General features: G+C 63.0%; 53 protein-coding genes and 4 tRNA genes (1 of these 57 running past the window's edge). 12 read left to right on the forward strand and 45 right to left on the reverse strand.

The genetic code is table 11. The features are described 5' to 3' along the window. Positions 1-228: 228 nt before the first annotated feature. The 11 genes from phoR to NCR93_RS09525 all read right to left on the reverse strand — a co-directional run bounded on the left by phoR (position 229) and on the right by NCR93_RS09525 (position 12,441). On the reverse strand, positions 229-1,542 hold the full coding sequence (gene phoR, locus NCR93_RS09475) for a phosphate regulon sensor histidine kinase PhoR (protein WP_008342027.1): 1,314 nt from the start codon (positions 1,540-1,542) through the stop codon (positions 229-231). Positions 1,543-1,605: 63 nt separating this feature from the next. Beyond that, complete coding sequence (phoB, locus tag NCR93_RS09480; protein WP_008342029.1) at positions 1,606-2,307, reverse strand: phosphate regulon transcriptional regulator PhoB; 702 nt, start codon at positions 2,305-2,307, stop codon at positions 1,606-1,608. Positions 2,308-2,352: 45 nt separating this feature from the next. Beyond that, on the reverse strand, positions 2,353-3,057 hold the full coding sequence (phoU, locus tag NCR93_RS09485) for a phosphate signaling complex protein PhoU (RefSeq protein ID WP_008342031.1): 705 nt from the start codon (positions 3,055-3,057) through the stop codon (positions 2,353-2,355). 38 nt (positions 3,058-3,095) lie between these two features. Continuing rightward, entirely contained in the window at positions 3,096-3,956 is an 861-nt protein-coding gene (gene pstB, locus NCR93_RS09490) for a phosphate ABC transporter ATP-binding protein PstB (protein WP_008342032.1), read from the reverse strand. Positions 3,957-3,971: 15 nt separating this feature from the next. After that, positions 3,972-4,859 carry a phosphate ABC transporter permease PstA gene (gene pstA / locus NCR93_RS09495; protein WP_008342035.1) on the reverse strand — a complete coding sequence of 296 codons (888 nt, stop codon included), beginning with the start codon at positions 4,857-4,859 and terminating at the stop codon, positions 3,972-3,974. Continuing rightward, complete coding sequence (pstC, locus tag NCR93_RS09500) at positions 4,859-5,842, reverse strand: phosphate ABC transporter permease PstC (RefSeq protein WP_008342037.1); 984 nt, start codon at positions 5,840-5,842, stop codon at positions 4,859-4,861. The genes pstA and pstC overlap by 1 nt, the downstream gene beginning before the upstream one ends. Before the next feature lie 126 nt (positions 5,843-5,968). Next, entirely contained in the window at positions 5,969-7,000 is a 1,032-nt protein-coding gene (gene pstS, locus NCR93_RS09505) for a phosphate ABC transporter substrate-binding protein PstS (RefSeq protein ID WP_008342038.1), read from the reverse strand. A gap of 221 nt (positions 7,001-7,221) precedes the next feature. Then, positions 7,222-8,583 (reverse strand): phosphoglucosamine mutase, encoded by a 1,362-nt coding sequence (glmM, locus tag NCR93_RS09510; protein WP_008342040.1) that lies wholly within the window; start codon positions 8,581-8,583, stop codon positions 7,222-7,224. Positions 8,584-8,696: 113 nt separating this feature from the next. Beyond that, positions 8,697-9,497: a dihydropteroate synthase gene (gene folP / locus NCR93_RS09515; RefSeq protein ID WP_175980486.1), complete on the reverse strand. Its 801-nt coding sequence runs from the start codon at positions 9,495-9,497 to the stop codon at positions 8,697-8,699. Between the two features lie 209 nt (positions 9,498-9,706). Further along, positions 9,707-11,593 (reverse strand): ATP-dependent zinc metalloprotease FtsH, encoded by a 1,887-nt coding sequence (gene ftsH, locus NCR93_RS09520; RefSeq protein WP_008342043.1) that lies wholly within the window; start codon positions 11,591-11,593, stop codon positions 9,707-9,709. Between the two features lie 185 nt (positions 11,594-11,778). After that, entirely contained in the window at positions 11,779-12,441 is a 663-nt protein-coding gene (locus NCR93_RS09525) for an RlmE family RNA methyltransferase (RefSeq protein WP_008342044.1), read from the reverse strand. A gap of 285 nt (positions 12,442-12,726) precedes the next feature. Here NCR93_RS09525 and NCR93_RS09530 point away from each other — a divergent pair, with 285 nt between their 5' ends. Then, positions 12,727-13,263, forward strand: a complete 537-nt coding sequence (locus NCR93_RS09530; protein WP_175980371.1) for a YhbY family RNA-binding protein — start codon at positions 12,727-12,729, stop codon at positions 13,261-13,263. A gap of 56 nt (positions 13,264-13,319) precedes the next feature. On the opposite strand, the gene NCR93_RS09535 is transcribed toward NCR93_RS09530, so the two are convergent. The 7 genes from NCR93_RS09535 to gloB form a co-directional block, all read right to left on the reverse strand. Then, the gene (locus NCR93_RS09535) at positions 13,320-13,835 is read right to left on the reverse strand and encodes a DUF4149 domain-containing protein (protein ID WP_008342046.1); all 516 of its coding nucleotides are present in this window, start codon (positions 13,833-13,835) and stop codon (positions 13,320-13,322) included. Further along, on the reverse strand, positions 13,835-14,311 hold the full coding sequence (gene greA, locus NCR93_RS09540) for a transcription elongation factor GreA (RefSeq protein WP_008342047.1): 477 nt from the start codon (positions 14,309-14,311) through the stop codon (positions 13,835-13,837). The genes NCR93_RS09535 and greA overlap by 1 nt, the downstream gene beginning before the upstream one ends. A gap of 114 nt (positions 14,312-14,425) precedes the next feature. After that, positions 14,426-17,680, reverse strand: coding sequence for a carbamoyl-phosphate synthase large subunit (carB, locus tag NCR93_RS09545; RefSeq protein ID WP_034473511.1), 3,255 nt, complete (start codon positions 17,678-17,680; stop codon positions 14,426-14,428). A 33-nt stretch (positions 17,681-17,713) separates the two neighbouring features. Continuing rightward, positions 17,714-18,856, reverse strand: a complete 1,143-nt coding sequence (gene carA, locus NCR93_RS09550) for a glutamine-hydrolyzing carbamoyl-phosphate synthase small subunit (protein ID WP_175980372.1) — start codon at positions 18,854-18,856, stop codon at positions 17,714-17,716. A 337-nt stretch (positions 18,857-19,193) separates the two neighbouring features. Then, the gene (locus NCR93_RS09555) at positions 19,194-20,456 is read right to left on the reverse strand and encodes an MFS transporter (protein ID WP_372492574.1); all 1,263 of its coding nucleotides are present in this window, start codon (positions 20,454-20,456) and stop codon (positions 19,194-19,196) included. A gap of 96 nt (positions 20,457-20,552) precedes the next feature. Continuing rightward, positions 20,553-22,199, reverse strand: coding sequence for a transglycosylase SLT domain-containing protein (locus tag NCR93_RS09560; RefSeq protein ID WP_033537087.1), 1,647 nt, complete (start codon positions 22,197-22,199; stop codon positions 20,553-20,555). 164 nt (positions 22,200-22,363) lie between these two features. Then, positions 22,364-23,215: a hydroxyacylglutathione hydrolase gene (gloB, locus tag NCR93_RS09565; RefSeq protein WP_175980373.1), complete on the reverse strand. Its 852-nt coding sequence runs from the start codon at positions 23,213-23,215 to the stop codon at positions 22,364-22,366. Positions 23,216-23,233: 18 nt separating this feature from the next. Between gloB and NCR93_RS09570 the strand changes: the two genes are divergently transcribed. The 4 genes from NCR93_RS09570 (at position 23,234) to NCR93_RS09585 (ending at position 25,429) form a co-directional block, all read left to right on the forward strand. After that, positions 23,234-24,067: a class I SAM-dependent methyltransferase gene (locus tag NCR93_RS09570; RefSeq protein WP_008342053.1), complete on the forward strand. Its 834-nt coding sequence runs from the start codon at positions 23,234-23,236 to the stop codon at positions 24,065-24,067. After that, the gene (gene rnhA / locus NCR93_RS09575) at positions 24,067-24,528 is read left to right on the forward strand and encodes a ribonuclease HI (protein WP_008342054.1); all 462 of its coding nucleotides are present in this window, start codon (positions 24,067-24,069) and stop codon (positions 24,526-24,528) included. The genes NCR93_RS09570 and rnhA overlap by 1 nt, the downstream gene beginning before the upstream one ends. Positions 24,529-24,547: 19 nt before the next feature. Continuing rightward, on the forward strand, positions 24,548-25,285 hold the full coding sequence (gene dnaQ / locus NCR93_RS09580; protein WP_008342055.1) for a DNA polymerase III subunit epsilon: 738 nt from the start codon (positions 24,548-24,550) through the stop codon (positions 25,283-25,285). Positions 25,286-25,354: 69 nt separating this feature from the next. After that, positions 25,355-25,429 (forward strand) — tRNA-Val (locus NCR93_RS09585). Between the two features lie 93 nt (positions 25,430-25,522). Here NCR93_RS09585 and NCR93_RS09590 read toward each other — a convergent pair. The 3 genes from NCR93_RS09590 to NCR93_RS09600 form a co-directional block, all read right to left on the reverse strand. Further along, positions 25,523-25,996 carry a DUF2214 family protein gene (locus tag NCR93_RS09590; protein ID WP_034473512.1) on the reverse strand — a complete coding sequence of 158 codons (474 nt, stop codon included), beginning with the start codon at positions 25,994-25,996 and terminating at the stop codon, positions 25,523-25,525. A gap of 51 nt (positions 25,997-26,047) precedes the next feature. Continuing rightward, complete coding sequence (locus NCR93_RS09595) at positions 26,048-26,875, reverse strand: hypothetical protein (RefSeq protein WP_175980374.1); 828 nt, start codon at positions 26,873-26,875, stop codon at positions 26,048-26,050. 221 nt (positions 26,876-27,096) lie between these two features. Further along, positions 27,097-28,161, reverse strand: a complete 1,065-nt coding sequence (locus NCR93_RS09600; RefSeq protein WP_008342061.1) for a glycosyltransferase family 4 protein — start codon at positions 28,159-28,161, stop codon at positions 27,097-27,099. An 833-nt stretch (positions 28,162-28,994) separates the two neighbouring features. Between NCR93_RS09600 and NCR93_RS09605 the strand changes: the two genes are divergently transcribed. Further along, entirely contained in the window at positions 28,995-30,875 is a 1,881-nt protein-coding gene (locus tag NCR93_RS09605) for an ABC transporter ATP-binding protein (protein ID WP_235366332.1), read from the forward strand. Positions 30,876-30,922: 47 nt separating this feature from the next. Here NCR93_RS09605 and otsA read toward each other — a convergent pair whose 3' ends face one another. Together otsA and otsB are read right to left on the reverse strand one after the other, a co-directional pair. Beyond that, complete coding sequence (otsA, locus tag NCR93_RS09610) at positions 30,923-32,302, reverse strand: alpha,alpha-trehalose-phosphate synthase (UDP-forming) (RefSeq protein ID WP_008342063.1); 1,380 nt, start codon at positions 32,300-32,302, stop codon at positions 30,923-30,925. Next, positions 32,299-33,051: a trehalose-phosphatase gene (otsB, locus tag NCR93_RS09615; RefSeq protein WP_008342064.1), complete on the reverse strand. Its 753-nt coding sequence runs from the start codon at positions 33,049-33,051 to the stop codon at positions 32,299-32,301. The genes otsA and otsB overlap by 4 nt, the downstream gene beginning before the upstream one ends. 264 nt (positions 33,052-33,315) lie before the next feature. Between otsB and NCR93_RS09620 the strand changes: the two genes are divergently transcribed. Together NCR93_RS09620 and NCR93_RS09625 are read left to right on the forward strand one after the other, a co-directional pair. Next, positions 33,316-33,930 carry an SCO family protein gene (locus NCR93_RS09620; protein WP_175980488.1) on the forward strand — a complete coding sequence of 205 codons (615 nt, stop codon included), beginning with the start codon at positions 33,316-33,318 and terminating at the stop codon, positions 33,928-33,930. A gap of 2 nt (positions 33,931-33,932) precedes the next feature. After that, a complete protein-coding gene (locus NCR93_RS09625) occupies positions 33,933-34,799 on the forward strand; it encodes a cytochrome c oxidase assembly protein (RefSeq protein ID WP_034473515.1) in 867 nt (288 codons plus the stop codon). Here the strand turns inward: NCR93_RS09625 and NCR93_RS09630 are convergent. From NCR93_RS09630 to uvrC, 6 genes are all read right to left on the reverse strand, one after another. Continuing rightward, entirely contained in the window at positions 34,794-35,288 is a 495-nt protein-coding gene (locus tag NCR93_RS09630) for a GNAT family N-acetyltransferase (protein ID WP_008342069.1), read from the reverse strand. The two genes, NCR93_RS09625 and NCR93_RS09630, sit on opposite strands and share 6 nt — an antisense overlap. A 114-nt stretch (positions 35,289-35,402) precedes the next feature. Continuing rightward, positions 35,403-35,476: transfer RNA gene (locus NCR93_RS09635), tRNA-Cys, on the reverse strand. A gap of 77 nt (positions 35,477-35,553) precedes the next feature. Continuing rightward, positions 35,554-35,629 (reverse strand) — tRNA-Gly (locus tag NCR93_RS09640). Between the two features lie 87 nt (positions 35,630-35,716). After that, a tRNA-Gly gene (locus NCR93_RS09645) sits at positions 35,717-35,792 on the reverse strand. Positions 35,793-35,985: 193 nt separating this feature from the next. Next, positions 35,986-36,582 carry a CDP-diacylglycerol--glycerol-3-phosphate 3-phosphatidyltransferase gene (gene pgsA, locus NCR93_RS09650; protein WP_034473519.1) on the reverse strand — a complete coding sequence of 199 codons (597 nt, stop codon included), beginning with the start codon at positions 36,580-36,582 and terminating at the stop codon, positions 35,986-35,988. 109 nt (positions 36,583-36,691) lie between these two features. Continuing rightward, positions 36,692-38,728, reverse strand: coding sequence for an excinuclease ABC subunit UvrC (uvrC, locus tag NCR93_RS09655; RefSeq protein ID WP_034473520.1), 2,037 nt, complete (start codon positions 38,726-38,728; stop codon positions 36,692-36,694). Positions 38,729-38,829: 101 nt separating this feature from the next. Here uvrC and earP point away from each other — a divergent pair, with 101 nt between their 5' ends. The 4 genes from earP (at position 38,830) to NCR93_RS09675 (ending at position 42,986) form a co-directional block, all read left to right on the forward strand. Beyond that, positions 38,830-39,987, forward strand: coding sequence for an elongation factor P maturation arginine rhamnosyltransferase EarP (earP, locus tag NCR93_RS09660; protein WP_034473522.1), 1,158 nt, complete (start codon positions 38,830-38,832; stop codon positions 39,985-39,987). A gap of 267 nt (positions 39,988-40,254) precedes the next feature. Next, positions 40,255-40,812: an elongation factor P gene (gene efp / locus NCR93_RS09665; RefSeq protein ID WP_008342076.1), complete on the forward strand. Its 558-nt coding sequence runs from the start codon at positions 40,255-40,257 to the stop codon at positions 40,810-40,812. 265 nt (positions 40,813-41,077) lie between these two features. Further along, a complete protein-coding gene (locus NCR93_RS09670) occupies positions 41,078-41,428 on the forward strand; it encodes a BON domain-containing protein (protein WP_008342078.1) in 351 nt (116 codons plus the stop codon). Between the two features lie 160 nt (positions 41,429-41,588). Beyond that, positions 41,589-42,986 (forward strand): sigma-54-dependent transcriptional regulator, encoded by a 1,398-nt coding sequence (locus NCR93_RS09675; RefSeq protein WP_008342079.1) that lies wholly within the window; start codon positions 41,589-41,591, stop codon positions 42,984-42,986. 47 nt (positions 42,987-43,033) lie between these two features. Here NCR93_RS09675 and nagZ read toward each other — a convergent pair whose 3' ends face one another. The 16 genes from nagZ to acpP form a co-directional block, all read right to left on the reverse strand. Continuing rightward, positions 43,034-44,062 (reverse strand): beta-N-acetylhexosaminidase, encoded by a 1,029-nt coding sequence (nagZ, locus tag NCR93_RS09680; protein ID WP_008342081.1) that lies wholly within the window; start codon positions 44,060-44,062, stop codon positions 43,034-43,036. A 37-nt stretch (positions 44,063-44,099) separates the two neighbouring features. After that, positions 44,100-44,516 (reverse strand): holo-ACP synthase, encoded by a 417-nt coding sequence (gene acpS / locus NCR93_RS09685; protein WP_034473524.1) that lies wholly within the window; start codon positions 44,514-44,516, stop codon positions 44,100-44,102. Positions 44,517-44,527: 11 nt separating this feature from the next. Further along, positions 44,528-45,301, reverse strand: a complete 774-nt coding sequence (gene pdxJ, locus NCR93_RS09690; protein ID WP_175980375.1) for a pyridoxine 5'-phosphate synthase — start codon at positions 45,299-45,301, stop codon at positions 44,528-44,530. Beyond that, on the reverse strand, positions 45,298-46,179 hold the full coding sequence (recO, locus tag NCR93_RS09695) for a DNA repair protein RecO (protein WP_034473528.1): 882 nt from the start codon (positions 46,177-46,179) through the stop codon (positions 45,298-45,300). The genes pdxJ and recO overlap by 4 nt, the downstream gene beginning before the upstream one ends. 3 nt (positions 46,180-46,182) lie before the next feature. Then, positions 46,183-47,082 (reverse strand): GTPase Era, encoded by a 900-nt coding sequence (gene era / locus NCR93_RS09700; RefSeq protein ID WP_008342088.1) that lies wholly within the window; start codon positions 47,080-47,082, stop codon positions 46,183-46,185. A gap of 60 nt (positions 47,083-47,142) precedes the next feature. Beyond that, entirely contained in the window at positions 47,143-48,255 is a 1,113-nt protein-coding gene (gene rnc, locus NCR93_RS09705; RefSeq protein WP_033537089.1) for a ribonuclease III, read from the reverse strand. 163 nt (positions 48,256-48,418) lie between these two features. Then, a complete protein-coding gene (gene lepB / locus NCR93_RS09710; protein WP_008342091.1) occupies positions 48,419-49,312 on the reverse strand; it encodes a signal peptidase I in 894 nt (297 codons plus the stop codon). 45 nt (positions 49,313-49,357) lie between these two features. Then, positions 49,358-51,148, reverse strand: a complete 1,791-nt coding sequence (lepA, locus tag NCR93_RS09715) for a translation elongation factor 4 (RefSeq protein WP_008342093.1) — start codon at positions 51,146-51,148, stop codon at positions 49,358-49,360. A gap of 135 nt (positions 51,149-51,283) precedes the next feature. Beyond that, positions 51,284-51,544, reverse strand: coding sequence for a glutaredoxin family protein (locus tag NCR93_RS09720; protein WP_008342094.1), 261 nt, complete (start codon positions 51,542-51,544; stop codon positions 51,284-51,286). Positions 51,545-51,549: 5 nt separating this feature from the next. Then, the gene (locus NCR93_RS09725) at positions 51,550-53,085 is read right to left on the reverse strand and encodes a DegQ family serine endoprotease (protein ID WP_034473529.1); all 1,536 of its coding nucleotides are present in this window, start codon (positions 53,083-53,085) and stop codon (positions 51,550-51,552) included. A gap of 22 nt (positions 53,086-53,107) precedes the next feature. Then, positions 53,108-54,151: a MucB/RseB C-terminal domain-containing protein gene (locus tag NCR93_RS09730; protein ID WP_008342097.1), complete on the reverse strand. Its 1,044-nt coding sequence runs from the start codon at positions 54,149-54,151 to the stop codon at positions 53,108-53,110. A 4-nt stretch (positions 54,152-54,155) separates the two neighbouring features. Then, positions 54,156-54,794, reverse strand: a complete 639-nt coding sequence (locus NCR93_RS09735; RefSeq protein ID WP_034473530.1) for a sigma-E factor negative regulatory protein — start codon at positions 54,792-54,794, stop codon at positions 54,156-54,158. An 81-nt stretch (positions 54,795-54,875) separates the two neighbouring features. After that, complete coding sequence (rpoE, locus tag NCR93_RS09740) at positions 54,876-55,475, reverse strand: RNA polymerase sigma factor RpoE (RefSeq protein WP_008342103.1); 600 nt, start codon at positions 55,473-55,475, stop codon at positions 54,876-54,878. A gap of 96 nt (positions 55,476-55,571) precedes the next feature. Then, on the reverse strand, positions 55,572-56,027 hold the full coding sequence (locus NCR93_RS09745; protein ID WP_008342105.1) for a protein YgfX: 456 nt from the start codon (positions 56,025-56,027) through the stop codon (positions 55,572-55,574). A 31-nt stretch (positions 56,028-56,058) separates the two neighbouring features. Then, a complete protein-coding gene (gene fabF / locus NCR93_RS09750) occupies positions 56,059-57,297 on the reverse strand; it encodes a beta-ketoacyl-ACP synthase II (RefSeq protein ID WP_008342106.1) in 1,239 nt (412 codons plus the stop codon). Between the two features lie 143 nt (positions 57,298-57,440). Continuing rightward, positions 57,441-57,671: the 3' portion of an acyl carrier protein gene (acpP, locus tag NCR93_RS09755; protein ID WP_004197638.1), read on the reverse strand. It continues 9 nt past the right edge of the window; only the last 231 of its 240 coding nucleotides appear in the window; its start codon lies off the right edge, out of view; it ends in the stop codon at positions 57,441-57,443.

Below are 57,671 nucleotides of genomic sequence, written 5' to 3' on the forward strand. Positions count from 1 at the left end.
TGATGCGCGACGGCACAACTTGGAATCCCCCAAAACCATGATCCTTACCAACTCAACCCTTGACGCTCAATACAGTTACTTTCTTTGCAGCAGCAAAGAAAGTGACTGCCGCCCCGCACAGGGGCAGTGCTAATAGACCGACGCGAAAACAGGATTCTACGAAAGCGGAAGCAAACAAGCACAAGCCCGACACGACAACGGGATCCGGCGACAATCACCAGAACCCACTCAAGCCGCAAGCGACTTCCTAAACGCTGTCCGCGACCCCGGAAACCTCACGATAAACATACTCCCCTTCCCCACTTCGCTTTTAACGTCGAGCTCTGCACCGTGCCGTTGCAGCACATGCTTGACGATGGCAAGCCCAAGCCCTGTCCCCCCCGTATCCCGCGACCGGCTCCGATCCACTCGATAAAACCGCTCCGTCAAACGCGGAATATGCTCCGCAGGAATCCCGAGCCCCGTATCCCGCACCGTGAAAACCGCACGATCCTTCATGCGCTGCCACGTCACCTCGATGGTCCCGCCATCAGGCGTATAACGCACGGCGTTGGTCACGAGATTGCCGAGCGCGCTCATCACTTCGGTCTCGACGCCCGCAACCGTCAGCGCATCGTCGCTATGAAACGTGATGCGATGGCGCCCGTTCGACAGATTGTTCGCGTCGTCTTCCAAATGACGCAGCACGGCGCGCATATCCAGCAGTTCATCGCCAGGCGGCCGCATGTCGCCTTCGAGATTCGCGAGCACGAGCAGATCGCGCACGATGTTCTGCATGCGCGACGCCTGCTGCTCCATCATGTCGAGATAACGCATGCGATCGGCTTCATCGAGCGGCAACTCACGCATGGTTTCGAGAAAGCCGGATAGCACGGTAAGCGGCGTCTTCAACTCATGCGAGACATTGGCGACGAAATCGCGGCGCATCGAATCCGTGCGCTCCAGTTCGGTAATGTCTTGCGTCAGAAGCAGCTTGCGATTGTCGCCGTACGGAAACACCTGCACCGAAACCGTGTATTTGCGATTCACGCCCATGCCGCGCATCACGAGCATCTCTTCGTAGTGGTGCGCGTTCAGATAGCGGACGAAATCGGGATTGCGCACGAGATGCGTGATGTGCTGGCGCAAGTCGCGCTTCGCATCGAGACCGAAGTGCTTCTCGGCGATGTCGTTACACCACTCGATCTGATCGTGATCGTCGAGCATCGCGACGCCGTTCGGTGACGCCTGGATCGCCTGAATGAAGCGCGCATGCTGTTGCTCGACCTGACGCACTTGCGCGTGCCAGCGCTTCGCGAGCTTGTGCAGGCGATAGTAGATCTCGCCCCAGATGCCGAGGGCGCTCGGCACCTCGCCGTAGACCGGCGCTTCGAGCAGACGCCAGAGGCGCTGCATGTGATACGTGACGAAGAAGCCCTGCACGACGAGCATGAGCACCGCGAAGGCAAGCGCGATGCGCAAGCCCGCGAATGCGCCGATCGCGGCGCAGAGCGCGGCGAGCAGCGCGAGGGACACGATCGCACGCGTCCAGATGATGTTCATGTTGTCGGTGAGTCTGAGTGACGTTGATGCGGCAAGTTAAAGCGGATAACGTTGAAGCAGAACTCAGGCGCTCTTCGCAAGCCGGTATCCGCTGCCGCGCACCGTTTCGATCATAGCATCGCAACCCGCCGGCTTGAGCGCAGCACGCAGACGCTTGATATGCACATCGACCGTGCGCTCTTCGACGAACACGTGATCGCCCCACACCTGATCCAGCAATTGCGTGCGGCTGTGCACGCGCTCAGGATGCGTCATGAAAAAGTGCAGCAGGCGAAATTCCGTCGGACCGAGATCGAGCTTGATGTCGTTGCCCGAATGACTCGCCGCCACGCGATGCGTCGCCGGATCGAGACGCAGCCCGTTGATCGCGACGACGTCTTCGGTCAACTGCGGCGCGCGCCGGCGCAACACCGCCTTGATGCGCGCCATCAGTTCCTTCGGCGAGAACGGCTTCGTGACGTAATCGTCCGCGCCGATTTCGAGGCCGAGCACCTTGTCCTGCTCGTCGCCGCGCGCTGTCAGCATGATGATCGGAATGTGCTTCGTGCGCTCGTTGTTGCGCAGCTCTCGCGCGAACGCGATGCCCGACTTGCCCGGCAACATCCAGTCGAGCAACACGAGATCGGGCAGCACGTCGCTGATCAGGTTTTGCGCCTGTTCCGCGTTATACGCACGAATCGGGCAATGTCCCGCATGTTGAAGGTTCACCGAAATCAGTTCGGAGATCGCGGGTTCGTCTTCGACGACGAGGATACTGCTGGGCATCGGCACCTCTTGACCTTTTGCTTGAAATGAAACGATTGCGCGCGATTAACTCAGCGCCTCACGTTCGAGCTGATCGCGCGAAATATGCCGCACGTCGGTGCCCTTGACGATGTAGATGATGAACTCAGCGATGTTCTTCGCGTGATCGCCGATGCGCTCCACCGCTTTCGCGATGAACAGATAATCGAGGCCCGCCGAAATCGTGCGCGGATCTTCCATCATGTACGTCACGAGCTTGCGCACGAAGGCGCGGAATTCCTCGTCGATGGCCTTGTCGTCGCGCACGATCTGCGCGGCGGCAACCGTGTCGAGACGCGCGAACGCATCGAGCGCGCGGCGCAGGATCGATACCGCCATTTCGCCCGACAGCTTGATCTCGGCGATGTTCACCGTGCGGCCCGCGCCGTCTTCGTTGATGCGCTTCACGCGCTTGGCGATCTTCTCCGCTTCGTCGCCGGCGCGTTCGAGATTCGTGATCGTCTTCGAGATCGCCATCAACAGACGCAAGTCACGCGCAGCCGGCTGACGGCGCGCGATGATGTTGCTGCACTCTTCGTCGATCTCGACTTCCATCATGTTCAGACGCGCTTCGGCCGCGATCACCTGATCCGCGATGCCGATGTCGAATTCGTTCAGCGCCTGCATCGCCGCGATGATCTGCGACTCGACCAGACCGCCCATTTCCAGCACTTTCGACGACACCGCGTTGAGATCGGCGTCGAACTGGCTCGAAAGATGTTTATCGGACATATATGCTCCTTAAGCCTTCTGTTTCACCTGGCTGACGATCAGCCGAAGCGGCCCGTGATGTAGTCTTCCGTTTCCTTGCGGGCCGGCTTGATGAAGATCTTTTCGGTGTCGCCGAACTCGATCAATTCACCGAGATACATATAGGCAGTGTAGTCCGAACAACGCGCCGCCTGCTGCATGTTGTGCGTGACGATGACAACCGTGTAATCGCTTTTCAGTTCGGCGATCAGCTCTTCGATACGGCCCGTCGAAATCGGGTCGAGCGCCGAGCAAGGTTCGTCCAGCAGCAGCACTTCCGGACGAATCGCGATGCCGCGCGCGATGCACAGACGCTGCTGCTGGCCACCCGACAGACCGTAGCCGCTTTGCTGCAACTTGTCCTTTACTTCGGTCCAGAGCGCGGCTTTCGTGAGCGCCCATTCGACGCGGTCATCCATTTCCGAGCGCGACAGTTGCTCGAACATCTTCACGCCGAACGCGATGTTGTCGTAGATCGACATCGGGAACGGCGTCGGCTTCTGGAACACCATGCCGACGCGCGCGCGCAGGAGCGAAATATCCTTCGTCGTGTCGAGCAGGTTCGTGCCGTCCATCAGGATTTCGCCTTCGGCGCGCTGCTCCGGATAAAGCGCATACATCTTGTTGAACGTGCGCAGAAGCGTGGACTTGCCGCAGCCCGACGGACCGATGAACGCCGTCACTTTCTTCTCGGGAATGCGCAGGTTGATGTTCTTCAGCGCGTGATACTTGTTGTAGAAGAAGTTGAGGTTGTTCACCTCGATCTTCGGCTTGATGGAATCGGCAGGCTGCGAACTGTGCGTCGGGCGCACGCTGCCCGGCACCGGTCCGCGCTCGATCTGCTTTTCCTGGTGGTTGACACCGCTTTCGACCATGTTCATGGAATCACTCCACCCTTATTTCTTCGAGAAGATCGCGCGCGCCAGGATATTCAGACCCAGCACGCCGAGCGTAATCAGGAACACACCGGCCCACGCGAGCGATTGCCACTGCGGGAACGGACTCATCGCGAACTTGTAGATCGTCACCGGCAAATTGGCCACCGGCTGGTTCATGTCCCACGAGAAAAATTGATTCGACAGCGCCGTGAAAAGCAGCGGCGCGGTTTCGCCCGCGATACGCGCGACCGCCAGCAACACGCCCGTCACGATGCCGCCCACCGACGCCTTCAGCGTGATCGACATCACCATCTTCCACTTGGGCGTACCGAGTGCGAACGCGGCTTCGCGCAATGCGTTCGGCACGAGCTTCAGCATGTTTTCCGTCGTGCGGATCACGATCGGAATCTGCAGCAGCGCCAGCGCGATCACGCCGGCCCAGCCCGAGAAGCGGCCCATCTTCGCGACGACGATCGCATACACGAAGAGACCGACGACGATCGAAGGCGCCGACAGCAAGATGTCGTTGATGAAGCGCGTGACGCTCGCGAGCCAGCGCTTCTGGCCGTACTCCGCGAGGTAGACGCCCGCGAGAATGCCGAGCGGCGTGCCGACGAACGTTGCGAGCACGACGAGCATCAGCGAGCCGACGATCGCGTTGGCGAGACCGCCGCCATCGGTGTTCGGCGGCGGCGTCGATTGCGTGAACAGATCGACCGACAACCCGCCGATGCCGAGCCTGAGCGTCGTGAAGAGAATCCACACGAGCCAGATGAGGCCGAAGGCCATCGCGGCGAGCGAGAGCGTCAGCGCAACCGCGTTCGTGCCGCGGCGGCGGCGCTGCAGCTTCTGACGCGTGGCTTCCACGCGGCTCGAATCCTGGTTGAACGTAGCGGGACGGCTCATTATTTACGGCCCTCCCCGCGTTCCATGCGCAGAAGCATCAGCTTCGAGAGCGCGAGCACGAAGAACGTGATGACGAAAAGAATCAGACCGAGCTCCATCAACGCCGACGTATGCAGGCCCGGACTCGCTTCCGCGAATTCGTTCGCGAGCGCCGAGGTGATGCTGTTGCCGGGCGAGAAGAGCGACACGTTGTCGAGCAGGTTCGTATTGCCGATGACGAACGTCACAGCCATCGTCTCGCCGAGCGCGCGGCCGAGGCCGAGCATGACGCCGCCGATCACGCCGGCGCGCGTATAGGGCAGCACGATCTTCCACATGACTTCCCACGTCGTGCAGCCGATGCCGTATGCCGATTCCTTCAGCAGCACGGGCGTCACTTCGAACACGTCGCGCATCACGGATGCGATGTACGGAATGATCATGATCGCGAGAATCACGCCGGCGCACAGAATGCCGATGCCGATCGGCGCGCCTTGAAAGAAGATGCCGATCAGGGGCACGTCGCCGAGCAGCTTGCCGAGGGGCTTTTCGAAGTATTGCGCGAAGATCGGCGCGAACACGAGCAGGCCCCACATGCCGTAGACGATCGACGGAATCGCCGCGAGAAGTTCGATCGCGACGCCGAGCGGACGGCGCAGCCACGCGGGCGACAGTTCGGTCAGAAAGAGCGCGATGCCGAAGCTCACCGGCACCGCGATGATGAGCGCGATGATCGACGTCGCAATCGTGCCGTAGATGGGCACGAGCGCCCCGAACGAGTCGCTGGGCGGATCCCATTCCGAACGCCAGAGGAACGAGAGGCCGAATTTCTGAATGGTCGGCATCGACGCGATGATCAGCGAAACGATGATGCCGCCGAGCAGGAGCAGCGTGATGACAGCCGCAAGCCGCGTCACGCCGCCGAAAATGATGTCGCCGATGCGGCTCGGCGCGCGCTGCGTATGCGCCGCCGGCACGGCCGACGATAGGTTGATGTCCGACATGGGAGCCTTGGTTTCGCTACGTGTCAGACCGCGCGGCGAACGTTGGCTCGCCGCGCGGCTTCCTTGCTGCGTTGCTGTCCCGCGAATCAGAAGCTTAGGACAGTTTCAAACGACTGCTTGCTTCCCTTATTCCGCGACCGCCTTGCCCGATGCGTCCTTGACCTTCGCCTTCCATTGCGTCTTGATTTCGGCGACGACCGAATCCGGCAGCGAGATATAGTCGAGATCGTTCGCAGCCTGGCCGCCGTTCTTGAACGCCCAGTCGAAGAATTTCAGCGTTTCCGTGCCCTGCGCCGGCTTCTCTTGCGTCGCGTGCAGCAGCACGAAGGTCGCGCCGACGATCGGCCATGCGTTCTTGCCCGGCTCGTCCGTCAGAATCTGATAGAACGACTTCGACCAGTCCGCGCCCGCTGCCGCTGCCTTGAACGTGTCGGTCTTCGGCTCGACGACCGTGCCGGCCGAATTCTTCATGCCGACGTAGGTCATCTTGTTCTGCTTCGCGTACGCCCATTCGACGTAGCCGATCGCGCCCGGCAGACGCTGCACGAATGCCGCGACGCCGTCGTTGCCCTTGCCGCCCGTGCCCGTCGGCCAGTTGACCGTCGAACCTTCGCCGACCTTCGACTTCCACTCGGTGTTCACCTTCGACAGATAGTTCGTCCAGATGAAGCTCGTGCCGGAGCCGTCGGCGCGCCGCACGACCGCGATGTCCGTATCCGGCAGCTTGACCTTCGGGTTCAGCGCGGCGATTTCCGGGTCGTTCCACTTCTTGATCTTGCCGAGGTAGATGTCGCCGAGCACCTGGCCCGATAGCGTCACTTCGCCAGCCTTCACGCCCGGCACGTTGATGACCGGCACCACGCCGCCGACGACCGTCGGGAACTGGAACAGGCCGTTCTTCGCGAGTTCGTCGTCTTTCAGCGGAGCGTCCGAGCCCGCGAAATCCACGGTCTTCGCGATGATTTGCTTGATACCGCCCGACGAGCCGATGCCTTGGTAGTTCACCTTGCCGCCGCCCGTTTTCTGGTAGGCGTCCGCCCACTTCGTGTAGATCGGCGCTGCAAAGGTGGAACCCGCGCCGGTGATGTCGGCTGCTTGAGCGGAGATGGCGAACACTGCACCAATCAGGCCGGCCAGCGCGGTTTGCATCAATTTCATTCTTAATCTCCAGTAGTGAGCGTGTGTCGCGTGAGCGTGTAGACGACACCGCGAAATATAGGAGGAGTCTGTGACAGTAATATGACTAATCGTGAAGCCAGCATGTCAATGCGCTTACGTGCTGAAAGTTTGATCACAGCCGATCCGTCAAGCCAGCGGCGCAAATAAAAAAGCGGGCCGAAGCCCGCTTTTAGCGAAACGCGACGAACTTCAGTGAACGCCTACGAAGTCGCGTCCTTTACGACCTGCGCAATCGTTTCCGCGTATCGAACCGCGTCCTGTTGCGCCGATGCTTCCACCATCACGCGCAAGACCGGTTCGGTTCCCGACGCGCGAATCAAGACGCGGCCGTGCGATTGGAGGGATTGCTCGGCTTGCTCGACCGCGCGGCGAATCGCGGCGCTGCCTTTCCAGTCCGCGCCCGCGCTCATCCGCACGTTGATGAGCTTTTGCGGGAACAGGCTGACGCCGCGAAGCAGATCGGCGAGCGACTTGCCGCTGCGCTGGATCGCTGCTAGCACGAGGAGCGCCGAGACGATGCCGTCGCCGGTCGAGTGACGGTCCAGCGAAAGGATGTGGCCCGAGCCTTCCGCGCCCAGCAGCCAGCCGTTCTCGCGCAATTTTTCGAGGACGTAGCGGTCGCCGACCGCCGCGCGCACGAACTGCACGCCCGCCTCCTTCAGCGCCACCTCGACGGCCATGTTGGTCATCAGCGTGCCGACTGCGCCTTCCACCTTGCCATCGGTCGCGATGCGATCCTTGACCAGCACGTAGAGCAATTCGTCGCCGTTATAGAGACGGCCGGACGAATCGACGACCTGCAGACGGTCCGCGTCGCCGTCGAGCGCGATGCCGATATCCGCCTTGTGCTCGACCACCGCGCGCACGAGCGCGTCCGGGGCGGTCGCGCCAACGCCGTCGTTGATGTTGAAGCCGTTCGGCGACACGCCGATCGACACGACTTCCGCGCCGAGTTCATGGAAAACGTGCGGCGCGACGTCATATGCGGCGCCGTGCGCGCAATCGACGACGAGCTTCAGACCGCGCAAGTCGAAACTCGCGGGAAAGGTGCTCTTGCAGAATTCGATGTAGCGTCCGCCTGCATCATCCAGACGCCGGGCTTTACCGAGGCGCTCGGAAGGCGCGCATTCCATCGGCTGCTCGAGCTGGCGCTCGATTTCCAGTTCGACTTCGTCGGGCAGCTTGTTGCCGTCGGCGGAGAAAAATTTGATGCCGTTGTCGTCGTACGGATTGTGCGACGCGCTGATCACGACGCCCGCCGACAGCCGCAGTGCACGCGTCAGATAGGCGACGCCAGGCGTCGGCATCGGGCCGGCCAGCATCACGTCGACACCCGCCGCCGAAAAGCCGGATTCCAGCGCGGCTTCGAGCATGTAGCCCGACACGCGCGTGTCCTTGCCGATCAATACCGTCGGACGATTGCCCTTCTTTTGCTGTGCGCGGTCGGCGCCCGCAAGCACCTTTCCGGCCGCGTAGCCGAGCTTGAGTACGAAATCCGGCGTGATCGGCGCGACGCCTACGCGGCCGCGGATGCCGTCGGTTCCAAAATATTGACGTGCCATTGTTGCTTGACCCTCCTCGCGACCGTTCGGCGCATCGTATCGGTCCACGATTTTAGTTAATGAGTTCTATCGGCGCGCGCCTGCGCCCAAATTGCTGATGAATGAGGCCAGTGTCAATAATGCCCATTCCCGGCAGCATTCTTTGTTGCCTGCCAGACTTTCAGCGCATCGACGGTTTCGGCGACATCGTGGACGCGGATGATGGCCGCGCCCCGCTCTGCCGCGCACACCGCCGCGGCGACGCTCGCCGCGAGCCGCTCGCCCGCGCCGCGTCCGGTGACGGCGCCAAGCATCGACTTGCGCGACATGCCCGCGAGCAACGGAAAGTTCGTCCCGGCGGGCGACGTGTCCGTGAGATGCGCGAGCAACGCGTAATTATGCTCGACCGTCTTGCCGAAGCCGTAACCCGGATCGAGACTGATGCGGTCTGTCGCAATGCCCGCGCGCCCGAGTGCGGCGACGCGCTCCGCGAAGAACGCGCGCACGTCGGCGACGACGTCTTCGTACACCGGCTCGTGAAGCTGCATTGTGCGCGGCTCGCCGAGCATGTGCATCACGCAAAGTCCGCAGTTGCTGCCCTTGACGGCGTCGATCGCGCCGTCCTGACGCAAGCCCCAGATGTCGTTGATCATGTCCGCGCCGGCGTCGAGCGCGGCGCGCATCACGGCTGGTTTGTACGTGTCGACGGAAAGCGGCACTCGAACGGCGCGCAATGCCTCGACTATCGGCACCACGCGCTCGAGTTCCTCGTCGAGCGGCACGGGCGGCGCGCCGGGACGCGTGGATTCACCGCCGATATCGATCATGTCGGCGCCGTCGGCGAGCATCTGCTCGGCGCGAGCCAGTGCGGCGTCGCGCGAAATGAAGCGGCCGCCATCGGAGAACGAGTCCGGCGTAACGTTGAGAATGCCCATGACGAGCGGGCGGTCGAAGGTCAGCGTGAAGCGTCCGCATTGGAGCGGCGCGGCTGAAATCGGGGATGGGGTTGAAGTGGCCAAGCGGATAGAACGGAACGGAGGGACGGAGACGGCGCCGCGTTCAGCACCTGATTAAAAACGGACGCCATAAAGTGAAAATGGGCCGGCGTGCTATGCACACCGGCCCATGAACTCATGCAGGAAACTCAGGCCGTTGCCGGCGCGTTGCCCGGTTTGACCTCGGTGCCGCTGCTACCACCGGATGGCGTGTCGCCGGACGGCGGCGGCATGTTCTTCGGCGGACGCGGCGGACGATCCGACATGATGTCGCCAATCTGGTCCGCGTCGATGGTTTCCCATTCGAGCAGCGCCTTGGTCATCGCTTCGACCTTGTCGCGGTTGTCTTCCAGCAGCTTCCGGGCGAGCGCATATTGCTCGTCGAGGATGCGGCGGATTTCCGCATCGACCTTCTGCTGCGTGGCTTCGGACACCGACTTCGCGCCCATCTTGCCGAACATGCCGTTGTCTTCCGTATCGACGTAGACCATCGTGCCGAGCACGTCGGACATGCCGTAGCGCGTCACCATGTCGCGCGCCATCTTCGTTGCGCGCTCGAAGTCGTTCGACGCACCGGTCGACATCGAATTCAGGAACACTTCCTCCGCTGCGCGGCCACCGAACAGGATCGCGATTTCCTCCAGCATCTTGTCGCGATACAGGTTCACGCGGTCATGCTCGGGCAACTGCCACGTAACGCCCAGCGCCCAGCCGCGCGGCATGATCGTGACCTTGTGCACCGGATCGGCATGCGGAAGCAGCTTCGCAACCACCGCGTGACCCGACTCGTGGTATGCCGTATTGCGACGCTCTTCTTCGCGCATCACAGCCGATTTGCGCTCCGGACCCATGAAGATCTTGTCCTTCGCGTCCTCGAAATCCTGCATCTCGACGATGCGCTTGCCGCGACGCGCCGCGAACAGCGCAGCCTCGTTCACGAGATTCGCGAGATCGGCGCCCGAGAAACCCGGCGTGCCGCGCGCGATGACCGATGCATCGACGTCGTTCGCGATAGGCACCTTGCGCAGGTGCACCTTCATGATGTGCTCGCGGCCGCGGATATCCGGCAGACCGACATAGACCTGACGGTCGAAACGGCCCGGACGGAGCAGCGCCTTGTCCAGCACGTCCGAACGGTTCGTCGCCGCGATCACGATCACACCGGAATTCGCCTCGAAGCCGTCCATCTCGACGAGCATCTGGTTCAGCGTCTGCTCGCGCTCGTCGTTGCCGCCGCCCATGCCGGCGCCGCGATGACGGCCGACCGCGTCGATTTCGTCGATGAACACGATACACGGCGCATGCTTCTTCGCCTGCTCGAACATGTCGCGCACACGAGCCGCGCCCACGCCGACGAACATTTCGACGAAGTCCGAACCCGAAATGCTGAAGAACGGCACTTTCGCTTCGCCCGCGATGGCGCGCGCCAGCAGCGTCTTACCGGTTCCCGGCGGGCCGACCAGCAGCACGCCGCGCGGAATGCGTCCGCCGAGCTTTTGGAATTTCTGCGGGTCGCGCAGGAAGTCCACGAGTTCCGAGACTTCTTCCTTGGCTTCGTCGCAACCCGCGACGTCGGTGAAATTGATTGCGTTGTTGTTTTCGTCGATCAGCCGCGCTCGCGACTTCCCGAACGAAAACGCCCCGCCTTTGCCGCCTCCCTGCATCTGCCTCATCATGTAGAACCAGAAGCCGATGATCAGGATCGTAGGTCCGAGGTAGTACAGAGCGGAGACGAGCGCATTCGGTTCATCGTCAGCCTTGCCGCTGACCTGAACGCCGTATTTCATCAAGTCGCCGACCATCCATATGTCGCCGGGCGACACGATCTGGTACTTCTGGCCGTCGTTCGGAGTGACCGTCAGATTGCGGCCCTGAACGGTGACGTTCTTGACTTTGCCGTTCTTCGCGTCGTCCATGAACTGCGAATAGGACACACCTTCCTGGACGCGGGGCTTATCGAACTGCTTGAACACCGTAAACAGCACCAGTGCGATCACGAGCCACACTGCCGCTTTAGAGAACATATTGTTGTTCAAAGCACCACTCCTCACTCATAGACGGGCGCCTACATAAACCTTGCGACGCCACCAAAGCATTCTAATCCAGACCGCTAACCCCTGCCATAAGGTTTAACTACCGCACAAATAGCGGCAGAGAGGTTTTTTTCGGCATATTCCGCGAAAATATCGCCGTAATTCGCCGAATCGCTCGAGCGGGCCGTTCAGTTCGGTTGCTTGAGCCGCCGCCCGAGAATAAAAGTCTCCGACGATTTGTCGCGAGAAGCTTTCGGCTTGCGTGGCGCAACCACCTTGAACTGTTGCTTGAACTTCTCAACGATCTGGCTGTATCCGCTGCCGTGAAAACATTTGACCAGCAGCGCACCCTCCGGTTTCAGATGGTTCTGCGCGAACTCCAGCGCCAGATCGCATAGATGCTCGATGCGCGCGGCATCCGCACTCGCCACGCCTGAGAGGTTGGGGGCCATGTCGGAGATTACAAGGTCCACCTGACGCTCGCCGACGATTTCATCGAGTTGCGCGAGCACTTCGTCCTCGCGAAAGTCGCCCTGGATGAACGTGACGTCCGAAATCGGCTCCATCGGCAGAATATCCAGCGCGATGATCGTGCCGTCGATGCCGCCCTGGCGCTCGGCATCGCGCTTCGCGCCCTGCGCGAGTTTGTTGCGCGCGTACTGGCTCCAGGAGCCGGGCGTCGAGCCGAGATCGACGATGACCTGACCCGGCTTGATGAGTTTGTCCTGCTCGTCGATCTCCTTCAGCTTGTATGCGGCGCGCGCGCGATAGCCCTCGCGCTGCGCCATCTTTACGTAGGGATCGTTGATGTGGTCATGCAACCACGAATGATTAAAACGGTTCTTTGCCATTCAAACTGAGCTCATGTGGCGCGCTGACAGCACGCCCGGTGCGTATTTTGCTGCATCGCGCGAGGCTTTTAGCGGATAATACGCGTCTTGTCGGCCGGACCGGTCCTCGGCGCGCTCGCGCTCCGAAAACCCGTGCATCCGGCCTGTTCTGTTTCTGGTGGGCGGTGGCGCGACCGATGCGCCGAAGATCCGGCACGAAGCCGTGCGCTTTCGCTGCAGCGTGTTCAAACCGCCTCGCGAATCTACCTCACGCCGCCCACATTTTAGTCGAGTCCGAAATTTCTCATGCCAGCTCTTAAACTCTCCCCCGCCGAACGCGCCGATCTGCGCTCCCAGGCCCATGCGCTCAAGCCCGTCGTGCTCGTCGGCGCGGAGGGTCTGACCGATGCCGTGCTGAAGGAAATCAACGTCCACCTGGAAGCGCATCAGCTCATCAAGGTCCGCGTATTCGGCGACGAACGCGAAGCACGCGTCGAAATCTACGACGAAATCTGCGATCGCCTGAACGCCGCGCCTATTCAGCATATCGGCAAGCTGCTCGTGATCTGGAGGCCCGAAGGCGCCGCTCCGAAAACCCGCGCCACCCGCACGCGCAGCACGATGCCTCCGAGCGCAGGCGAAGCCGCCGAACGCGAGACGAAGGGCCGCGCGCCGCGCACGGTGAAGGCAGTGAAAATCACCCGCGATGCGCCCGCGTTCAAGAAACCCAAAAAGCAGACGCTGAAGGTACTGGGCAACGAACGTGTGACCGCCGGCGGCAACGTGAAGCGCGCGAAGAAACGTCAGACCAGCTCGAAGCGCCAGCATCAGACGGTCAAATGATCGAACGGCGTGTGCATTTCCAATGAAACGCACGCGCCGTCCCGAGCAAGCGCGATTCAGCTTCGCGCTCTTTTCGCCGCCACCTTGGCGGATTTCCCCTTCGGCACGATCTTGACGGGCGCCGCGCCCGGCAAGCGCCACACCAGCGCAATGCCGAACAGGCATTCGATCAGATAGATCGCGCTGGATAGGCCGTGCAGAATGCCGAACTCCTTCGCATACGGCGAGCTCGCGAGATCGGTGCCCGCTTCCTGCGCCGCCATTCGCAGCGAGTTCATGAACGGCTGCAAGGCGAAATAGCCGACCAGCACGCACACGAGCATCACCGCGACGATCCACCGCACGCGTTTGTAATCGACGATGCCGCTTTTCACGAAGCGATTGCCGATGAGGATCAGCACCAGCGCGCTGATCACGCCGATGATCGCCTCGATGCGGAAGAGCTGCGCCGCCACCGAGCCCGCCGACGTGCGGTCGAGCATCGAAAAGAGCACGGGCGCAGCGACCAGGCCGAGGGTCAGCAGACTGCCGACCCAGACCATGCTGATGGTGCGAAAGAGCCGGTGCTCCATCAGACGTAGCGAACCGCGATGATCTCGTATTCGCGTGCGCCGCTCGGCGCCTGCACCGATGCCACGTCGCCTTCCGACTTCGCGATCAGCGCGCGCGCGATCGGCGAGCTCACGGAGATGAGGCCGTGATCGATGTCGGCTTCGTCATCGCCGACGATCTGATACGTCACCATGTCGCCCGATTCCAGGTCCTCGAGTTCGACGGTCGCGCCGAACACCACGCGACCTTCCGCTTCGACCTGCGTCGGATCGATCACTTGCGCGGCGGCCAGCTTCGACTCGATTTCCGCGATGCGGCCCTCGATGAACCCCTGCTTTTCCTTCGCGGCGTCGTATTCCGCGTTTTCCGACAAGTCGCCTTGCGCGCGCGCCTCCGCGATCGCGTTGATGACCGCCGGACGCTCCACGGCCTTCAGGCGTTGCAATTCGTCGCGCAGCAACTCCGCGCCGCGCTTCGTCAAAGGAATCGTGCTCATAGACCACTCACAAACAATTTCGTCAAAAAAATTACCGCGGTTAAGCGCATCTCCCACAGAGCAGGAGACGCCGCTTAACCGCGGCTCGTGATACTTAGACCAGTAATCGAAGCCTTAGTTTAGGCGAGCATGCAAGCCTTGTAAATCATAGACTTCCAAATCTCGGAGATACCTCAACCCTTCGACCGCCGCGCGCGCTCCCGACATCGTCGTGTAGTACGTGACCTTGTTGGCCTGCGCGCTCATGCGGATCGAGCGCGAATCGGCGATGGCGGCGCGCGTTTCGTCGACGGTCGTGAAGACGAGCGCGATCTCGCCGTTCTTGATCATGTCGACGATGTGCGGACGGCCGTCTTTCACCTTGTTGACGACCTTCACCGGCACGCCTGCCGCCGCGATGGCCGCGGCCGTGCCCTTGGTCGCGACGATCGGATAGCCGAGCTCGTGCAGCATCTGCGCGACCTCGACGGCCTTCGGCTTGTCGGCGTCCATCACGGTCAGAAGCACCGTGCCCGATTCCGGCAGACGCGAGCCCGCCGCGAGCTGCGACTTGAAGAGCGCCTCGCCGAACGTGCGGCCCACGCCCATCACTTCGCCGGTCGAGCGCATTTCGGGTCCGAGCACCGGATCGACCGCCGGGAACTTCACGAACGGGAACACCGCTTCCTTCACGCTGAAGTACGGCGGAATGACTTCCTTCGTCACGCCTTGTGCCTTGAGCTTCTGGCCGACCATCGCGCGAGCGGCGATCTTGGCGAGCGGCAAACCGGTTGCCTTCGACACGTACGGCACCGTGCGCGATGCGCGCGGATTCACTTCCAGCACGTAGATGATGTCCTTCTTGGAGCCGTCGTCTTGCGGGACTTGCTGAATCGCGAACTGGACGTTCATCAGGCCGATGACGTTCAGTGCCTTCGCCATTGCGGCGGTTTGCCGCTTCAGTTCGTCGACGGTTTCCTGCGACAGCGAATACGGCGGCAGCGAGCAAGCCGAGTCGCCCGAGTGCACGCCCGCCTGTTCGATGTGCTCCATCACGCCGCCGATGAACACGTCGTCGCCATCGGAGATGCAGTCGACGTCGCATTCGATCGCGTCGTTCAGGAAGCGGTCGAGCAGCACCGGCGAATCGTTCGACACCTTCACGGCTTCGCGCATGTAGCGCTCGAGGTCGCGCGGCTCGTGGACGATTTCCATCGCGCGGCCGCCGAGCACGTACGACGGACGCACGACCAGCGGATAACCGATTTCCTCCGCGAGCTTCAGCGCTTCGTCTTCGGCGCGAGCGGTGCGATTCGGCGGCTGACGCAGATCGAGATCCTTGAGCAGCTTCTGGAAGCGCTCGCGGTCTTCGGCGGCGTCGATCATGTCCGGCGACGTGCCGATGATCGGCACGCCGTTCGCTTCCAGATCGAGCGCGAGCTTGAGCGGCGTCTGGCCGCCGTACTGCACGATCACGCCGACCGGCTTTTCCAGATCGACGATTTCGAGCACGTCTTCGAGCGTCAGCGATTCGAAGTACAGACGGTCGGACGTGTCGTAGTCGGTGGACACCGTCTCCGGATTGCAGTTGACCATGATGGTTTCATAGCCGTCCTCGCGCATGGCGAGCGCGGCATGCACGCAGCAGTAGTCGAACTCGATGCCCTGCCCGATCCGGTTCGGGCCGCCGCCCAGCACCATGATCTTCTTCTTGTCGGTCGGATTCGCTTCGCACTCTTCTTCGTACGTCGAGTACATGTAGGCGGTCTTCGTCGCGAACTCGGCCGCGCACGTGTCGACGCGCTTGTACACCGGGCGCACCTTCATTTCGTGACGCTTCTTGCGCACGTCTGCTTGCGTCGAACCGGTCAGCTTCGCCAGACGCCGGTCCGAGAAGCCGCTCTTCTTCAGATACAGCAGTTCGTCACGCGTGAGGCTCGCGAGCGTGCGGCCTTCGAGCGCCTTTTCCTTGAGGATGATCTGTTCGATCTGCGCGAGGAACCACGGATCGATCGACGTCTCTTCGAAGATTTCTTCCATCGTCAGGCCGAGACGGAAGGCGTCGCCGAGATACCAGATGCGGTCAGGACCCGGCTCGCCAATTTCGCGGATGACTTCGTCGCGGCTCGTGGTCTTCTCATCGAGACCGTCGACGCCGACTTCCAGACCGCGCAACGCCTTCTGGAACGATTCCTGGAACGTGCGGCCCATTGCCATGACTTCGCCGACGGACTTCATCTGCGTGGTCAGGCGCGAATCCGCTTCGCGGAATTTCTCGAACGCGAAGCGCGGCACCTTCGTCACGACATAGTCGATCGTCGGTTCGAACGATGCGGGCGTTTGTCCGCCGGTGATTTCGTTCTTGAGTTCGTCGAGCGTGTAGCCGCACGCGAGCTTCGCGGCGACCTTGGCGATCGGGAATCCCGTTGCCTTCGATGCCAGCGCCGACGAACGCGACACGCGCGGATTCATTTCGATGACGACCATGCGGCCGTCCTTCGGGTTGATCGCGAACTGCACGTTCGAGCCGCCGGTATCGACCCCGATCTCGCGCAGCACCGCGAGCGACGCGTTGCGCAGCACTTGATACTCTTTGTCGGTGAGCGTCTGCGCCGGCGCGACGGTGATGGAATCGCCGGTGTGCACGCCCATCGGGTCGAGGTTTTCGATCGAGCAGACGATGATGCAGTTGTCCTTTTTATCGCGGACGACTTCCATCTCGTACTCTTTCCAGCCGAGCAGCGATTCTTCGATGAGCAGCTCGCGCGTCGGCGAGAGATCGAGACCGCGACGGCAAATCTCTTCGAACTCTTCCTTGTTGTACGCGATGCCGCCGCCCGAGCCGCCCAGCGTGAACGACGGACGAATCACGGTCGGATAGCCGCCGCTGCCGGTCGCTTCGGCGATCTGCTGCTGCACGGCGAGCGCTTCTTCCATCGAATGCGCGATGCCCGACTTGGCCGAACCGAGGCCGATCTTCGTCATCGCGTCCTTGAACTTCTGGCGGTCTTCCGCCTTGTCGATCGCTTCCGGCGACGCACCGATCAGCTCGACCTTGTACTTTTCCAGCACGCCGTGATGGAACAGGTCGAGCGCGCAGTTGAGCGCGGTCTGTCCGCCCATGGTCGGCAGGATCGCGTCCGGGCGCTCTTTCGCGATGATGCGTTCGACCACTTCCCACGAAATCGGCTCGATATACGTGACGTCGGCCGTGTTCGGATCCGTCATGATCGTCGCCGGATTGCTGTTGACGAGGATGACCTTGTAGCCTTCCTCACGCAGCGCCTTGCATGCTTGCGCGCCCGAATAATCGAACTCGCACGCCTGGCCGATGATGATCGGACCCGCGCCGATGATGAGGATGCTCTTGATGTCTGTGCGCTTCGGCATAACTGTGCTCTGTATATTTGCGATGTTCTGTTCTTAGGCTGCGACCTTCTGTGCTTCCATCAACTTGATGAAGCGGTCGAACAGATACGCGATGTCGTGCGGGCCGGGCGACGCTTCCGGATGGCCCTGGAAGCAGAAGGCGGGCTTGTCGGTGAGCGCGAAGCCTTGCAGCGTGCCGTCGAAAAGCGAGACGTGCGTGACTTTCGCGTTGGCGGGCAGCGTCGACGCATCGACCGCGAAACCGTGGTTCTGCGACGTGATGACCACGCGGCCGTCGTCCATGTCCTTCACCGGATGGTTCGCGCCGTGGTGGCCGGTCTTCATCTTCATCGTCTTCGCGCCGACGGCGAGACCCATGATCTGATGGCCGAGGCAGATGCCGAACGTCGGAATGCCGCGCTCGATGAATTCCCTGGTGGCCGCGATGGCGTAATCGCACGGCTCCGGATCGCCGGGGCCGTTCGACAGGAAGATGCCGTCCGGATTGAGCGCGAGCGCATCGGCGGCGGTCGATTGCGCGGGCAGCACGGTCACGTGGCAACCGCGCTCCGCCAGCATGCGCAGGATGTTGTACTTCACGCCATAGTCGAACGCGACGACGCGAAACTTCGGCGCTTCCTGCTTGCCGTAGCCGCTGCCCAGACGCCATTCGGTCTGCGTCCATTCGTAGGGCTGGTCCGTCGACACGACCTTCGCGAGGTCCATGCCCGCGAGGCCCGGGAACGAGCGTGCGAGCTCGAGCGCTTTCGCTTCGTCATCGGAACCGGCGAGAATGCAGCCGTTCTGCGCGCCCTTCTCGCGCAGGATACGCGTGAGCTTGCGCGTGTCGATGCCGGCGATCGCGACGACGCCTTGCGCCTTGAGATAGTCGGAGAGCGTCTGCTCGGAACGGAAGTTGGATGCGAGCACCGGCAGGTCGCGAATGATGAGGCCGGCGGCATGGACTTTGGTGGCTTCGACGTCTTCGGCGTTCACGCCGTAGTTGCCGATGTGCGGATAGGTCAGCGTGACGATCTGGCGGGCATAGCTCGGATCGGTCAGGATTTCCTGATAACCGGTGATGGCGGTGTTGAACACCACTTCGCCGATCGTCGAACCGGGCGCGCCGATCGATTGACCACGAAAGACCGTGCCGTCGGCAAGTGCGAGAAGTGCGGGGGAAAATGACGGCAACACGGGAAGCTCCTTGGGGAACACCCTGTTACCGACCTGTCTGTCCGAAATTCAGGCTTGGCTTCCCGTCGCTCGAAGAACGAGGGGTTTCCTTCGCGCAGTGTGGCGGCGGCTCGCGAGGCGCGCGGCGCGGTTCGGTTCAGCTCGCTTGCATGGGCAAACGCAGTGACGAAGCAGGCGACTGGCGGCGTGCGGCGCGCGCCGACTGGCGCAGCGAACGACGGTGTGTGGGAGGTAGGCGCTAGGGTGCGGGTTGATGTGCTCAAACCTTCGAATTATAGCGTTAAATTGACACATCTGCCAAATTTGGGAGCGCTCTGCTTGCCTCCCGCCGCCCCGATCACGACGCCGCGTTTTCCACTTCCGCCTCGCGTTCGTGCAGCGCGCGGCCCGGCAACATGTACCAGATCGCGCTCGCCACTTGCAGCGCAATCAGCGTAGCCCACACCGAAATATGCGCCGATACCGGATAGCGCCCCGCTTCCGCAGGCCAAAGCGACAACATAGTGCCGACCCCGACCTGAAAGCCGAAGATCAGCAGGAAGATGACGAGCGTGAGCGTCGTATTCACGCGTCCCGCCATGTGCGACGGGAAATACTTCGCCGCGACCGCATAACTCAGGATGCCCGTGCCGCCGAATACGCCATACGCGGCGATGAGCGTCGCGGGCGGCAGCGGCACGCGCAGCACCATGAGCAACTGCGTGGCGACGAAAAGCACCATGCCCGCGCCGCAGAACGCGTACACCGACACGCCGCGCCGCTCCAGACTGCGCGCCGCCGCGCCGAAGCCCACCGAGCCGAACATCATCGCGAAACCGAGCACGGAGACGATCGCCGACGAATGCGCGGGCGTGAGATTCATCACGTCGATGAGATAGGGACGGATCCAGAGCGACTGCATCGCGAAGAAGACGCCCTGCGTGACGACCGGAAACGACGCGATCTTCCAGAACGCGGCGCTTCTCATGATGTGCCACGTGCCCTTGAACTGCGTGACGATGTCCGCCTGATGATGCGTATCCGCCTTGCGCGGCGCGAAGAGCGCAATCGCCGCCGCGACGACGAGCGTGAACACCGCGAGCCCGAAGCACACCTGACGCCACGTTGCGAATTGCAGCAGCGCCGACAGCGGCGATCCGACGACGACGCCGCCCAATCCGCCGACGGCCATCGTGAATCCGTTGATGAGCGGCAGGCGCCAGATCGGGAAATGCTGCGCCGACGCCTTGAACGCCGCCGCCAGACACACCGACACGCCCACGCCGATGAGCAGGCGCCCGGCCATCAGCCCTGCCAGGCTATTCGATGCCCCGAACACGCCAATGCCCGCCGCGGCGAACACGAGCATGCCGGCCGTCACACGCGCCGGCCCGAAGTGATCGAGCAGTACGCCGACAGGAATCTGCGCGGCAGCGAAGCCGATAAAGTACAGCGCCGTCAGCAGGCCGAGATCGGCGGCCGACAAGCCGAGTTCGTGCGTGATGAGCGGCGCGAAGCCGAGATTGACGCCGCGGAACACGTACGAGACGAAGTAGCCGGCGGCGAAGAGGATGAAAACGCGGAGACGAACGGTGGACGACATATGAAACGGACGCTTCATCGATTCTTTCGGATCGACAGTTTAGCGGCGTCCGCAAAAGAACACGCCGTCACCTTGGTGACGGCGTGGGTTATCGCGCCGGCAAAACCGCATGCGTTATTTCTTCTTGCTGCTCTTCGACGTGGCAGCCGGCTTCGCGGTCTTGGCCGCGGCAGCAGGCTTTGCAGCATGCGATGCCGAAGAAGACGACACCTTCGTTACCTTCCCCGACGTATGGGCACTTGTCTTGCCGCCGCGCGATGTCTTCGGCTCAGGTACGCGCGTGCCGATCTTCGACACGCCGCCCGATGAACGGCTCGACGCCGCCACCGTCTCCACACGCGCCGGACCCGGCTCGGCCGGAACCGGTCGGCCATACGGCACATGCAGCACGACCACCTGCCCCGGCATGAACATGTCTCCGCGCGTGCGGTTCCATGCGCGCAACTGTGCCGGCGAAACGTTGTAGCGGTCTGCCAGCGTGCCGATCGACTGCTTGCGGCGCACGCGGATGACGAGCCGGCGCGTGTCGGGCACGTCGCGCTCGATTGCGAGCATCGCGTTGGCCGCGACGTCGGCGCTGATGTCTTCGTCGTCATCGTCGGTGCGGGGCACGACGATCGTCGAGCCCGGCTTCAGGCGCATGCCCGCCGGAATGCGGTTGACGGACATCAGCGTGTCAGCGTCCACGCCGATTTTTTCGGCGATCGCCGCCGGACGCGCGCGCTCGGTGACGGTGTACGTCGTCCACGACGACAACGCGCCCGAGTACGACGATAGGTTGCGCTGAAACGAAGCAGCGTTATCGAACGGCAGCAGAATCTGCGGATTGGTCGCGCCGAGAATCACCGGCTTCGAGAACGACGGATTCAGCGAGCGAAATTCTTCCACGCTCATGCCGGCAAGCTTCGCGGCCATCGTCACGTCGATGTCGCGCGCGGTCGTGACCGTCACGAAATACGGGTGATTCGGGATGTCCGGCAACGTGAGACCGTACATCTGCGGATTGCTCACGATGTTCTTCACGGCCTGCAGCTTCGGCACGTAGTTGCGCGTCTCGTTGGGCATGCGCAGGCTTTCGTAGTCGGTCGGCAAGCCCGCCGCTTCGTTGCGCGCGATCGCGCGCTGCACGTTGCCCTCGCCCCAGTTGTACGCGGCGAGCGCGAGATGCCAGTCGCCGAACATGTCGTGCAGACGCGAAAGGTAGTCGAGCGCGGCAGACGTCGACGCGAGCACGTCGCGGCGCTCGTCCTGCCACATGTTCTGCTTGAGGTTGTAATCGCGGCCGGTGCCCGGCATGAACTGCCACATGCCCGCGGCCTTCGCGACCGATAGCGCCTGCGGGCTGTATGCCGATTCGATGAACGGCAGGAGCGCGAGCTCGGTCGGCATATGCCGCTGCTCGAGTTCCTCGACGATGTGATACAGATACTTCTGCGAGCGCGTGGTCATGCGCTCGACGTAATCCGGGCGTTGCGCGTACCAGTTGACCTGCATGTCGACGAGGTCGCTTTGCAGATCGGGAATCTGGAAGCCGCCGCGGATGCGGTTCCAGAGATCGGACGAACCCGCGAGCGAAGTCACGGGCGTCTTGTCGACGTTAATGGTTTCCTTGGCTGCTGCGGTGCGGCGAATCGTGTCGGCGACTTGTTGCGGCGAAGCGTTGGAGTTGGCTGTTGCTGTAATTGGATCTGACGCCGTAGGTCCTTGGCTCGCGCACGCGGCGAGCATCAGGACGGACAGCGCGCTAAGGGTTAGTCGCATGGAGAACGTCTCTGCTTCCAAAAGATGATGCTTGGAAATTTGCAGCCGATAGTACGGAACAGCACTTAAGACGTCAATAAGAATGCGCGCAAAACCCCTGCAAAATCCTGCATCTAACGTCGATTCCAACGTTTCGGTTGAAGTTAGCCCCAAATAGGTTCGGGTTAGCGGAACTTATCCTTCCAGCCGCGCATCATTCGAAACGCTTCGAGCCGGTCCGAAACGGGCGCGCCGAATTGCGACGCAAGCGTTGCGTGGATCGCCGGGACGTCCGCACGCAGGAACGGATTCACCGTTTTTTCGTGGCCGATGGTCGTCGGCAAAGTCGGCTTGCCGGCGGCGCGCAACGCCTGCGCGTCCTCGCTCCAGCGCAGCAGCGCGGTGTTGTCCGGCTCGCACGCGCGTGCGAACTTGATGTTCGACAGCGTGTACTCGTGCGCGCAGTGAACCTGGGTGTTGTCCGGTAGCGCGGCGAGCGCGTCGAGCGAACTGAGCATCTGCTGCGGCGTGCCCTCGAAAAGACGGCCGCAGCCGCTCGCGAAGAGCGTGTCGCCGCAGAAAAGATGCGGCGTGCCGTTCGGATCGCCCGACTGGAAATAGGCGATGTGTCCGGCCGTGTGACCCGGCACGTCGATCACGGAGAGTTCGAGCGCCGGCTTGTCGATGCGCACCCTGTCGCCGCCGGTGACGCGCTGCGTCAGATGCTCGATGCGCTCGCCAGCCGGGCCGTAGACGGGAATCCCACCCTCTGCCGTTCGGCTATCGATGAGTGCTTTCACGCCGCCGACGTGGTCGTGGTGATGGTGCGTGAGTAAAATAGCGGTCAGCCGCCAACCACGTTTGGCCAGATAGGCCTCGACGGGCGCGGCGTCGCCGGGGTCGATCACGACCGCATCGCGCGAGTCCGACACGAGCCAGATGTAGTTGTCCTCGAATGCCGGGACCGGCACGTATTCGAGTGCATCGAGTGCATCCTGGGCAGGCGATTTCTTGGCAAGCGAATTCATGGCGATCATCTATGCGGCAATCCGAACATGTCTGACCGATCGATTATAGACTGGCCCACCTGGACGAGCTCGGCGCCCGGGCGCTACGTGCTCGAATGGGAGCAGGCGCAGCTCGATCACGTCGTGTCCGACATCTTCGGCTATCACGCGCTGCAGCTCGGCATGCCGCAGCTCGACGCGCTGCGCGAAAATCGCATGACCGGGCGCGCGCTCGTGCTCGACGCCGAAAGCGCATCGAGCGCACCGTACACGCCGCCGCGCGCGACGACGCCCGGCGTGAGCGCGCTTCCCGCGGCGAGCGCGCCCGACGGCCGCAGCACCGTGTGGTGCGATCTGCTCGACCTGCCTTTCGAAGCGCAGAGCGTCGATTTGCTCGTGCTGCCGCACACACTCGAATTCTCGCCCGATCCGCACCGCCTGCTGCGCGAAGCCGAACGCGTGCTGGTGCCCGAAGGCCAGTTGATCATCCTCGGCTTCAATTCGCTGAGTTTGTGGGGCGCGCGGCAGTCGCTCGGCAAGGTCGCGGGACGGCCGTTCGTGCCATCGGCGCACGAGATGATCGCGTTCACGCGCATCAAGGACTGGATCAAGCTGCTCGGATTCGACCTTGAACGCGGGCGCTTCGGCTGCTATCGTCCGCCGCTTGTCACGGACAAATGGCTGCAACGCTATCAATTCATGGAAGCCGCCGGCGATCGCTGGTGGCCCATCTTCGGCGCGGCGTACATGATCACGGCGGTCAAACGCGTGCGCGGCATGCGCGTCATCGGTCCGCGCAAGCTCAAAAAACCCGCGCTCGCGCCTGGCCTCGCTCCGGTCGCCGCTCCGCACACGCGCAACGAGACTCGCAAAGAGCATTGATGACTCAAGAATCCGCATCGAACAAGGTAATCGACATCTACACGGACGGCGCCTGCAAAGGCAATCCCGGTCCCGGCGGCTGGGGCGCGCTGCTGCGTTTCGGCTCGCTGGAAAAGGAGCTGTTCGGCGGCGAAGCCGCGACCACCAACAACCGCATGGAACTGATGGCCGTGATCTCCGCGCTCGAGGCGTTGAAACGTCCGTGTCACGCGATCATCCACACCGATTCGCAATACGTGCAGAAAGGCATCAGCGAATGGATTCACGGCTGGAAGAAAAAGAACTGGATGACGGCCGCGAAGACGCCCGTCAAGAACGCCGATCTATGGAAACGCCTCGACGAACTCGTCGCGCGGCATGAGATCGAATGGCGCTGGGTCAAGGGCCACGCCGGACATCCCGAAAACGAACGCGCCGATGCGCTCGCCAATCGCGGCGTGACATCGCTTGCGGACAACTGAACGAAACGCACGCCAACTTATGCGCCAACTGATACTGGACACCGAAACCACCGGCCTGAACGCGAGGACGGGCGACCGGATCATCGAAATCGGCTGCGTCGAGCTGGTCAACCGCCGGCTGACGGGCAACAACCTGCACCTCTACGTGAACCCGGAGCGCGACAGCGATCCCGGCGCGCTCGCCGTGCACGGCCTCACCACCGAATTCCTGAGCGACAAGCCGAAGTTCGCGGAGATCGCCGCGCAACTTCGCGACTTCATCGCGGGCGCGGAGTTGATCATCCACAACGCGCCCTTCGACGTCGGCTTTCTCGATATGGAATTCGCGCTGCTCGGGCTGCCGAAAATCGCCGAGACGTGCGCGGGCGTGATCGACTCGCTCGCGCAAGCCAAGCAGATGTTCCCCGGCAAGCGCAACTCGCTGGATGCGCTGTGCGATCGTTTCGGCATCAGCAACGCGCATCGCACGCTGCATGGCGCGCTGCTCGACTCGGAGCTGCTCGCCGAGGTCTATCTCGCGATGACGCGCGGCCAGGAAAGCCTCGTCATCGACATGCTCGGCGATCAGCCCGCGTCGGGCTCGGTTTCGACGTCGCGCATCGCGTTCGACGATCTCGATCTGCCGGTGATCGCCGCGAGCGCCGACGAACTCGCCGCGCACGAAGCCCTGCTGAGCGATCTCGACAAGGCGATGAAAGGCACGAGCGTCTGGCGCACGGAACCGGCTCCCGCCGAAGGGGAAGCCGTTCCTGCGTAATTTTTTCGAATTTGCTTAACGAAGCACTAGACGAAATCAAAAACGCCTGACATAATCTCGTCTCTCTTCGGGTGGTTAGCTCAGCGGTAGAGCACTGCCTTCACACGGCAGGGGTCACTGGTTCGATCCCAGTACTACCCACCAGAATTCTGGTGTTGGTAAAGACAAGCACCGAAGATCAAAAGGCTCAAGTCTCACGACTTGGGCCTTTTTCATTTTCAGCCGGTGAAACGGGCATCACGACGCCCACACGCCGCGCGCCATGCCGCTCGCGGCGATCACCATCAACATGACGAGTCCGGCTTCGAGATCGCTCAGCCATGCGAAGCGTCGCGCCCGCGTGAGATCGATCGGCCCGCCCTGCGCGAGCGCGATGCGCCAGCGGATCAGCGCGAGCATCGGTGAGACTTCGATCAGCAGAATCACGACGAGCGCCGTCATCTTCAGATGGAAAAGCGGCTCGTGCAGATAGAACGCGCCGCCCTTTTCGAATCCGCCGAACGCGCGCGTCACGCCCGTGACGATCAGCACGATCGCCGTGACGCCCCACACGGAATCCGAACGAAAGACGTCACGCAGGCGCAGTTCGTTCGCCTGAATGGATTCCGCGGGATCGAGACGCCGCAACGCGCGGGCGCGCGCGAGCACCGAGCCGAGCGCGAAACCGAAAGCAAGAAGATGAAGCGCGGCCAGCAACCAACGTATCAGCATCCTTTCCTCCCTGAAGAGACAGGAACGACGTGTACGGCAATTTCGGCTAAATCAGATCTGACGCAGCGTCGCATCGAGCGCGCGCGCCGCGTTGCGGTCGCCTTCGCTCGCGAGCGGCGCGCGGAATACGGTGGTGCGATTGTGCCCGGCCGCGGCCGGCGAGTCCCACAACAATTCGACTTTCGGCCGGCGCGCGAACAGGCCGTGCCGCACTTCCCCGCTCGCGCGGATAGCAGGCGCGGCGGGCTCGGTCGCCGGCGCGAGCATGCTCGTCGACGGCGACGTCTCCGCCGGCTCCGGCCATTTCACCGACAGCTCGCGCGCGTCGTACTGGCCGAGCTTGCGGCTTTCCGCCCATACGACGGCGGTACGCGTGACGGGATCGAGCGAGAGCGCATAGCGCCCGATCGCGAAGCGCCGCGCCGCGATATTCGTGCGCCAGAGCGCGCGCGGACGGCAGATCCACATGACGATGGCATAAAGCGCCGGCCCGACGAGCAGCCAGCCGTTGGTCTCGGCGAGCGCCTGCGTGAAGCGCCGCCATCCGGAACTCCAGACGAACGCGCCGACGGAAAACATCGCGAAGCCGAAAGCCAGCAGCGCAATGAAGCGCAACGCCTGCCGCAGCCATTGCGGCAGCGGATGCAGCGGCCGCTCCGTGCGCGCCTTCGCGCCCGGCAGCACGATCAGAAGAAAGATCAGGACGATGTTCACGCACGCCCACGGCGACGACGTCATCGCGCGCAGCGAGGACAGATAGCCCATCTCGGACATCGAGAACGCCCAGCGCGCCGCGAGCACCAGCCCGATGGCGCGCAATGCGAACACAGTGCCGGCGCCCGGCGCCGGGTTCGCGCTGATTTGCTTGGGTCTCGCCAAAAGAAACACTCCTGTCCACGTGCGATGCATGCCGCTCCGCGCATCGCGAAGCCCGGTCATTATAGGGAGATTACGGATGTCGTCAGAGGTTTCACATCCGCAGCGCGGTCTGTCGCGCGAAAGGCATGCCTGAATGTGCTATTACGACAACGCCCCGCGTGCCTTGAGGCACGCGGGGCGTCGTTTTTCAACTCATGCCGCGGCGAAGCGGCAAGACTTGCTTAGCTCGCGTTGACTTCGCGCAGAACCGTGCGGCGCTTCTGGCGCAGCAGTTCTTCATACACGTTGACGTAGTTCGCGGCCATGACCTTCGACGAGAAACGCTGCTCGAACGCGGCGCGAACCTTTTCGCGGGGCAGTTGATCGAGGCGCTTCACGGCGGCGATCGCCGAAAGTTCATCTTCGACGACGAAGCCCGACACGCCGTTCTCGATCACTTCCGGCACCGAGCCGCGGTTGAACGCGATCACCGGCGTACCGCAGGCCATTGCTTCGATCATCACGAGGCCGAAGGGCTCCGGCCAGTCGATCGGGAACAGCAGCGCGTGGGCGTTGCCGAGGAACTCGGTCTTCTCGGCTTCGCTGATTTCGCCGATGTACTCGACGTGCGGCAGCGCGAAGAGCGGCTTGATCTCTTCTTCGTAGTAGGCGCGGTCGGCCTTGTCGAGCTTCGCCGCGATCTTGATCTTCATGCCCGCCGCCTGCGCGATGCGGATCGCGCGGTCGACGCGCTTTTCCGGCGAGATGCGGCCGAGGAACGCGAGATAGCCGGGCTTCACGTTCGGGATCGGCTTCAACAGGTTTTCCGGCAGACCGTGATACACCGTCGAGAGCCAGTGCGCCTGCGGCAGCGGCTGACGCTGGTTGTCCGAGATCGAGATGACCGGCACGTCGTTGAACGTGTTGAAGATCGGCTGCAGTTCGGGCAGATCGAGACGGCCGTGCATCGTCGTCAGGAACGGCACCGGCTGGCGCGCGAACAGCGAGAACGGGTAATAGTCGATGTGGAAATGCAGCACGTCGAACTCGTCGGCGCGGCGGCGGACTTCTTCGAGCAGCAGCATATGCGGCGCCATCGTGTCGCGGATCGTCGGGTCGAGGCGCAGCGCCTGCGGCCAGAACGCCTCGAGCTTCGCGGACGTCTGCGAATCGCCGCTCGCGAAGAGCGTGACGTCGTGTCCAGCATCCACGAGTGCCTCGGTCAGATAAGACACCACGCGTTCCGTGCCGCCATACAGCTTCGGCGGAACAGCCTCGTGGAGGGGCGCGATTTGAGCGATTCGCATGTCGTGAAACTCCTAATAAAGAATCAGGCAAGTACTGCTGTCATGTTGACGTTGGAAAGCGAATCGCTCGGCTCGGGCGAAGCTTTCCGCGGCGCGGCGGCCGCGGCGCAAAGGCTGATGCTCGAGTGAAAAAGCGGGGTCGCTGATCACCGGTTCGTCGCGCAGGCGATTCGATCTAGCAATTGCGGTTCCATATCTCAAAATCGCCGCGCGCCAGCAATTAACGCGTATCTGCTGCGGCGGTTGACGCGAACTTGCAAAAACCTGTCGATGGCCTAAGGGCAAACCCGGATCGGATTATGGAGTTTTTTCCAGAGCGGCGCCGGCAGTCATTTCAACTTATTTACCTTGTTACAAGGGGGATACACTTTGCAAACCACTGTTTATTAAGGTTGTTCTACATTTGAGCACGGGCTTTGACGATGCCCGGGCGGCAGCACGCACTCCGCGCCGTCTGACCCGCCGCGTAGGCCGGATTGCGGCATCGGTTCCGTTATCGGGCGCGACACGTGCTTTTGTGTTCGCTGGCGCGATTGGCGCAGATCCTTCAGACGAGCGTTCCATCGCAAAAAGTCGTGCAATGTGCTTACAATGCGCGCCCATGCCGTCAGCCGCGCTCGGCGGCCGAAAGGCTGAGGCGACGCCCGATTTTTGCCGTGGATGATGTTCGGATGGCCACACGCGCCGAGCGTCACATGCCCGAAGTCGCGATGCCGCAGCGCGATACTGGCTACAATCCAGTGATGGAGACGGCGCAGCGTCGCCTCGCTTGACGTCAGTCGCGCCGGATCGGGCGACGCATCGCATGCCGGCAGTCGCATCTCGTACCGCGCATGGCACTGCCCGAAGGCGCAACACACGCTCAACCGCTCTACGACCAAAAAAGACCATTGGACCAACTCACCGTTTCCCAGCGTAACGCGCACAACGCGAAGCTTTCGAGCTACGCGCATCGGCCGCTCGCGTTCCTGATGCGCTACATCCGCCGTCACCCCGTCGCGCATGCCATCGTGCTCTTCAGCGTGTTCGCCGCGGTCGGTTGCGCCCTCGCCTCGCAGTACGCGATCAAGCATCTGATCGACGTCCTCGGACAAGGCCGCGGGCATCCCGGCCCGCTGTGGGGCGCGTTCATGATCCTGGTCGGGCTGATCGCCGCCGACAACCTGCTGTGGCGGGTCGGCGGCTGGGTCGGCGCGCACGTCTTCGTGATCGTTACCGGCGACTTGCGCAAGGACCTCTTCTCGTATCTGTCCGGCCACTCGCCGACGTACTTCTCCGAGAAGCAGCCAGGCATGCTCGCGAGCCGGATCACGGCGACGTCGAACGCGATCTACACCTCCGAGAACGTGATGGCGTGGAACGTCCTGCCGCCGTGCATCGCGGTGCTGGGCGCGATCGTGATGATCGTCTCCGTCAATCCGCTGATGGCCGCCGGTCTCATGACCGCATCGCTGATCCTCGCGCTGATCCTGTACCGGCTCGCGAAGCGCGGCTCGGCGCGGCATCACAGTTTCGCGTCGAAGGCGGCGTCGGTGGATGGCGAGCTCGTCGACGTGATCGGCAACATGGCGCTCGTGCGCGCGTTCGGCATGACGTTCCGCGAGCAGAAGCGTTTCGGCTCGACCGTCAAGGCCGAAATGGTCGCGCGTCAGCAGAGTCTGCTGTACCTCGAAAAGCTGCGCCTGTTCCACGCGGTCGTCACGGCGATCCTTTCCGCAGGCCTGCTCGGCTGGGCGCTGTGGCTGTGGTCGCAAGGCCGCGCGACGTCGGGCGATATCGTGCTCGTCAGCTCGCTCGGTTTCACGATCCTGCACGGCACGCGCGACTTGGCCGTGGCGCTCGTCGATGTGACGCAACACGTCGCGCGTCTCGCCGAAGCCGTGCAGACGCTGCTGGAGCCGCACGGCATGCCGGACCGCTCGGACGCGACGGAACTCGTGCCGCAAGGCGGGCGCGTCGATTTCGAGGGCGTGACGTTCGCCTATCCGCGCCGCCGTCCGATTCTCGACAATTTTTATCTGCATATCGAGCCGGGACAGCGCGTCGGGCTGATCGGCAAGTCGGGCGCGGGCAAATCGACCGTGCTCGCGCTGCTGCAACGCTTCTACGAGCCGCAAAAGGGCAGCATCAAGATCGACGGCCAGGATATCAGCGCGATCACGCAGGACAGCCTGCGCCACGCGATCGCGCTCGTGCCGCAGGATATTTCGCTGTTCCATCGCACCGTGTTCGAGAACATCGCGTACGGACGTCCGGATGCGAGCCGCGAGGAAGTGCTCGCCGCCGCCCGCGAGGCGCGCTGCACGGACTTCATCGAGGCGATGCCGGAAGGATTCGACACGATCGTCGGCGACCGCGGCGTGAAGCTGTCGGGCGGTCAACGTCAGCGCATCGCGATCGCGCGCGCGATTCTGAAGAACGCGCCGATTCTGCTGCTCGACGAAGCGACGTCGGCGCTCGACAGCGCATCGGAAGAAGCGATTCAGCAGGCGCTCGACCGGCTGATGGTCGGCCGCACCGTGATCGCGATCGCGCACCGTCTGTCGACGCTGCAGAACTTCGACCGCATCATCGTGATGAGCGCGGGCAAGGTCATCGACGACGGCCCGCCGCAGGAATTGCGCGAGCGGCCGGGGCTGTATCGCGAGTTGCTGGCGAAGCAGCACGGCAAGGTGCCGTCGATCGTCGCGACGCCGCACAAGCAGCCGGCGTAAGCGTCATCAAGCAAAAAGGCCGCGTTTCCAAAGGAACGCGGCCTTTTTCACGTCTTGAGGTCGCGCAGAAAGTTGTCGCGCCACACCGAGACGTTGTTGTCGCGCAATTGCGCCATCATCTCTTCGTAGCGCGCTTTTCGCTCGTTCAAAGGCATGCTGAGCGCGATGGCGAGTGCATCGGCCATGCCATCGATATCGAGCGGATTGACGATGAGCGCGGCCGTCAGCTCGCGCGCCGCGCCGGCGAATTGCGACAGCACGAGCACGCCGGGATCGTCCGGATTCTGCGCCGACACATATTCCTTCGCGACGAGATTCATGCCGTCGCGCAACGGCGTGACGAGACCCACGTGCGCCTCGCGGAACAGCGCGGCGAGCACCGGCCGCTCGTACTGACGATGGATATAGCGAATCGGCGTCCAGTCGAGTTCGGCGTATCGCCCGTTGATGCGGCCCGATTCCGCTTCGAGCTGCAAGCGGATGTCGCGATAGGCATCGACATCGGAGCGGGTCGGCGGCGCGATCTGCAGGAACGACACGTTGTTGCGCTGCTGCGGATCGTGTTCGATCAGCCGCTCGAACGCGCGAAAACGCTCGACGAGCCCTTTCGAATAATCGAGACGATCGACGCTCATCACGAGCTTGCGATGATGCAGCGTCGACTTGACGATTTCCACGTCGCGTCCGCGCTCGCCGTCTTTCGCGAGCGCGGCGATTTCATCCGGATAGACGCCGATCGGATACGCCGCCGCACGCAGCGTCTGACCGAACGCGCGAATCGCGACCGGCTTCGCGCCGTCGCGCTGCAACGCGCCGCCCGCTTCTGTTTCGATGTAATCGCAGAACGCGCGCAGGTCCGGCTCCGTCTGAAAACCGAGCAAATCGAACGCGCACAGCGCCTCGACCAGTTCGCGATGACGCGGCACGCTCAGCAGAATCTGCGACGCCGGAAACGGAATGTGCAGAAAGAAGCCGATGCGATTCTTCACGCCCAATGCGCGCAGCGCCTGCGCGAACGGAATCAGGTGATAGTCGTGCACCCAGATCACGTCGTCGGGCTTGAGCAGCGGCGCGAGCTGCGCCGCGAGCCAGCGATTCACGCGGCAATAGCCGTCGTATTCGTGCCGGTCGAACTCGATCAGGTCCGGCCGATAGTGAAACGCGGGCCAGAGCGTCGCATTCGAGAAGCCGCGATAGTACTGGTCGTAATCGCGCCGCACGAGTCCGATGGTCGCGAACGTCACCGGTCCGTGCTCTTCGAGCTTGATGTCGTCAGGTGCGGACGTGAGCACGTCCCCGCTCCAGCCGAACCACATGCCGCCGGTTTCCTTGAGCGCGTCGTAGACGCCGACCGCAAGCCCGCCCGCCGCGGGCCCGCCTTCGGAAATCGGCGCGACGCGATTCGAAACGATGATCAGCCGGCTCACGCGTGCTTCCCCGCCGTGCCCGCGATTACTTGCAGCCAGTCGAGCAGCAACTCGACCGATTCGATGCGCGCGCGCGCAACCGTATCGCCGGGGCCGACCTTGATCGACAGGCCATCGAACTCGTTCACGACCGCGAAACCTTTTTCATCGGTGAGATCGTCGCCGATAAACACCGGCTTGCGCCCCGTGAACGGCGGCTCGCCCATGTACGCGCGCACCGCGCGGCCCTTGTCGACGTCCTTCGGCTTGATCTCGTAGACCATCTTGCCCGGCTGCAGCACGTAGGCATCGGCATATTCCGCGACGAGCTTTTGCGTCGCCGCGCGCGCCGCCGGCTCGCGGTCGGGCGCATTGCGGTAATGCAGCGCGAGCGCCGCGCCCTTGATTTCGAGCAGCATGCCCGGATTCGCGCTGACGACTTTCTCGAGCGCGTGCTCCATGCGCAAGAGCCGCTCGTCGTTGAAGCCGATGCGCTGCACATCGCCGTTCGAATCGCGCCGTTCCGCGCCGTGCATGCCCGCGACGGGCAGATCGTCCATCTGCAGGAACGAATCGATATTGTCGATGCCGCGCCCCGATACGACCGCGACCGCGCCGTTGGTCGCGCGTCTCAACGCGGCGAGGATGTCGGGCACCGAGCGCGGCACGAAGATGCCATCGGGCGTCGAGGCGAGTTCGACGAGCGTGCCGTCGAAATCGAAGAAAAAGGCGGTCTCGGCAAGAGACAGGGAATCGGGAAGAATTTGCATCGATCTTTGGCCTGTGGTTTGCCTGTGATGTGGCGCGCGGTCCGTTTTGGACGACGCAATGCGTGCGAATCTTACCGCGCGAAGGCTTTCAATTCAGAAAGCTCCGAACTTTCAGCTTTCGACGTGCGGCCTTTCAGCGCGCTGGAACCATGCGGCAAATCGTCTCAAAAATAGTCCGATAGCGACATGATGCGCTGGAGACGCGTGAAAGGCGTGTATTTTGCGACGAAGTTCAAATCGAATCATCCTGCAACGCCATTCCCGATGCACGCTTCGTTCCTCGAATTCCCCGCGCGGCGTCTCGTCGCCCTTCTCTCGCTGTGCGCCCTCGCCGCCTGTTCGAAGCCCGCCGAGCCGTGGCATCTGACGGATGTATCGGGCCATCTGCCGGATCTCGACTTCTCGCTCATCGACGATGGCGGCGCGAGCGTCACCGGACGATCCTTCGCCGGGAAGACGACGCTCGTCTACTTCGGGTACACGCATTGCCCCGATGTCTGCCCGGAAACGATGGCGCGCCTGATGCAAGTGCTGCAACGCGTTGGGCCGGATGCGGACGAGACGCGCATCGTCTTCGTTTCGGTCGACCCGGCGCGCGACACGCCCGCGCTTTTGCGCTCCTACGTGCGCGCCTTCGACGACAAACACGCGGTCGGCCTGACCGGCACGGATCGCGCGATCGAGAAAGTCGCGCAGCGTTATCGCGTCGCGTATCAGATGGAAAAGCGCGATCCGGACGGCGCGTATGAAGTCACGCACAGTTCGGCCGTCTATATCTTCGATGCCGCCGGTCACGCGCGCCTGCTCGCGACCGATCACGATTCGATCGACGCCATCGCGGCCGATCTGAAGCGCGTGATCCACGCAAAGGACGCCTGACGATGAGCACGCTGCTTTACTGGCTCGATCCGTGGGAGCCGTCGCCGACGGTCGTGATCGCGGTGCTCGTCGCGGGGATTCTGTTCGCGCGCGGGGCGCGGCATGCGCGCGTGTCGGTGTCGCGGCGCATCGCGTTCTGGTTCGGCCTCGTTGCGCTTTACGTGGCGCTGCACACGCGGCTCGATTACTTCTTCGAGCACGAATTCTTCATGCATCGATTGCAGCATCTCGTGCTGCATCATCTCGGTCCGTTTCTGATCGCGCTGTCGTATCCGGGCGCGGCGCTGCGTGCGGGCATTCCGTTCGGATGGCGGCAGCGCTGGTTGCGTCCGGCCGCGCAAACGCGCATTGCGCGCGTCTTTTGCGATGTCGTGTTCAATCCCGTGATCGCCGTCGCGCTGTTCGTCGGGCTGATCTATTTCTGGCTGCTGTCGCCGATCCACTTCAAGGCGATGCTCGATTACCGGCTCTATCGCGTAATGAACTGGAGCATGGTGATCGACGGCCTGTTGTTCTGGTGGCTCATTCTCGACCCGCGGCCCGCGCCGCCCGCGCGCCTCGCGCCCGGCAGACGGATTCTCGTCGTGATCGCCGCGATTCCGCCGCAGATCGTTCTCGGCGCGTACATCTTCTTCACGCCGCACGAGCTGTATCCGATCTATTCGATTTGCGGCCGCGCGTTCACCTGGATCACGCCGATGCGCGATCAGCAGATCGGCGGCCTGTTGCTGTGGATTCCCGGATCGATGATGAGCGTGATCGGCGCGCTGATTGCGCTGCGTCACTGGCTGCGGCTGTCGGCGCGCTCGCGGCTCATCAAGGAACGCAGCGTCGCGATCGCGGCGCCCGTCAACGTCAGCGCGTCATGAAGGAAAACCGGGACGGCGCATCCAGACGTGCGGAATGCCGTCTTCGTCATGCACACCCGACGACGGCACGAAGCCGAACGCGCCGTAGAAGCGCTGCAAGTGCGCCTGTGCGTGAAGGCTGACCGGCTGATCGGGCCATTGCTTCAGGATCTGCTCGAGCGCGCGTTCGAGCATCGCATTGCCGAGCTTCAGGCCGCGAAACTTCGCGGTCGTCAGCACGCGGCCGATGCGCACGTCCTTCTCGCCCTCGTCCGGATGACCCGGCAACAGCACGCGCAGATAACCCGCGAGCGCAGGGCGCTTCTCGCCTTCGCCATATGCGAGAAGATGCCACGCGTCGACATCGAGGCCGTCGATATCGCCATACACGCAATTCTGCTCGACGACGAACACGGCGCTACGGGCCGCGAGCATGTCGTAGACCTCGGTCGTCGACAGATCGTCGAAGCGCTTCCAGCGCCATTCGAGTTGGGAGAGTGAGTCGGTCATTGGAGTAGGTGTGGCAGAAACGTTGCAATTATGCCGTGCCGCCACGGGACGCAGAATCGGTGGCTACCGGCGTTCCGAAAAAGAAAAAGCCCTGACGGATCAGGGCTTTTCAAGTGGAGGCGCGGACCGGAGTCGAACCGGTCTAAACGGCTTTGCAGGCCGCTGCATAACCGCTTTGCTACCGCGCCACAAGCGGTTCTGGTGCCACCGGCAATTGACCGGCTGAGCCACCAAACAAAAAGGGAAGCTTGGCTTCCCCTTTGACTGGAGCGGGAGACGAGTCTCGAACTCGCGACCTCAACCTTGGCAAGGTTGCGCTCTACCAACTGAGCTACTCCCGCAATATCCTGCGATACAACTACTGCCGGTACTGCTGCCGCGTTGCGCTTTGCCAATTCAGCGCCGACGACCTCAGAACCTTCAAAATCTGGAGCGGGAGACGAGTCTCGAACTCGCGACCTCAACCTTGGCAAGGTTGCGCTCTACCAACTGAGCTACTCCCGCGTGTTACTGCTTTCTTTTACTGCTTTCTTTTACTGCTTTCTTTTACTGCTTTCTTTTGCTCTTGCTTCGCTTGCTGCGTCGCGTCGTGCATCAGAGAAACGAGATTATGTAGAAGCCAAAGAAGGCTGTCAACTGTTTTGTGAGAGGATTTTTTCGCTTCGACGCAATTTTTGCAATGAGCGCGTTTTCCGCCTCAAAGCATGCCGCCGCGCTCGCGAATCTGCGGCCACGCGAGCTTCATGTAGTAGAGCATCGACCAGACGGTGAGGAACGCGGCGACGTAGATGAGCCACAGGCCCCACACGCGCGTGTCGATGATCCATTGCGTGCCGGCGATCTTCAGCGGCCCGTAGAACAGCAGCATCGGGATCGCGACCATCTGGCACACGGTCTTGAACTTGCCGAGCTGATTCACCGCGACGCTCTTCGATGCGCCGATCTGCGCCATCCATTCGCGCAGCGCGGAAATCGTGATTTCGCGTCCAACGATGATGAGCGCGATCACCGCATTGAGCCGCGACAGTTGCACGAGCACGAGCAGCGCGGCGGTGACCATCAGCTTGTCGGCAACGGGATCGAGGAACGCGCCGAACGACGACGTCTGATTGAGCTTGCGCGCGAGAAAGCCGTCGAACCAATCGGTGAGTGCGGCGAGCACGAAGATGACCATGCCGAGCAGGTTGCGATGCTCCGCGCTCATCATCATGTCCGGCAGATAGAACACGCCCACGACGAGCGGAATCAGCACGATTCGCAGCCACGTCAGGAAGATCGGTAGATTGAACGGCATGGGCGAAAGCGGTTGAGGGACATGTAAGGAAGCCGCCATTGTGCCGCGTCGATCCGGCGCTCACAAGGCGGCGCACCGCTGTGGCGCGCCGCGCGGCCGGCTTTGCGGCTCAATGCAACTGACGATAAATCTGCTGCGCGAGCGCGAGCGAAATGCCTTCGACGCTCGCCAGGTCCTCGACGCTCGCCGCCTGCACGCCGCGCAATCCGCCAAAACGCGACAGGAGCCGCTGACGCCGTTTCGCGCCGACGCCTTCCAGTTCCTCCAGCCGCGAAGTCTGGCGCGCCTTTGCCCGCTTCGCGCGCATCCCGGTGATGGCGAAGCGGTGCGCCTCGTCGCGGATCTGCGCGACGAGCATCAGCGCCGCGCTTTCCTTGCCGAGTTCGAGCGCGGCGCGGCCGTCGGCGAACACGAGCGTCTCCAGGCCGACCTTGCGCCCTTCTCCTTTCGCTACGCCTACCAGCATGCCGTGATCCAGACCGAGCTCGGAGAACACCTGCCGCGCGATTTCCACCTGGCCCTTGCCGCCGTCGATCAGCACGATGTTCGGCAGCGTGCCGCCCGCCGCGACCGGTTCGGCGCCATCGGGCGTGACGTTGGGATCGGCGGCATCGTCGGGTTGCAGGGTCGCGGCTTCATCGTTGGCGTTCGCGGCGGCCTGCGCGACCATCTTCTCGTATCGGCGCGTGAGCACCTGCCGCATCGCGGCGTAATCGTCGCCCGGCGTGATGCCGGTGATGTTGTAGCGCCGGTATTCGCCCGACTGCATCTTGTGATGGTGATACACGACGCACGATGCCTGCGTCGCCTCGCCCATCGTATGGCTGATGTCGAAGCACTCGATGCGCAGTTGCGCGAGATCGTCCATCTCCATGGACAGCGTGTCCGCGAGCGCGCGCGTGCGCGCCTGCTGCGAACCCTGTTCCGACAATAGGCGCGCGAGCGCGAGCTTGGCGTTGTTCTCGGCCATCGAGAGCCACGCGCGCTTTTGCCCTTGCGGCTGACGGAGCAGCGTGACCTTGTGCCCCGCCTGCTCGATCAGCAGATCGACGAGCTCGCGGCTCGACGGCGCATGACTCACGACGAGCACCGGCGGCACGCGATTGCCGATGTAATGCTGCGCCATGAAGGCTTCCAGCACTTCGGATTCCAGCGAGCTTTCGCGTGGCTCTTCGGACTCGGTTTCGGTTTCCGTTTCGGTGGGCGCACCTACCGTTTCGTTGGCATCCGCAAGCTCGTCTTCGTCGCCGAGCGCCATCGCGCTTTCGACGTGCGCCGGAAAATACGCCTTGTCGCCCAGATGCCGGCCGCCGCGCACCATCGCGAGATTCACGCACACCTTGCCCCCGAGCGCGACGACCGCGAGGATATCGACATCGCTCTCGCCACCGACTTCGATCGCCTGCTGATGCAGTACGGTCGACAGCGAGCTCATCTGATTGCGCACCGCCGCGGCCTGTTCGAACTTGAGATCCGCGGCAAACGCGTGCATCTTCTGCTCGAGCTCCTTCATCACCTCGCCCTGACGCCCGAGCAAAAAGCGCGACGCATTCGACACGTCGCGCGCGTAATCCTCTTCGTTGATCAAGCCGGTGCACGGCGCGGTGCAGCGCCCGATCTGATGCAGCAAACACGGCCGCGTGCGGTTGTTGAACACCGAGTCCTCGCAGGTGCGCAACTGGAAGACGCGCTGCAGGATCTGGATGCTCTCGCGCACCGCCCACGCGCTCGGAAACGGGCCGAAATACTGGTTCTTCTTGTCGACCGCGCCGCGGTAATACGCCATGCGCGGAAACTTGTGGCCGGTGAGCTTGAGAAACGGATACGACTTGTCGTCGCGAAAAAGGATGTTGTAGCGCGGCGCGAGCGCCTTGATCAGATTGTTTTCGAGCAGCAGCGCTTCGGCTTCCGAGCGCGTGACGGTTGTCTCGATCTTGCGGATGCGCGTGACCATCATCGCGATGCGCGGCGAATGCAGCGTCTTCGTGAAGTAGCTCGACACGCGTTTCTTCAGATTGCGCGCCTTGCCGACGTAGAGCACGTTGCCGTCGCCGTCGTAGTAGCGGTACACGCCGGGCAGATGCGGCAATTGCGCGAGCGTCGTTTTCGGGTCGAAATCCGGTTGGAGGGCGTCGGTGTCAGTCATGCAGCAAGGGGACGAAAGGCATCGGCACGACGGTGAGCCGCGCCTGGAGCGTTATCTTAGAATCGCCAGTTTAGAACATTAAACCGCGCGCCTTCGTCCTCATGACTACGCTTGCCGCCAATCAGGAACTCGCCTGCGACATCTTCTGCGCGGTCGTCGACAATTTCGGCGACATCGGCGTGTGCTGGCGTCTCGCGCGGCAGTTGCACGCGGAGCACGGCTGGCGCGTGCGTCTTTTCGTCGACGATCTGACGGTCTTTCACGCGCTCTGCCCCGACGTCGATGCGACGCTGCCGCGCCAGGAGGCGATGGGCATCGCGATCGAGCACTGGCGCGAGCCTGCGCATGCGGGCGACACGCTTGCCATCGCCGATGTCGTGATCGAGGCGTTCGCGTGCGAATTGCCGCATGCGTACATCGCCGCGATGGCACGCCGCGATCCGAAGCCGGTCTGGATCAATCTCGAATATCTGAGCGGCGAGGATTGGGTCGCCGATTTCCACATGCGCCCGTCGCCGCATCCGCGCTATCCGCTCGACAAGAGCTTCTTCTTTCCCGGGCTCGGCAAGGGCACGGGCGGCGTGCTGAAGGAACGCGATCTCGACGCGCGCCGCGAGCGCTTCGATGCGAACGCGTGGTGGCGCGAGTTCGTCGGGATCGAGCGGCCGGGCGGCGAACATACAGTCGTGTCGCTGTTCGCATATGAGAATCCGGCTGTCGACGCGCTCCTCGCGCAATGGCGCGACGGCGATGTGCCCGTCGTGCTGCTCGTTCCCGAAGGCCGCATCTCGGGCGCGGTCGCACGCTTTTTCGACGTGCCGAACTTCATCGCCGGCACGACGGCGCGCGCCGGCGCGCTGGAGGCGCACGCGCTCGGCTTCGTCGAGCAAACGCGTTTCGACGAACTGCTCTGGGCCGCCGACATCAACTTCGTGCGCGGCGAGGATTCGTTCGTGCGCGCGCAATGGGCGATGAAGCCCTTCGTCTGGCACATCTACCCGCAAGCCGACGACGCCCATCTGCCCAAGCTCGACGCCGCGCTCGCGCATTACACGCGCACGCTCGATCCGTCCGCGCGCGAGGCGGCCGCACGCTTCTGGCACGCGTGGAATGGCGTGGGCGTTCCCGACTGGGCGGACTTTTGGGCGCATCGGCGAGAATGGGAGCGCCGCGCCGTGAAGTGGGCGAAGGAACTCGCGGGCATCGGCGATCTGGCCGGCAATCTCGCCGCGCATGTGGCCTCGCGAATCAGCAGATGAAACTCGCACTGACGCGTTTCCGGAGCGCCAATCGACTGGCCAAACAAGCAAAAACTCAGTTAAAATAAGCGGTTATCCGAGGAAGCAAGGCGCAGTTCGTCCAGTTTTGCGCCGCGAAGATCAAGCCATTTGCTCAAGCCGTTCGCGGCAGATCCCTCGTTAGCCCGAACACTCGCACGGCGGCGGCATAAAACCGAGGCACCGCCGCCGTCGGATCGATTCATTTCAGGCATTCAAGCCAAATCCATTCGTACAGGACCCAGTTTTATGAAGACCGCACAAGAACTCCGCGTCGGCAACGTCGTCATGATCGGCAACGATGCCATGGTCGTGCAGCGCGCCGAGTACAACAAGTCGGGCCGCAACGCCGCGGTCGTGAAGATGAAGTTCAAGAACCTGCTGACGGCAGCGGGCATGGAAACCGTCTACAAGGCTGACGACAAGTTCGACGTCGTCGTGCTCGATCGCAAGGAAGTGACGTACTCGTACTTCGCCGATCCGATGTACGTCTTCATGGACGCCGACTACAACCAGTTCGAAGTCGAAGCCGAAATGATGGGCGACGCGCTCAACTACCTCGAAGACGGCATGGCGTGCGAAGTCGTGTTCTACAACGAAAAGGCCATCTCGGTCGAACTGCCGACCACGCTGGTTCGCGAGATCGTCTACACGGAACCGGCCGTCAAGGGCGATACGTCGTCGGGCAAGGTGCTGAAGACCGCCAAGCTGAACACCGGCTTCGAACTGCAAGTGCCGCTCTTCTGCAACATCGGCGACAAGATCGAAATCGACACCCGCACGAATGAATATCGCAGCCGCGCGTAAGCCTTACGCCGCTGCGTCGTAAGCCGAACGGCCGGTGCAACGCACCGCCCGATCGGTTCAAAAAAGCGCCCCATCGCGGGCGCTTTTTCTTTTGCATGAATTTTTTGACAATTTCAGGCAAACTTTACCGGTCGCGCCCCGACACGCTCCACCGCCGATTCCCCCAGCCGCCCGCGCTGGCCCCGCGTGCGCGACGTACATCGGAAAAATTAACTGCCTGGCACGGTTTCTGCTCGGTCAACCAGATCAAGATTTCCAAGCCGACATGCAAAGCACGCCTTTCATCCGGAGCAGGTTTCTGATCGTCGCGGCGCTCGCATTGCCCGCCTTTGCTCTCATCGCCGGCTGCAAGTCGAGTCCGGCGACATCGGCGAATGCGAACACCGGCGGCGAAATCGCAACCGACGACGCTGCGCTCGCCGCTCGCGTGAAAGCCGCGCTCGCCGCCGATCCGCAGTTGAAGCCATTGCCGGTGAGCGTCGCGACGTATCGCGGCGTCGTGCAGTTGTCGGGATACGCAGATTCGGAGGTGCAGATTCAGAAAGCGCTGGCCGTGGCGCGCAGTGTCCCGGGCGTGCAGTCGGTCAGCAACGAACTGCATCTCAGACCGCAATGACGCGCTTGCAGCACAACGATGCCGAACGAGTAACGCAGGACAAAAAACCGCAGCGGGGTACGCGCCGAACGCCGGAAAGCGGCGCGGTATTCCGCCCACGACACGCCCGATCCCACGCGGAAACGGCGCATTACAGTCCACTTTGATACGTTGGTCCGCCATGCCACACGCACTGATTGTCGAAGACGATCCCAATAGCCTCTCCGGCCTGTCCGCGATCCTCACGGCAGACGGCTTTTCCGTCGATACCGCGACGACGCTCGCCGAGGCGCGCTCCGCGCTGACCCGCTTCATCCCCGATGTCGTGCTGATCGACCTGAATCTGCCGGACGGCAGCGGTCTCGACTTGTTGCCGAGCCTCCCCTCACAACCGCCCGATGGCGCGCTGCCGGTCATCGTGATGACAGGGAATGCGACGGTGGAAAGCGCGATCGAAGGCTTGCGACACGGCATCTGGGACTATCTGCTGAAGCCCGTGAACATCCCGCGCTTGCGCAGCTTGCTTGCGCGCATTCCGCGGCCGTACGAGCTCACCGAGGAAGTCCAGTCGCTGCGAACGACGCTGCGCGATCTCGGCCATTTCGGCGACATGATCGGCCGCAGCGCAGCGATGCAGCACGTCTACGATCTGATCGAGCACACCGCGCCGACCGAAGCCGCTGTGCTGATCTGCGGCGATCCGGGCACGGGCAAGAAGATCGCGGCGCGCACGATCCATCAATTGAGCCGCCGTCGCAAAGGCCCGTTCGTCACGTTCGATTGTTCCGCGAGCCGCCAGGCGCCCGACGGCACGCAGCGCTCGATGGAAAGCATTCTCTTCGGCCATGAGCGCAACGCCTTCGCGGGCGCCGAGAACCGCGAGCCGGGTCTGCTCGAACAGGCGGGCGGCGGCACGCTGTTCCTCGACCAGATCGATCTGCTGCCCGCCGCGCAACAGGAAGCGCTCCTGCGCGCGCTCGATTCGCAGACGTTCATGCGCGTCGGCGGCAGCAATCGAATCATGACGGACTTCCGCCTGATCGCCGCGTCCCGCACGCCGATGCGCGAAGCCGTCGCGAGCGGCGCGATGCGCGAGGATCTGTTTCAGCGTCTGTCGGCGTCGTCGATCATGCTGCCGCCGCTCGCCGATCGCGACGACGACATCGCGCTGATCGCCGAAACGCTCGTCGACGAATTGAACCGCGAGAATCACATCGCCGGGATCACGAGCGGCTCGCCGAAGCGTATCAGCCCGGCGTTTATCCGCGAGTGCATCGCGACCGAATGGCCCGGCAACGTGCGCGAGCTGCGCGAGCGCGTGCGGCGCGCGTATCACGCGTCGGGCGAGACGATCGAGACATTGCGCGTCGATGAGCCGGGCGGCCTCGGCGGTCGCGGTCTCAACGGCAGCAGCGTGCAGGTGACGGTCGGCACCGCGCTCGCGGACGTCGAGGACATGCTGATTCGCGCGACGCTCGAAGCGGTCGGTGGCACGCGTCACCGCGCGGCGACGCTGCTCGGCATCAGCCCGAAGACGCTCTACAACAAGCTGCAGCGGATGAAGCTGGAATCGTCCTGATTTCACCTGCCACAAAAAAACGCCACGAGATCCGTGGCGTTTTTCGTTTACCCGAGCATCTCTTTGACGAGCGCGCGCGCCGCCTGATATTCGGCCTGCGCCTGCAGCTTGCTCCAGCGCAGCGCCTTGCCGCGCGGACGCATCTGCTTGAGACGCTGCGCCGACGCCTTCGGCGGCGTATAGCGCAACTGCTCCAGCACCTTGCCCGCCTCTTCCGGCTGATTGCAGATCAGCGCCATGTCGCAGCCCGCCGTGAGCGCGGCCGTCGCGGCCTCGGTGAGCGTGCCGCCCGCGCGCGCGGCTTCCATCGACAGATCGTCGCTGAAGATCGCCCCGTTGAAGCCGAGCCTGCCGCGCAGGATGTCCTGCAGCCAGATGCGCGAGAATCCCGCCGGTTTGTCGTCGACCTTCGTGTAAATCACATGCGCCGGAATCACCGACGCCAGCGACATGCCGAGCCAGTCGTACGGGCGCACATCGGCGGCGAGGATCTCGTCGAGCGTGCGATCGTCGGTCGGCAGCGCGACGTGCGAATCGGCTTCGGCGAAACCGTGACCCGGAAAATGCTTGCCGCAGTTCGCCATGCCCGCGAGCGCGAGGCCGTGATTCAGGCTCTTCGCGAGCATTGTCACGACGCGCGGATCGGCGTGAAAGGCGCGATCGCCGACCACTTTCGACTGTCCGTAGTTCAGATCGAGCACCGGCGTGAAGCTCATGTCGATGCCGCACGCGCGCAACTCCGACGCGAGCACGTATCCGAACGCGGTCGCCGCCTTCGTCGCGGCGAGCACGTCCTTGTCCCACAGCTCGCCGAGCTTGCCCGGCGCGGGCAGCACGGTGAAGCCGTCGGTGCGAAAACGCTGCACGCGGCCACCTTCGTGATCGACGGCGATGAGGATGTCATCGCGTACCGCGCGGATCGCATCGGTCAGCGCAACGAGTTGCGCGCGGTCGGTGAAATGCCGCGCGAAGAGAATGATGCCGCCCGTCATCGGATGCGTGATGCGTTCGATATCCGCGTCGGAGAGCGTCGTGCCGGCGACGTCGAACATGACGGGGCCGGGAGTGCGTTTCATCGGATTCAATTGGCTTTTAGTCTTGGTTGAATTGAATTCAGGATTGGCCGGGCGCGCTGTCGGCCACTTCCGCGATCACGAACGACACCGCGTAATCGCGCTCGTCGCTGACCGTGACTTTCGCCGTGATGCCGCGTTGCTCGAGCCATTGCGCGAGTTCGCCGGAGGCCGCGATCATCGGCTTGCCGCTCGGCTCGTTGAGCGTCTGCAGCGCGCGCCACGTCATCGGCCAGCGCATGCCGAGGCCGATCGCCTTCGAGAACGCTTCCTTAGCCGAAAAGCGCGTCGAGAGAAACGCGAGACCGCGCACTTCCGAACGCGCGTTGCGCGCGTGGTAGACGCGCAGTTCGTCGGGGCCGAGCACCTTTTCGGCGAAGCGGCCCTTGGTGCGTCTCATGACCGCCGCGACGCGGCTCACCTGCACGACATCCGTGCCAATTCCGTAGATCGCCATGATGTGCCCGCTCAGCGCGCGTTGGCCGACGCGAGACGCGACGCGACCATGATCGCCTTCATCTCGCGCACGGCGTTGTCCCAGCCGGCGAAGATCGAATGCGCGACGATCGCATGTCCGATGTTCAGCTCGACGATGCCCGGCAACGCCGCGATCGCCTGCACGTTGGTGTAGTGCAGGCCGTGGCCCGCGTTCACCTTCAGCCCGAGCGCGTTGCCGACATCGACGCTCGCCGCGACGCGCTCGAATTCGCGTTGCTGTTCGGCTTCGTCGTGCGCTTCGGCATATCGGCCCGTGTGCAGTTCGATGACGGGCGCGCCCGCCTCTTTCGCGGCGCGAATCTGCGTCTCGTCAGGATCGATGAAAAGCGACACGCGCGCGCCCGCGTCGGCGAGTTGCCTGCACGCGGCCTTGACCTCTTCGAAGCGGCCGGCGACATCGAGGCCGCCTTCAGTCGTCACTTCCTGACGCTTTTCCGGCACGAGACAGACGTCGTGCGGCTTGATCTCGCACGCGATGTCGAGCATCTCGCGCGTCACCGCGCATTCGAGATTCATACGCGTTTTGAGGAGCGGACGCAGCGTGCGCACATCGGCATCGACGATATGACGGCGATCCTCGCGCAGATGCAGCGTGATGGCGTCCGCGCCCGCTTCCTCGGCGGCGAGCGCCGCGCGGATCGGATCGGGATACGACGTGCCGCGCGCGTTGCGCAACGTGGCGACGTGATCGATGTTCACGCCCAGATCGATCACATTCGCAGGCGATGTGAGAAAGAAGCTCATAGTTTTTGCAGGTCGATCAATATCTGACGGGTGGCGAGCGGCGTGCCGCCCAGGTAGTGATTCAGCAGAAAGCGCATCAGCGTCTTGCTCTGCGCGGCGGTCTGCGGATTCGTGTAGTCGTCGCGCTCCATGTCGATGAGCGTTTGCCCCGAAATCATCGGCCATTGCGCCGGAAGATCGTCCGACGCCTCGCGCACGCCGCGGTCTGGATCGAATACATAGCGGGCGTCGGCGGCGACCGGCTGGCGTGTCACCGTGCGCACGAGATTCATCGCGTAGCCGGTTTCGCGCAGCAGCACGCATTCGAATGAACGCAACACCTGAGCGGCGGGTTCGTCGTGCGCGAGGCGCGAGAGCGTCAGCACGTAATGGTTGAAGAGCGCCGGATGCGCGTCCTCGCGGGCGCAGAACTTCACCAGCAATTCATTGACGTAGAAGCCGCATAGCAACGCGTCGCCGGCGAGCGGCAACATGCCGCCGACCCATTCGGCGGTCGTCAGCGTGCGGACTTCGCCCTTGCCGGTCCACGAAAGTCCCAGCGGCTGAAACGTCTGCAATACGCCGCGCAGCGCGGAATGCGGACGCTTCGCGCCCTTCGCGACGAGCGCGACGCGCCCGTGATCGCGCGAGAACACGTCGATGATCAGACTCGTCTCGCGATACGGATAACTGTGCAGCACGAATCCCGGCTGCTCGGCGACGCGAAAATCCGAACGCGGCTTTCTCGGCGCAGACTCGGCATCGGATGTCGATGACGGCGCCGCGCGCCGCCGCTTTGGCACGGCGCGCGCGGCCGGGCGCTCTTCCGCGTCGAAATCGTCGTCGGGACGATCATCGGCGGGCGGAATCATCCGGGCGTCGTTCGGGCCGTCGTCCATGCATCACTCGTAGCCGTACGCGCGCAGGCCCGCTTCGTTGTCCGCCCAGCCGCTCTTCACCTTGACGAAGGTTTCGAGATACACGGGACCGTCGAAGAGCTTCTCCATGTCGAGCCGCGCCTCGGTGCTGATCTGCTTCAGCTTCGCGCCCTTCTGGCCGATGATCATCGCCTTGTGCATGTCGCGATCGACGAGAATCGTCGCGAACACGCGGCGCAGACGCCCTTCGGTCTCGAACTTGTCGATGAGCACCGTGCTCGTGTACGGCAGTTCGTCGCCGGTCCAGCGGAACACCTTCTCGCGCAGAATTTCGGCGGCGAGGAAGCGTTCGCTGCGATCGGTCAGATCGTCCTCGCCGTAGATCGGCTCGCCTTCCGGCAGATACGGCTTCACGACCGACAAGAGGCGCTTGATGTCGTCGACGTTTTTCGCCGACAGCGGCACGATCTCGCGGAAGTCCCGCAAGGCCGACATCTGCTGCATGAAGGGAAAGAGCGAACTCTTGTCGCCGACGCGATCCAGCTTGTTTGCGATCAGCAAAGTCGGCGTGCCGGTCGGGATCAAATCGAGCACCTTCTGGTCGTCCGGACCGAAGCGGCCCGCTTCGATCACGAAGAGAATCGCATCGACGGACGTGAGCGTCGACGTCACCGCGCGGTTCAGCGAGCGATTCAGCGCGCCGCTGTGACGTGTCTGGAAACCGGGCGTGTCGACGAAAATGTACTGCGCGTCGTCGAACGTGTTGATGCCGGTGATGCGGTGGCGCGTCGTCTGCGCCTTGCGCGAGGTGATGCTCACCTTCTGGCCGACGAGCGCGTTCATCAGCGTCGACTTGCCGACGTTAGGACGGCCGACGATCGCGACCATGCCGCAGCGGAAACCGGAAGAAGTAGGAGCGTTCATAGATGTGTGCGGCAAGAAGTCGTTGGGGCGCGGGGGCGCGATGTGCGCTCGATGCGCGCGTCAGTGACCGGCGTCGGCGGCGCGCACGACGCGGCCCGCGGGCGCATCCGCGGCGGCGCTGTTGCGCGTGCCGGCGTCGTCGTCGCGTTCGTCGGACGGCGCGGGCTTGTCCGCATTCGCGCTGCGTTCGGACGTTTGCGTCGCATCGCTTTTCGCCGCTTTCTCCGGCCGGTGAATGACGGCGCGTTCGGGCTTGTCCGCGGCTGCGTACGCGCCCGCCGACGGCTCGACGTGCGTCGCGCGAATCACGGCGAGCGGCGCGGTGGCCGGGCGTTCCTGCGGCGCCTGCTGCGTGCCGTGCGGTGCATGTTGACGCTCGCGACGATCGGGCGACCGCAGATCGAGCGCCGCCTGAATGCCGGTGACGCCGGGCACCACTTCGGGCTCGACCTGCTTCGCCGCGCGCGCGCCCTTGCGCTTCGGCTTCATGCCGAGCGTCGGTGCAGCGGCCATCACTTCGTCGAGCGCCTTCTTCGCGGCAGCCTGCTCGGCGGCGCGGCGGCTCGCGCCGGAACCGGACACTTTCACGTCGAGTTTCGGCACCGTGCATTCGACTTCGAACTGCTGATTGTGCGCGGCGCCGTGCGTTGCGATAACGGTGTAAGTCGGCAACGCGATCTTGTGGCCCTGGAGATATTCCTGCAGAAGCGTCTTCGCATCCTTGCCGATGGTGCGCGGATCGATGTGATCGAGCACCGGCGTGTACAGCCGCTTGATAACGGTGAAAGCGGCGTCGAAACCGCCGTCGAGGAAGATGGCGCCGAAGATCGCTTCGAGCGTGTCGGCGAGAATCGACGGACGGCGAAAGCCGCCGCTGCGCAATTCGCCTTCGCCGAGCCGCAGGCCTTCGGACACGTTCAACGCCTGCGCGATTTCGTAAAGCGACTGCTGTTTGACCAGATTCGCGCGCACGCGCGACAGGTCGCCTTCGTCGAGTTTGCTGAATCGTTGGAACAAAAGCGCGGCCACCACGCAATTTAGAACGGAATCGCCGAGAAATTCGAGCCGTTCATTGTGCGTGGCGCTGTGACTGCGGTGGGTCATCGCCTGGCGCAGCAATTCCGCATTGCGAAATTCGTACCGCAGCCGGCTTTCCAACGGAGAAGATGGCATGGAGAGAGTATAACGCGGGCGCGCGGGCGGACGATTCCGCCGGACCGCGCCGGAAAACGCGTGGCGAGACGGTGTTAGCCGCGCTTCTTCACGCCGTTTCGAAGCTTGTTTTAAGAATGAGCAACGCCGGCTGTCTCAGGAGACGAGCCGGCGTGATGTGTGTTCACTGGAAAGCGCCGATGCGCTTGAGATTGCTGAAGTTCATCCAGATGAAGAAGGCGCGCCCGACGATGTTCTTGTCCGGCACGAAGCCCCAGTAGCGGCTGTCCGCGCTGTTGTCGCGGTTGTCGCCCATCATGAAGTAGTTGCCCGGCGGGACTTTGCACGTCACGCCCTGAGCGTTGTAATTGCAGTTGTCGCGGAACGGGAAATCGTCCGCGCCGACGATGAACGGCGGCACTTGCGGATTGTTCAGGATCGCGTTCTTGCGGCCGTCGAGATCTTCCTCGAACTGCTTCGCGTAACCGATGCGCTCGTCGTCGAAATAATCGGGCAGCGGCGTCTCCGGCACCGGCTTGCCGTTGATCGTGAGCTTCTTGTCTTCGTACGCGACGGTATCGCCCGGCAGGCCGATCACGCGCTTGATGTAGTCGACCGATTCGTCCTTCGGATACCGGAACACGACGACATCGCCGCGCTTGAGCGGGCTGCCGTTGGTCATCTTCGTGTTCGTGATCGGCATGCGCAGGCCGTATTCGTACTTGTTCACGAGGATGAAGTCGCCGACGAGCAGCGTCGGCACCATCGAGCCGGACGGAATCTTGAACGGCTCGATGATGAACGAGCGCACGACGAATACCGCGAGAATCACCGGGAAGAAGCTCGCCGTGTATTCGAGCCACCACGGCTGGCGCAGCTTGTCGTCGTGCAGGCGGGCGCGCGTCTGCGGGGCGTTTTCATCGGCGAAACGCTCGCCGACGCGCTCCTGCTGGCGATCGAACTCGGCCACCGCGGCGTCGGCGGCGCGGCGCCGTTGCGGCAGAAACACCAGCTTGTCGAGCACCCAGGCAATACCCGTCAATACGACGAGGATCAAAAGAATCAATGCGAAATTCATCAATCGCTTCCGGTTGTTATCGTTGTTTGCTTCGCCGTGCGCGCGTTACTCGTCGACGCGCAAAATCGCCAGGAAAGCCTCTTGCGGGATTTCGACAGAGCCGACCTGCTTCATGCGCTTCTTGCCGGCCTTCTGCTTCTCGAGCAGCTTCTTCTTGCGCGAGATGTCGCCGCCGTAGCACTTCGCGAGCACGTTCTTGCGCAGCGCCTTGATGTTCTCGCGCGCGATGATGTTCGAGCCGATGGTCGCCTGGATCGCCACGTCGTACATCTGACGCGGAATCAGTTCGCGCATCTTCGACGCCACTTCGCGGCCGCGATGCTGGCTCTGCGAACGGTGCACGATGACCGACAGCGCATCGACCTTGTCGCCGTTGATGAGCATGTCGACCTTGACGACATCCGCCGCGCGATATTCCTTGAACTCGTAGTCCATCGACGCATAGCCGCGCGACGTCGACTTCAGGCGGTCGAAGAAGTCGAGCACGATTTCCGCCATCGGGATTTCGTAGGTCAGCTGCACCTGACGGCCGTGATACTGCATGTTGATCTGCGAGCCGCGCTTGGCCGTACACAGCGTGATGACGGAGCCGACATATTCCTGCGGCATATACAGATTCACGGTGACGATCGGCTCGCGCACTTCCTCGATCTTCTGCGGCTCCGGCATTTTCGCCGGATTCTCGACCATGATGGTCGTGCCGTCGCGCTGCTCGACCTCGTAGATCACCGTCGGCGCGGTGGTGATGAGGTCCATGTCGAATTCGCGCTCGAGACGCTCCTGCACGATTTCCATGTGCAGAAGGCCGAGGAAGCCGCAACGGAAACCGAAGCCGAGCGCCTGCGACACTTCCGGCTCGAACTGCAGCGACGCGTCGTTGAGCTTCAGCTTTTCGAGCGATTCGCGCAGCGCGTCGTACTGATTCGCCTCGACCGGATAGAGCCCCGCGAACACCTGCGGCTTCACTTCCTTGAAGCCGGGCAGCGGCTCGGTGGCCGGACGGCTCGCGACCGTGACGGTATCGCCCACTTTCGCGGCCGTCAGTTCCTTGATGCCCGCGATCACGAAGCCCACCTGCCCCGCCGACAATTGCGCGAGATTCGTGGACTTCGGCGCGAACACGCCGACATGCTCGACCGGGTATTGCGCGCCGGTCGCCATCATCTTGATCTTGTCCTTCGGCTTGAGCGTGCCGTTGACGATACGCACCAGCATCACGACGCCGACGTAGTTGTCGAACCACGAGTCGATGATGAGCGCCTGCAGCGGCGCGTCCGGATCGCCCTCGGGCGGCGGCACTTTCGCGATCAGCGATTCGAGCACGTCCTCGACGCCGAGACCCGTCTTCGCGCTGCAATGGACGGCGTCCGCGGCCTGAATGCCGATCACGTCCTCGATTTCCGCGATCGCGTTTTCGGGGTTCGCGGCCGGCAGATCGATCTTGTTGAGCACCGGCACGACTTCGACGCCGAGTTCGATGGCCGTGTAGCAGTTCGCCACCGTCTGCGCTTCGACGCCCTGCGACGCGTCGACGACGAGCAGCGCGCCTTCGCACGCGGATAGCGAGCGGCTGACTTCGTAGGAGAAGTCGACGTGCCCCGGCGTATCGATCAGGTTGAGGTTATAGACGCGGCCGTCGCGCGCCTTGTAGGTCAGCGCCGCGGTCTGCGCCTTGATCGTGATGCCACGTTCGCGCTCGAGGTCCATCGAATCGAGCACCTGCGCTTCCATCTCACGGTCGGACAGGCCGCCGCACAACTGGATGATGCGGTCAGCGAGCGTCGACTTGCCGTGGTCGATGTGCGCGATGATCGAGAAGTTACGAATATGATCCATTCAGTGCCGATCGTGCCAAAAAAAGCGAAAAAGGCGCGCCCTCACCAACGCGGAGCACGCCTTGAAAATTTGGGGAAAACTTGAGCATTTTAGCCGAAAACGGGGGTGCCCCGGCGGATTTCGCCTGCGCCGCCCTCACCGACCGCGCGCGAGCAGCGCTGCGTGTACCGCGTCAGCGTCGAGCCGGTACTGGCACAGCTCGACGCCATCGAGCGCCAGAACCGGCACGCGTTCGTCGTAGCGCGCTTCGAGCAGCGGATCTTCGTCGATGTCGATCCATTCGATCGGAATGCCGTGTTGCGCGGCGATTGGCTCGAGTTCGGCCCGCATGTCCTCGCACAGATGACACCAGGCGCGCCCGTACAGAATGAAGGCCGCGCCTGGCTTCGACGTCATCGCGCTTATTTCTGCGCCGGCACGCGCGGGCGCACCGGCACGAACTGCGTGTTGTCGCCGCGACGCACGAGAATCGCGACCATCTTGCTCGCGTCGAGGCCCTGCGCGACTTCCTGGAACTGCTTGGCGCTCGTGATATCCGTATCGCCGATACGCATGATGATGTCGCCCTTCTGGAAGCCCGCGCGTGCCGCCGGTCCCTCGACGGCATCGACCTGAACGCCGCTCGACAGCTTGAGCGCCTTCTTTTGATCTGCCGGAATGTCGCTCACCGCCATGCCGAGCGAATTGCTCGCGCGCTCCTTCGGCTGCGGCGGTTTCTTCTGCTCGGTCTTCGCGACCTTGTCCGGCTGCATTTCGGCGACCGTGATCGACAGATCGCGCGTCTGGCCCTTGCGCCAGATCGTGAGCGTGGTCTTCGTGCCGGGTTTCGTATCGCCGACCATGCGCGGGAGATCGGTCGCGGTCTCGACGTTCTGACCGTTGAACTTGAGGATGATGTCGCCTGGCTGCACGCCGGCCTTGTCGGCCGGCCCGCCCGATTCGACGCTCGACACGAGCGCGCCCTGCGCTTTCGGCAAGCCCAGCGAATCCGCGACGTCCTTCGTCACTTCGCCGATCGCCACCGCGATGCGCCCGCGCACCACCTTGCCCGACGTCTTAAGCTGATCGGCGACGCGCATGGCTTCGTCGATCGGAATCGCGAACGAGATGCCCATGAAACCGCCCGTGCGGCTGTAAATCTGCGAATTGATACCGATCACCTCGCCCGCCATGTTGATGAGCGGACCGCCCGAGTTGCCCGGATTCACGGCGACATCGGTCTGGATGAACGGGAGGTAATCGCCCGTATCGCGCCCCTTCGCGCTGACGATGCCCGCGGTCACGGTGTTGTCGAGGCCGAACGGCGAACCGATTGCGAGCACCCACTCGCCGACGCGCACCTTGTTCGAATCGCCGATGGTGATCGCCGGCAGGTTCGATGCGCTGATCTTCACGACGGCGACGTCCGTGCGCTCGTCGACGCCGACGAGACGCGCCTTGAATTCGCGCTTGTCCGTGAGTGTGACGTAGATGGTGTCGGCATCGTCGACGACGTGTGCGTTGGTCATCACGTAGCCATCGGTCGACAGGATGAAGCCCGAGCCGACGCCGCTGCTCTGCTCCGAGTTGTCCTGGTTGTCGTCGGGCGCGTTGCGGCTGCCGCCCTTGCCCTGATCGCCCTGACTTCCGCCGCCGTTATTTCCGCCGCCGCCACCTCCACGAGGCGGCTGACCCGGCATCGGAATGCCGAAGAAGCGTCGGAAGAATTCCGACATGTCGCCTTCATCGAGACCGGGCGGCAGGCCGCGCAGATCGCTGCCCGAACCGACGCGCGAGGTCGTGCGAATGTTCACGACCGAGGGCCCCACCTTGTCGACGAGCGTCGTGAAGTCCGGCAGGTTCACCGTGGGCACCGCTGACGCAGATTGCGATACGAACGGCAGGCACACGGCGAGCGCCGCGGCCGCGATGAACTTGCGCAGCGAGAAGTTGCTCATAGGTTGGAGGCCGGGATCTGGATTACTTGGAAGGCTTGTATTCTATGGTAGAAGCAAATTGCTGCAATGTGGCTTGCGGCACTTCACCCAGCAAGGTGATCCAGAAATCCCCGCGGCGCTTCACCAGAACGTGCGTCGCTCCACTATTCCCCGCGCCTTCCTTGCGCGTGTTTTTCTCCACCGGCTCGACGAAAACCGAGATCGTCGCGAGGCCGTCGGAGAACACGGCCTGATCGACCGGAATCGGCGGCTGGCCTTGCTGGCTCGACGCCATCGGACGGCGCAACTCGCGAATCTTGCGAAAGCCCGCGATAGTCGGCGTCAGTTGCCAGCCCTGCGCTTCCATGTCGACCGGCTGCACGGGCGGCCGCACGACGGTCCAGCCCGACGTGTTGCGAATGCCGTTCGCGATCGGCGCCTTGTCGATCGGCCCGCCAATACGCACCTGAGAGAAAGAAAGCTGCTCGAGGACTTGCCCGTCCGGATCGAGCGTTTGCGCGCGCAGCAGCAAGCCGGTTTTCGCATCGGCCCACAGCTTGTAGGCAAAACGATAGGAATCTTTCGGATCGAGCTCCAGCACCTGGCTTTCGATCCCCGCGACGCGGTCCGTGCCCAACAGCTTCGGATCGTAGACGGAAAGCACTTGATCGCCACTCGTCGACAACAGCGCCGGGAACGAATCCCGGTTCTGCCGATGCTCGACCACGAGCAGATGACGCTCCGGCACGAAGGTGAACATGTCGTCGTCGTGACGCAGCATCTTGCGCGGCGCGCCGTCGAGACTTTCGAGCGATTCGTATTCGCCGTCACCGCGCGTGGCGACGTGCGTAATGCGCGACGACTGCACCGTCGCGCCACGCTGGTAGACGAACGTGCCCTCGTAATTCTGCTGCTGGGCCGCTTCGTGGATGCGGTTGAGCAGAGTGGCGGCTGTCTTGCGGGCGGTGGCGGGATCGTCTCCCTGAGCGAACGAACTCGTTGCCGCCGTCAACAACGCGGCTGCGCAGAGCATCAATGCCGGCAGCCGCCCCCAATATCTTGTTTTATTCAACCGCACACTCAGCATCAAATTATTGGCCTTGCGTTATAGCCGCCGCGCGAATCAGGGGCATCGAACCGGGCATCGCGGGCTGCTGGGAGAACTGCTGATGCGCTTCGAGATACTGATCGAGATTCGCGTCGCGGATGATGTTCGCTTCGACGATCGGCGTACGCGTGGTCACCGCGGGCACCGACGCGAGCGCCACCCGCTGCATCGACGAATCCGCCGGCGCGACGCTCGCCACCTGCGCGCCCGAGTTGCGATCGACGCCTTGCAGCTGCGGCACGACGATCCATGTCAGCGTAGCGGCCGCCGCGGCAACCGCGAAGGCCGGCATCACGCGACGGCGCAACATGCCGCCCCGCGCTTTCGCCGTCACGCCCGGCAATGCAGCCGGCGCGAGTACGTGCGCCTCAGCTTCGAAACGTTCGGAGAATGCGGCCATGAACGCGCTGCTGCGCGCCGGGCTGACCGCGAGATCGTCGGAGCGCAAGGCGTCGCCGATCAGGTGATATTCCGACCACGCCGCGCGTTCGTCGCCTTTCAGATCCGCGAGAAACTGGCTGATGCTGCCAATTTCGCCGAGCGCTTCGCCGTCGACGAAAGCCGACATGCGCTCGCCGCGCGAACCCGCCTGTGTTTGATTCTGCACCGAGACCGACCCCATGATGCTCCCCATCTTTGACCACACCCCGTTGTGACACCACCAACCCAGATATCGCGTCCCTGCCCCGAGGGTTTTCGCCGCCTACCAGCGTTTGCCTTCGGGAGTGTCCAACAACGGACGCAATTTTGCCGCAATGGCTTCGCGAGCACGAAAAATTCTCGATCTGACGGTGCCGATCGGGCAATCCATCATTTCGGCGATTTCCTCGTAGCTCAGTCCTTCAATCTCCCGAAGCGTGATGGCGGTGCGCAATTCCTCGGGCAGCAACGCCATCGCGGCGTTGACAGTCTGAGCGATCTGCTTGCTCATCAACATCGACTCGGGCGTGTTGATATCCCTTAGTTGGTCCGCGTCGGAGAAAGTTTCCGCTTCTTCTGCATCGGCTTCGGTAGAAGTGGGAGCGCGGCGGCCCTGAGTTGCAAGATAGTTTTTTGCCGTATTGACAGCAATGCGGTAAAGCCAGGTGTAAAACGCCGATTCGCCGCGAAACTGCGGCAGCGCGCGGTAGGCCTTGATGAAGGCGTCCTGGGCGACGTCCTCGACCTCGGCGGGGTCGCGCACGAGGCGCGAGATCAGTCGAATGATCTTGCGGTGGTATTTGGCGACCAGCAGTTCGAACGCGGCCTTGTCACCCTTCTGGACACGTTCGACCAGCAATTGGTCGATTTCTTTTTCACTCACCTGGTAAATCCGATTAGCTTGGGGAAGTTGCGCGGACGGCTATTGTAGCGTTACCGCCTGTAAGGCTACCGGAACGCTCATGCGCCGTTACAGTCGTTACAGGTGGGACGCTGCGGCGCGGCGAGCCTGGACCGAGAGCTGGCGGAAGGTGTCGGCATCGACGGAATCGGCCGCGACGACGAGCGTTTCGCGCCGCCCGCGCGTATCGCAAAGCGTCAACGCGATGAGGCGTCCGCTCCATTGCGCGCACCCAGCGATGCTCGTGTGGCGCATCTCGCCGCTTCGGTTCCAGATCGTGATGCCGTCGGAAAGAAGGCCAATCGCAGATGGCTGGGCGTTCATCCACCGGTACGACGCCAGCCCGAGCACCGCCAGCGCCGCCGCGCAAGCCACGGCGGCGTGCCCCGCGTGCTCCGCATGCGCGAAAACGCACTGGAACACCGACGCTCCCGCAACGGCTACGAAGCCGAGCATTGCGCCCCGCAAGAAACGCGACGGCCGCATCGCGACGCCTGCGTCACGATGCGGCCGATTCACACACACGCTCGCCATATGGATCCCCGCGATGACGAGCGCGCCGAGCTCAGTGGCGCTTGAAGACGAGCGAGCCGTTCGTGCCGCCGAAGCCGAACGAGTTCTTGACCGCCACGTCGATCTTCATCTCCCGCGCGGTGTTCGCGCAGTAGTCCAGGTCGCACTTCGGATCCTGATTGAAGATGTTGATGGTCGGCGGCGACACCTGATTGTGGATCGCCAGCACGGTGAACACCGACTCCAGGCCGCCCGCGCCGCCCAGCAGGTGGCCGGTCATCGACTTGGTGGAGTTCACGACGACCTTCTTCGCCTGATCGCCGAGCGCACGCGTGATGCCGATCGTCTCCGCGATGTCGCCGAGCGGCGTCGACGTGCCGTGCGCGTTGACGTAGTTCACTTCATCGGGATTGATGCGCGCGTTCTTCATTGCGTTGACCATCGCGCGGCGGCCGCCGTCGCCGTCTTCCGGCGGCGCGGTCATGTGATACGCGTCGCCGCTCATGCCGTAGCCGAGCACTTCCGCGTAGATCTTCGCGCCGCGCTTCTTCGCGTGCTCGTACTCTTCGAGCACCATCACGCCCGCGCCTTCGCCGAGAACGAAGCCGTCGCGGTCGGTGTCCCACGGACGGCTCGCCGTCGCGGGATCGTCATTGCGCTGCGAGAGCGCGCGCGCTGCCGCGAAACCGCCGATGCCGAGCGGGGAAACCGTGGCTTCCGCGCCGCCCGCGATCATGACGTCCGCGTCGCCGTATTCGATCAGTCGCGACGCCTCGCCGATGCAGTGCAGGCCGGTGGTGCAGGCCGTGACCATCGACAGATTCGGGCCTTTCAGACCGAAGCGGATCGAAAGATGGCCGGAGATCATGTTGATGATCGACGCCGGCACGAAGAACGGCGAAATGCGGCGCGGGCCGCGATTGAGCAGTTCGGTTTGCGTGACTTCGATCATCGGCAGACCGCCGATGCCCGAGCCGACCACGACGCCCACGCGCTCCGAGTTTTCATCGGTGATTTCGAGGCCGCTGTCCTGCATGGCCTGCACGCCCGCGGCGAAACCATAATGGATGAACGTATCCATATGGCGCGCCTCTTTGGCGGGCATGTAGTCTTCGATATTGAAGCCCTTCACCTCACCGGCGAAACGCGTGGAAAAGTTCGTCGCGTCGAACTTCGTGATATTGGCGATGCCCGACTTGCCCGCGACCAGATTGGCCCAGCCGTCGGCAACAGTATTGCCGACAGGCGATACGAGCCCAAGGCCTGTAACAACAACTCGACGACGGCTCACGGTAACCCCTTATCCATAGAATGACGAAAAACAAAAGCCACAGCGGCCACAGGAAACCGCCCTGTGTGCCCTGTGGCTGTCAAATCGGTTTGCAGCGACGATGCATCGAGCTGATTGACGATGAGTCGCTGGCGCGTCCGGCCTTAGGCCTTGACGTTGGCGCGCGCGTAGTCGATCGCTTGCTGAACCGTGGTGATCTTTTCGGCCTCTTCATCGGGAATTTCCATGCCGAATTCGTCTTCCAGCGCCATGACGAGTTCGACCGTATCGAGCGAGTCAGCGCCCAGATCGTTCACGAACGAAGCTTCGTTCTTGATTTCGGCTTCCGCCACGCCCAGTTGTTCGGCGACGATCTTCTTCACGCGCTGTTCGAT

It is taken from the genome of Caballeronia sp. ATUFL_F1_KS39 (assembly GCF_023630985.1).
GTDB lineage: Bacteria > Pseudomonadota > Gammaproteobacteria > Burkholderiales > Burkholderiaceae > Caballeronia > Caballeronia zhejiangensis.

Coding starts and splice junctions, on each gene's coding strand:
- phoR (WP_008342027.1), bottom strand. CDS start 1,542: ATGAACATCATCTGGACGCGTGCGATCGTGTCCCTCGCGCTGCTCGCC.
- phoB (WP_008342029.1), bottom strand. CDS start 2,307: ATGCCCAGCAGTATCCTCGTCGTCGAAGACGAACCCGCGATCTCCGAA.
- phoU (WP_008342031.1), bottom strand. CDS start 3,057: ATGTCCGATAAACATCTTTCGAGCCAGTTCGACGCCGATCTCAACGCG.
- pstB (WP_008342032.1), bottom strand. CDS start 3,956: ATGAACATGGTCGAAAGCGGTGTCAACCACCAGGAAAAGCAGATCGAG.
- pstA (WP_008342035.1), bottom strand. CDS start 4,859: ATGAGCCGTCCCGCTACGTTCAACCAGGATTCGAGCCGCGTGGAAGCC.
- pstC (WP_008342037.1), bottom strand. CDS start 5,842: ATGTCGGACATCAACCTATCGTCGGCCGTGCCGGCGGCGCATACGCAG.
- pstS (WP_008342038.1), bottom strand. CDS start 7,000: ATGAAATTGATGCAAACCGCGCTGGCCGGCCTGATTGGTGCAGTGTTC.
- glmM (WP_008342040.1), bottom strand. CDS start 8,583: ATGGCACGTCAATATTTTGGAACCGACGGCATCCGCGGCCGCGTAGGC.
- folP (WP_175980486.1), bottom strand. CDS start 9,497: ATGGGCATTCTCAACGTTACGCCGGACTCGTTCTCCGATGGCGGCCGC.
- NCR93_RS09525 (WP_008342044.1), bottom strand. CDS start 12,441: ATGGCAAAGAACCGTTTTAATCATTCGTGGTTGCATGACCACATCAAC.
- NCR93_RS09530 (WP_175980371.1), top strand. CDS start 12,727: ATGCCAGCTCTTAAACTCTCCCCCGCCGAACGCGCCGATCTGCGCTCC.
- NCR93_RS09535 (WP_008342046.1), bottom strand. CDS start 13,835: ATGGAGCACCGGCTCTTTCGCACCATCAGCATGGTCTGGGTCGGCAGT.
- greA (WP_008342047.1), bottom strand. CDS start 14,311: ATGAGCACGATTCCTTTGACGAAGCGCGGCGCGGAGTTGCTGCGCGAC.
- carB (WP_034473511.1), bottom strand. CDS start 17,680: ATGCCGAAGCGCACAGACATCAAGAGCATCCTCATCATCGGCGCGGGT.
- NCR93_RS09555 (WP_372492574.1), bottom strand. CDS start 20,456: ATGAAGCGTCCGTTTCATATGTCGTCCACCGTTCGTCTCCGCGTTTTC.
- NCR93_RS09560 (WP_033537087.1), bottom strand. CDS start 22,199: ATGCGACTAACCCTTAGCGCGCTGTCCGTCCTGATGCTCGCCGCGTGC.
- gloB (WP_175980373.1), bottom strand. CDS start 23,215: ATGATCGCCATGAATTCGCTTGCCAAGAAATCGCCTGCCCAGGATGCA.
- NCR93_RS09570 (WP_008342053.1), top strand. CDS start 23,234: ATGTCTGACCGATCGATTATAGACTGGCCCACCTGGACGAGCTCGGCG.
- rnhA (WP_008342054.1), top strand. CDS start 24,067: ATGACTCAAGAATCCGCATCGAACAAGGTAATCGACATCTACACGGAC.
- dnaQ (WP_008342055.1), top strand. CDS start 24,548: ATGCGCCAACTGATACTGGACACCGAAACCACCGGCCTGAACGCGAGG.
- NCR93_RS09590 (WP_034473512.1), bottom strand. CDS start 25,996: ATGCTGATACGTTGGTTGCTGGCCGCGCTTCATCTTCTTGCTTTCGGT.
- NCR93_RS09600 (WP_008342061.1), bottom strand. CDS start 28,161: ATGCGAATCGCTCAAATCGCGCCCCTCCACGAGGCTGTTCCGCCGAAG.
- NCR93_RS09605 (WP_235366332.1), top strand. CDS start 28,995: ATGGCACTGCCCGAAGGCGCAACACACGCTCAACCGCTCTACGACCAA.
- otsB (WP_008342064.1), bottom strand. CDS start 33,051: ATGCAAATTCTTCCCGATTCCCTGTCTCTTGCCGAGACCGCCTTTTTC.
- NCR93_RS09620 (WP_175980488.1), top strand. CDS start 33,316: ATGCACGCTTCGTTCCTCGAATTCCCCGCGCGGCGTCTCGTCGCCCTT.
- NCR93_RS09625 (WP_034473515.1), top strand. CDS start 33,933: ATGAGCACGCTGCTTTACTGGCTCGATCCGTGGGAGCCGTCGCCGACG.
- NCR93_RS09630 (WP_008342069.1), bottom strand. CDS start 35,288: ATGACCGACTCACTCTCCCAACTCGAATGGCGCTGGAAGCGCTTCGAC.
- pgsA (WP_034473519.1), bottom strand. CDS start 36,582: ATGCCGTTCAATCTACCGATCTTCCTGACGTGGCTGCGAATCGTGCTG.
- uvrC (WP_034473520.1), bottom strand. CDS start 38,728: ATGACTGACACCGACGCCCTCCAACCGGATTTCGACCCGAAAACGACG.
- earP (WP_034473522.1), top strand. CDS start 38,830: ATGACTACGCTTGCCGCCAATCAGGAACTCGCCTGCGACATCTTCTGC.
- efp (WP_008342076.1), top strand. CDS start 40,255: ATGAAGACCGCACAAGAACTCCGCGTCGGCAACGTCGTCATGATCGGC.
- NCR93_RS09670 (WP_008342078.1), top strand. CDS start 41,078: ATGCAAAGCACGCCTTTCATCCGGAGCAGGTTTCTGATCGTCGCGGCG.
- NCR93_RS09675 (WP_008342079.1), top strand. CDS start 41,589: ATGCCACACGCACTGATTGTCGAAGACGATCCCAATAGCCTCTCCGGC.
- nagZ (WP_008342081.1), bottom strand. CDS start 44,062: ATGAAACGCACTCCCGGCCCCGTCATGTTCGACGTCGCCGGCACGACG.
- acpS (WP_034473524.1), bottom strand. CDS start 44,516: ATGGCGATCTACGGAATTGGCACGGATGTCGTGCAGGTGAGCCGCGTC.
- pdxJ (WP_175980375.1), bottom strand. CDS start 45,301: ATGAGCTTCTTTCTCACATCGCCTGCGAATGTGATCGATCTGGGCGTG.
- recO (WP_034473528.1), bottom strand. CDS start 46,179: ATGGACGACGGCCCGAACGACGCCCGGATGATTCCGCCCGCCGATGAT.
- era (WP_008342088.1), bottom strand. CDS start 47,082: ATGAACGCTCCTACTTCTTCCGGTTTCCGCTGCGGCATGGTCGCGATC.
- rnc (WP_033537089.1), bottom strand. CDS start 48,255: ATGCCATCTTCTCCGTTGGAAAGCCGGCTGCGGTACGAATTTCGCAAT.
- lepB (WP_008342091.1), bottom strand. CDS start 49,312: ATGAATTTCGCATTGATTCTTTTGATCCTCGTCGTATTGACGGGTATT.
- lepA (WP_008342093.1), bottom strand. CDS start 51,148: ATGGATCATATTCGTAACTTCTCGATCATCGCGCACATCGACCACGGC.
- NCR93_RS09720 (WP_008342094.1), bottom strand. CDS start 51,544: ATGACGTCGAAGCCAGGCGCGGCCTTCATTCTGTACGGGCGCGCCTGG.
- NCR93_RS09725 (WP_034473529.1), bottom strand. CDS start 53,085: ATGAGCAACTTCTCGCTGCGCAAGTTCATCGCGGCCGCGGCGCTCGCC.
- NCR93_RS09730 (WP_008342097.1), bottom strand. CDS start 54,151: ATGCTGAGTGTGCGGTTGAATAAAACAAGATATTGGGGGCGGCTGCCG.
- NCR93_RS09735 (WP_034473530.1), bottom strand. CDS start 54,794: ATGGGGTCGGTCTCGGTGCAGAATCAAACACAGGCGGGTTCGCGCGGC.
- NCR93_RS09745 (WP_008342105.1), bottom strand. CDS start 56,027: ATGGCGAGCGTGTGTGTGAATCGGCCGCATCGTGACGCAGGCGTCGCG.